Source organism: Ruegeria sp. SCP11, from assembly GCF_040329455.1.
GTDB classification, from domain to species: Bacteria; Pseudomonadota; Alphaproteobacteria; order Rhodobacterales; family Rhodobacteraceae; genus Ruegeria; species Ruegeria atlantica_E.
This window is the reverse complement of sequence record NZ_JBDZYG010000014.1, coordinates 1-54477: the sequence shown is the minus strand read 5'-3', so window position 1 is coordinate 54477 and position 54477 is coordinate 1. Positions and strand designations below refer to the sequence as shown.

General features: G+C 56.7%; 61 protein-coding genes, 1 tRNA gene and 2 pseudogenes (1 of these 64 only partly in view). 48 read left to right on the top strand and 16 right to left on the bottom strand.

Going from position 1 to position 54477, the window contains the following annotated elements; genetic code table 11:
* Positions 1-78, top strand: a pseudogene (locus ABLN94_RS19250) (TIGR02466 family protein); its annotated part reaches 294 nt to the left of the window's first position; the annotation flags it as partial.
* Between the two features lie 119 nt (positions 79-197).
* Here ABLN94_RS19250 and ABLN94_RS19245 read toward each other — a convergent pair.
* Entirely contained in the window at positions 198-644 is a 447-nt protein-coding gene (locus ABLN94_RS19245) for a hypothetical protein (protein WP_352995542.1), read from the bottom strand.
* A 270-nt stretch (positions 645-914) separates the two neighbouring features.
* On the opposite strand from ABLN94_RS19245, the gene rpmC reads away from it, so the two are divergent.
* From rpmC to rpmD, 11 genes are all read left to right on the top strand, one after another.
* The gene (gene rpmC / locus ABLN94_RS19240) at positions 915-1121 is read left to right on the top strand and encodes a 50S ribosomal protein L29 (protein ID WP_010437082.1); all 207 of its coding nucleotides are present in this window, start codon (positions 915-917) and stop codon (positions 1119-1121) included.
* A 4-nt stretch (positions 1122-1125) separates the two neighbouring features.
* The gene (gene rpsQ, locus ABLN94_RS19235; RefSeq protein WP_170495397.1) at positions 1126-1356 is read left to right on the top strand and encodes a 30S ribosomal protein S17; all 231 of its coding nucleotides are present in this window, start codon (positions 1126-1128) and stop codon (positions 1354-1356) included.
* A gap of 76 nt (positions 1357-1432) precedes the next feature.
* Complete coding sequence (gene rplN / locus ABLN94_RS19230; RefSeq protein ID WP_008757934.1) at positions 1433-1801, top strand: 50S ribosomal protein L14; 369 nt, start codon at positions 1433-1435, stop codon at positions 1799-1801.
* Between the two features lie 2 nt (positions 1802-1803).
* Positions 1804-2115, top strand: coding sequence for a 50S ribosomal protein L24 (rplX, locus tag ABLN94_RS19225; protein WP_010437096.1), 312 nt, complete (start codon positions 1804-1806; stop codon positions 2113-2115).
* Positions 2108-2668, top strand: coding sequence for a 50S ribosomal protein L5 (gene rplE / locus ABLN94_RS19220; protein WP_170495399.1), 561 nt, complete (start codon positions 2108-2110; stop codon positions 2666-2668). The genes rplX and rplE overlap by 8 nt, the downstream gene beginning before the upstream one ends.
* A gap of 19 nt (positions 2669-2687) precedes the next feature.
* Positions 2688-2993 (top strand): 30S ribosomal protein S14, encoded by a 306-nt coding sequence (gene rpsN / locus ABLN94_RS19215; protein WP_068340744.1) that lies wholly within the window; start codon positions 2688-2690, stop codon positions 2991-2993.
* Between the two features lie 13 nt (positions 2994-3006).
* Positions 3007-3399 (top strand): 30S ribosomal protein S8, encoded by a 393-nt coding sequence (gene rpsH / locus ABLN94_RS19210; RefSeq protein ID WP_068340741.1) that lies wholly within the window; start codon positions 3007-3009, stop codon positions 3397-3399.
* Positions 3400-3410: 11 nt separating this feature from the next.
* Positions 3411-3944, top strand: a complete 534-nt coding sequence (gene rplF, locus ABLN94_RS19205; protein WP_170495400.1) for a 50S ribosomal protein L6 — start codon at positions 3411-3413, stop codon at positions 3942-3944.
* Positions 3945-3955: 11 nt separating this feature from the next.
* Positions 3956-4315 (top strand): 50S ribosomal protein L18, encoded by a 360-nt coding sequence (rplR, locus tag ABLN94_RS19200; RefSeq protein ID WP_170334094.1) that lies wholly within the window; start codon positions 3956-3958, stop codon positions 4313-4315.
* Positions 4316-4431: 116 nt separating this feature from the next.
* On the top strand, positions 4432-5001 hold the full coding sequence (gene rpsE / locus ABLN94_RS19195; RefSeq protein ID WP_155148691.1) for a 30S ribosomal protein S5: 570 nt from the start codon (positions 4432-4434) through the stop codon (positions 4999-5001).
* A gap of 12 nt (positions 5002-5013) precedes the next feature.
* Complete coding sequence (gene rpmD / locus ABLN94_RS19190; RefSeq protein WP_058283504.1) at positions 5014-5202, top strand: 50S ribosomal protein L30; 189 nt, start codon at positions 5014-5016, stop codon at positions 5200-5202.
* A 123-nt stretch (positions 5203-5325) separates the two neighbouring features.
* On the opposite strand, the gene ABLN94_RS19185 is transcribed toward rpmD, so the two are convergent.
* Complete coding sequence (locus ABLN94_RS19185; protein WP_352995531.1) at positions 5326-5967, bottom strand: GNAT family N-acetyltransferase; 642 nt, start codon at positions 5965-5967, stop codon at positions 5326-5328.
* A gap of 282 nt (positions 5968-6249) precedes the next feature.
* On the opposite strand from ABLN94_RS19185, the gene ABLN94_RS19180 reads away from it, so the two are divergent.
* The 19 genes from ABLN94_RS19180 to ABLN94_RS19090 all read left to right on the top strand — a co-directional run bounded on the left by ABLN94_RS19180 (position 6250) and on the right by ABLN94_RS19090 (position 24006).
* Positions 6250-6465: a DUF1127 domain-containing protein gene (locus ABLN94_RS19180; RefSeq protein WP_352995528.1), complete on the top strand. Its 216-nt coding sequence runs from the start codon at positions 6250-6252 to the stop codon at positions 6463-6465.
* Between the two features lie 200 nt (positions 6466-6665).
* On the top strand, positions 6666-7139 hold the full coding sequence (rplO, locus tag ABLN94_RS19175) for a 50S ribosomal protein L15 (protein WP_352995525.1): 474 nt from the start codon (positions 6666-6668) through the stop codon (positions 7137-7139).
* 109 nt (positions 7140-7248) lie between these two features.
* Entirely contained in the window at positions 7249-8613 is a 1365-nt protein-coding gene (gene secY / locus ABLN94_RS19170; RefSeq protein ID WP_170495406.1) for a preprotein translocase subunit SecY, read from the top strand.
* Entirely contained in the window at positions 8610-9185 is a 576-nt protein-coding gene (locus ABLN94_RS19165; protein WP_352995522.1) for an adenylate kinase, read from the top strand. The genes secY and ABLN94_RS19165 overlap by 4 nt, the downstream gene beginning before the upstream one ends.
* A gap of 201 nt (positions 9186-9386) precedes the next feature.
* Complete coding sequence (gene rpsM / locus ABLN94_RS19160; protein ID WP_170332212.1) at positions 9387-9755, top strand: 30S ribosomal protein S13; 369 nt, start codon at positions 9387-9389, stop codon at positions 9753-9755.
* A gap of 15 nt (positions 9756-9770) precedes the next feature.
* Entirely contained in the window at positions 9771-10160 is a 390-nt protein-coding gene (gene rpsK, locus ABLN94_RS19155; RefSeq protein ID WP_008757289.1) for a 30S ribosomal protein S11, read from the top strand.
* Positions 10161-10274: 114 nt separating this feature from the next.
* Positions 10275-11291, top strand: coding sequence for a DNA-directed RNA polymerase subunit alpha (locus ABLN94_RS19150; protein WP_113791474.1), 1017 nt, complete (start codon positions 10275-10277; stop codon positions 11289-11291).
* A 118-nt stretch (positions 11292-11409) separates the two neighbouring features.
* Positions 11410-11832 (top strand): 50S ribosomal protein L17, encoded by a 423-nt coding sequence (gene rplQ, locus ABLN94_RS19145; protein ID WP_039538314.1) that lies wholly within the window; start codon positions 11410-11412, stop codon positions 11830-11832.
* 154 nt (positions 11833-11986) lie between these two features.
* Positions 11987-13039 carry a TauD/TfdA family dioxygenase gene (locus tag ABLN94_RS19140; RefSeq protein WP_352995517.1) on the top strand — a complete coding sequence of 351 codons (1053 nt, stop codon included), beginning with the start codon at positions 11987-11989 and terminating at the stop codon, positions 13037-13039.
* A 72-nt stretch (positions 13040-13111) separates the two neighbouring features.
* Complete coding sequence (locus ABLN94_RS19135; protein WP_352995514.1) at positions 13112-14497, top strand: trypsin-like peptidase domain-containing protein; 1386 nt, start codon at positions 13112-13114, stop codon at positions 14495-14497.
* A gap of 4 nt (positions 14498-14501) precedes the next feature.
* Positions 14502-15812, top strand: coding sequence for a replication-associated recombination protein A (locus ABLN94_RS19130; RefSeq protein ID WP_352995511.1), 1311 nt, complete (start codon positions 14502-14504; stop codon positions 15810-15812).
* A gap of 75 nt (positions 15813-15887) precedes the next feature.
* On the top strand, positions 15888-16694 hold the full coding sequence (locus tag ABLN94_RS19125) for a crotonase/enoyl-CoA hydratase family protein (RefSeq protein WP_352995508.1): 807 nt from the start codon (positions 15888-15890) through the stop codon (positions 16692-16694).
* 107 nt (positions 16695-16801) lie between these two features.
* Entirely contained in the window at positions 16802-17845 is a 1044-nt protein-coding gene (locus ABLN94_RS19120) for an RluA family pseudouridine synthase (RefSeq protein ID WP_352995506.1), read from the top strand.
* Positions 17842-18513 (top strand): HAD-IA family hydrolase, encoded by a 672-nt coding sequence (locus ABLN94_RS19115; RefSeq protein ID WP_352995503.1) that lies wholly within the window; start codon positions 17842-17844, stop codon positions 18511-18513. The genes ABLN94_RS19120 and ABLN94_RS19115 overlap by 4 nt, the downstream gene beginning before the upstream one ends.
* A gap of 4 nt (positions 18514-18517) precedes the next feature.
* Positions 18518-19225: an ATP12 family chaperone protein gene (locus ABLN94_RS19110; protein WP_352995500.1), complete on the top strand. Its 708-nt coding sequence runs from the start codon at positions 18518-18520 to the stop codon at positions 19223-19225.
* Between the two features lie 208 nt (positions 19226-19433).
* Complete coding sequence (locus ABLN94_RS19105; RefSeq protein WP_170495424.1) at positions 19434-20450, top strand: amino acid ABC transporter substrate-binding protein; 1017 nt, start codon at positions 19434-19436, stop codon at positions 20448-20450.
* 126 nt (positions 20451-20576) lie between these two features.
* The gene (locus ABLN94_RS19100) at positions 20577-21845 is read left to right on the top strand and encodes an amino acid ABC transporter permease (RefSeq protein ID WP_352995497.1); all 1269 of its coding nucleotides are present in this window, start codon (positions 20577-20579) and stop codon (positions 21843-21845) included.
* A gap of 1 nt (position 21846) precedes the next feature.
* Positions 21847-23202, top strand: a complete 1356-nt coding sequence (locus ABLN94_RS19095; RefSeq protein WP_352995495.1) for an amino acid ABC transporter permease — start codon at positions 21847-21849, stop codon at positions 23200-23202.
* Positions 23203-23214: 12 nt separating this feature from the next.
* The gene (locus ABLN94_RS19090) at positions 23215-24006 is read left to right on the top strand and encodes an amino acid ABC transporter ATP-binding protein (RefSeq protein ID WP_352995492.1); all 792 of its coding nucleotides are present in this window, start codon (positions 23215-23217) and stop codon (positions 24004-24006) included.
* Positions 24007-24051: 45 nt separating this feature from the next.
* On the opposite strand, the gene ABLN94_RS19085 is transcribed toward ABLN94_RS19090, so the two are convergent.
* The 3 genes from ABLN94_RS19085 to argB are packed head-to-tail and all read right to left on the bottom strand — an operon-like array spanning position 24052 to position 26115.
* The gene (locus ABLN94_RS19085) at positions 24052-24549 is read right to left on the bottom strand and encodes a SixA phosphatase family protein (RefSeq protein ID WP_352995489.1); all 498 of its coding nucleotides are present in this window, start codon (positions 24547-24549) and stop codon (positions 24052-24054) included.
* The gene (locus tag ABLN94_RS19080; protein WP_352995486.1) at positions 24546-25232 is read right to left on the bottom strand and encodes a ferredoxin; all 687 of its coding nucleotides are present in this window, start codon (positions 25230-25232) and stop codon (positions 24546-24548) included. The genes ABLN94_RS19085 and ABLN94_RS19080 overlap by 4 nt, the downstream gene beginning before the upstream one ends.
* Positions 25233-25251: 19 nt before the next feature.
* A complete protein-coding gene (argB, locus tag ABLN94_RS19075) occupies positions 25252-26115 on the bottom strand; it encodes an acetylglutamate kinase (RefSeq protein ID WP_352995483.1) in 864 nt (287 codons plus the stop codon).
* Positions 26116-26232: 117 nt separating this feature from the next.
* Here argB and ABLN94_RS19070 point away from each other — a divergent pair, with 117 nt between their 5' ends.
* Positions 26233-26958, top strand: coding sequence for an SDR family NAD(P)-dependent oxidoreductase (locus ABLN94_RS19070; protein ID WP_352995480.1), 726 nt, complete (start codon positions 26233-26235; stop codon positions 26956-26958).
* Between the two features lie 48 nt (positions 26959-27006).
* On the opposite strand, the gene ABLN94_RS19065 is transcribed toward ABLN94_RS19070, so the two are convergent.
* The 10 genes from ABLN94_RS19065 to rpmH all read right to left on the bottom strand — a co-directional run bounded on the left by ABLN94_RS19065 (position 27007) and on the right by rpmH (position 35545).
* The gene (locus tag ABLN94_RS19065) at positions 27007-28410 is read right to left on the bottom strand and encodes a PepSY-associated TM helix domain-containing protein (protein WP_352995478.1); all 1404 of its coding nucleotides are present in this window, start codon (positions 28408-28410) and stop codon (positions 27007-27009) included.
* Between the two features lie 66 nt (positions 28411-28476).
* Positions 28477-28845, bottom strand: coding sequence for a DUF2946 domain-containing protein (locus tag ABLN94_RS19060; protein WP_352995475.1), 369 nt, complete (start codon positions 28843-28845; stop codon positions 28477-28479).
* Positions 28842-29495 (bottom strand): ribosome biogenesis GTP-binding protein YihA/YsxC, encoded by a 654-nt coding sequence (gene yihA / locus ABLN94_RS19055; RefSeq protein ID WP_352995472.1) that lies wholly within the window; start codon positions 29493-29495, stop codon positions 28842-28844. Before yihA ends, ABLN94_RS19060 begins: the two co-directional genes overlap by 4 nt.
* Positions 29492-30229, bottom strand: a complete 738-nt coding sequence (locus ABLN94_RS19050) for an MOSC domain-containing protein (protein ID WP_352995470.1) — start codon at positions 30227-30229, stop codon at positions 29492-29494. The genes yihA and ABLN94_RS19050 overlap by 4 nt, the downstream gene beginning before the upstream one ends.
* Positions 30226-32028: a membrane protein insertase YidC gene (yidC, locus tag ABLN94_RS19045; RefSeq protein ID WP_352995467.1), complete on the bottom strand. Its 1803-nt coding sequence runs from the start codon at positions 32026-32028 to the stop codon at positions 30226-30228. Before yidC ends, ABLN94_RS19050 begins: the two co-directional genes overlap by 4 nt.
* A gap of 123 nt (positions 32029-32151) precedes the next feature.
* The gene (locus ABLN94_RS19040; protein ID WP_352995464.1) at positions 32152-33696 is read right to left on the bottom strand and encodes a putative bifunctional diguanylate cyclase/phosphodiesterase; all 1545 of its coding nucleotides are present in this window, start codon (positions 33694-33696) and stop codon (positions 32152-32154) included.
* 71 nt (positions 33697-33767) lie between these two features.
* Positions 33768-34661 (bottom strand): tRNA 2-thiocytidine(32) synthetase TtcA, encoded by an 894-nt coding sequence (gene ttcA, locus ABLN94_RS19035; RefSeq protein WP_352995461.1) that lies wholly within the window; start codon positions 34659-34661, stop codon positions 33768-33770.
* A gap of 56 nt (positions 34662-34717) precedes the next feature.
* Positions 34718-34963 carry a membrane protein insertion efficiency factor YidD gene (yidD, locus tag ABLN94_RS19030; protein WP_352995458.1) on the bottom strand — a complete coding sequence of 82 codons (246 nt, stop codon included), beginning with the start codon at positions 34961-34963 and terminating at the stop codon, positions 34718-34720.
* Entirely contained in the window at positions 34960-35385 is a 426-nt protein-coding gene (rnpA, locus tag ABLN94_RS19025; RefSeq protein WP_352995456.1) for a ribonuclease P protein component, read from the bottom strand. Before rnpA ends, yidD begins: the two co-directional genes overlap by 4 nt.
* A gap of 25 nt (positions 35386-35410) precedes the next feature.
* Positions 35411-35545 (bottom strand): 50S ribosomal protein L34, encoded by a 135-nt coding sequence (rpmH, locus tag ABLN94_RS19020; RefSeq protein ID WP_005980833.1) that lies wholly within the window; start codon positions 35543-35545, stop codon positions 35411-35413.
* A 297-nt stretch (positions 35546-35842) separates the two neighbouring features.
* On the opposite strand from rpmH, the gene ABLN94_RS19015 reads away from it, so the two are divergent.
* The 15 genes and pseudogenes from ABLN94_RS19015 (at position 35843) to ABLN94_RS18945 (ending at position 52390) form a co-directional block, all read left to right on the top strand.
* On the top strand, positions 35843-36574 hold the full coding sequence (locus ABLN94_RS19015) for a TVP38/TMEM64 family protein (protein ID WP_417750535.1): 732 nt from the start codon (positions 35843-35845) through the stop codon (positions 36572-36574).
* 4 nt (positions 36575-36578) lie between these two features.
* The gene (locus ABLN94_RS19010; RefSeq protein WP_352995444.1) at positions 36579-37997 is read left to right on the top strand and encodes a dihydrolipoyl dehydrogenase family protein; all 1419 of its coding nucleotides are present in this window, start codon (positions 36579-36581) and stop codon (positions 37995-37997) included.
* A gap of 18 nt (positions 37998-38015) precedes the next feature.
* On the top strand, positions 38016-39398 hold the full coding sequence (locus ABLN94_RS19005) for a sensor histidine kinase (protein ID WP_352995441.1): 1383 nt from the start codon (positions 38016-38018) through the stop codon (positions 39396-39398).
* A 64-nt stretch (positions 39399-39462) separates the two neighbouring features.
* Positions 39463-39539: transfer RNA gene (locus ABLN94_RS19000), tRNA-Arg, on the top strand.
* A gap of 820 nt (positions 39540-40359) precedes the next feature.
* Positions 40360-41841 carry a YecA family protein gene (locus tag ABLN94_RS18995; RefSeq protein ID WP_352995438.1) on the top strand — a complete coding sequence of 494 codons (1482 nt, stop codon included), beginning with the start codon at positions 40360-40362 and terminating at the stop codon, positions 41839-41841.
* A 228-nt stretch (positions 41842-42069) separates the two neighbouring features.
* Positions 42070-42786, top strand: a complete 717-nt coding sequence (locus ABLN94_RS18990; RefSeq protein ID WP_352995436.1) for a hypothetical protein — start codon at positions 42070-42072, stop codon at positions 42784-42786.
* 1128 nt (positions 42787-43914) lie between these two features.
* A complete protein-coding gene (locus ABLN94_RS18985) occupies positions 43915-44148 on the top strand; it encodes a hypothetical protein (RefSeq protein ID WP_352995433.1) in 234 nt (77 codons plus the stop codon).
* A 239-nt stretch (positions 44149-44387) separates the two neighbouring features.
* A complete protein-coding gene (locus tag ABLN94_RS18980) occupies positions 44388-45083 on the top strand; it encodes a hypothetical protein (RefSeq protein WP_352995430.1) in 696 nt (231 codons plus the stop codon).
* A 17-nt stretch (positions 45084-45100) separates the two neighbouring features.
* Positions 45101-47314 carry a transposase family protein gene (locus tag ABLN94_RS18975; protein WP_352995427.1) on the top strand — a complete coding sequence of 738 codons (2214 nt, stop codon included), beginning with the start codon at positions 45101-45103 and terminating at the stop codon, positions 47312-47314.
* Positions 47232-48302, top strand: coding sequence for a TniB family NTP-binding protein (locus tag ABLN94_RS18970; protein ID WP_352995424.1), 1071 nt, complete (start codon positions 47232-47234; stop codon positions 48300-48302). The genes ABLN94_RS18975 and ABLN94_RS18970 overlap by 83 nt, the downstream gene beginning before the upstream one ends.
* A pseudogene (locus ABLN94_RS18965) lies at positions 48299-48700 on the top strand (TniQ family protein); the annotation flags it as partial. The gene ABLN94_RS18970 and the pseudogene ABLN94_RS18965, both read left to right, overlap by 4 nt.
* A gap of 6 nt (positions 48701-48706) precedes the next feature.
* On the top strand, positions 48707-50143 hold the full coding sequence (locus tag ABLN94_RS18960; protein ID WP_352995682.1) for a hypothetical protein: 1437 nt from the start codon (positions 48707-48709) through the stop codon (positions 50141-50143).
* A complete protein-coding gene (locus ABLN94_RS18955) occupies positions 50140-51672 on the top strand; it encodes a TniQ family protein (protein ID WP_352995421.1) in 1533 nt (510 codons plus the stop codon). Before ABLN94_RS18960 ends, ABLN94_RS18955 begins: the two co-directional genes overlap by 4 nt.
* Before the next feature lie 53 nt (positions 51673-51725).
* The gene (locus ABLN94_RS18950; RefSeq protein ID WP_352995419.1) at positions 51726-52079 is read left to right on the top strand and encodes a hypothetical protein; all 354 of its coding nucleotides are present in this window, start codon (positions 51726-51728) and stop codon (positions 52077-52079) included.
* Between the two features lie 68 nt (positions 52080-52147).
* Positions 52148-52390, top strand: coding sequence for a type II toxin-antitoxin system ParD family antitoxin (locus ABLN94_RS18945; protein ID WP_352995417.1), 243 nt, complete (start codon positions 52148-52150; stop codon positions 52388-52390).
* A 705-nt stretch (positions 52391-53095) separates the two neighbouring features.
* On the opposite strand, the gene ABLN94_RS18940 is transcribed toward ABLN94_RS18945, so the two are convergent.
* Positions 53096-54040, bottom strand: a complete 945-nt coding sequence (locus ABLN94_RS18940; RefSeq protein WP_352995415.1) for a LysR family transcriptional regulator — start codon at positions 54038-54040, stop codon at positions 53096-53098.
* Positions 54041-54096: 56 nt separating this feature from the next.
* Here ABLN94_RS18940 and ABLN94_RS18935 point away from each other — a divergent pair.
* On the top strand, positions 54097-54477 hold a 381-nt coding region (locus tag ABLN94_RS18935), incomplete at its 3' end, for a TSUP family transporter (protein ID WP_352995412.1).

The following is a 54477-nucleotide window of genomic DNA, read 5'->3' as shown; positions in this document are numbered from 1 at the left end:
CACATGAAGCCCCAGGTGAGGGATGTCCTGCTATTGGAAGGTTGACTGCGCCACGAGGTGCCGATGAACATGGCCTAGGAAGAGCGGATTTCGGTGAGTTTTATTATAAGTGGGAGTGAGCCCCGGTCCGCGTAGCGGCAATCGCTCCAGTGGAGCGATTGAGGGGCGAACGGGCGGAGCCCAGTTCAGAGCAAAGACTAGATGCTCGCTCTGTACCTTAGTGCCTCAGCGATTTCCTGAGCGGTCATAATTCTAATATCGAATTCCATTTCAAGCTGCTCTCGGTGCTTTAGAAAGTCGGTATCGCTTGTCGCAAAAAGATCGCGACCGCTCACTATATGATCTTCCAGATGTAACGTGTCCGCGTGGTGGCCGGGTCCCAATACCGCGTTTATTCTATCGTAGGGTGTCCCATCAGAAGCGATTTTTGCATTTCCAGGTTTTTCTCCAATCGTCGCGAACTGACTGCCGATAATTGCCGTTGGCAACCTTTTGCGATCATTTGGGATCTTCTTGGTAGATATTGCAGCTTCAATTTTTACCGCCCAAAGCTCAACATATCCTTCCCGTTCAAGCTTGCGCAGTATCTTTAGATCCGCGCTGGGATCCCAAGTTACCGTAGGTTTGTGTGTTCTAGTGCTCATTGATTTTTCGAATTCATGTTTGAGAGCGGTATCCGCAAAAAACTATATTGATTTGCCAATGTCGATGAACTGAAGCTATTTTGAGCGCAAAGTAGGACGTCTGGTCAAAGACAAACTTTCCCTTGCCACCCACCCCCTAAACCCTTATACGGCGGCATCCTGCAAGTCCCCCGGCCGAGTCGGGGGATTCGCATGTCTATCATTCATCCACCAGGTCCAAGGTGACCCTGTCAGGGGGCCTTCTGGTGTTTTGAGCAAAGGAAAAAGGCGATGAACGCCCAAGAACTGCGTGACAAGACCCCGGACCAGCTCCGCGAGGAACTGGCCAACCTGAAGAAAGAAAGCTTTAACCTGCGCTTTCAACAGGCAACCGGTCAGCTGGAAAACACTGCCGGCATCAAAGCGGCCCGCCGCAACGCTGCCCGCGTCAAAACCATTCTGAACGAAAAGGCCGCTGCTGCGGCATCCGAGGAGTAATCAGATGCCCAAGCGTATCCTGTCCGGCACCGTAACAAGCGACGCAAACGAGCAGACTGTAACTGTTCTGGTCGAGCGCCGTTTCAAGCACCCGCTGCTGCACAAAACCGTTCGTAAGTCCAAGAAGTACCGGGCTCACGACGAAAAGAACGCCTTCAAGGTCGGCGACACCGTACGCATCATCGAATGCGCGCCGAAATCGAAGACGAAACGTTGGGAAGTTCTGGAAGCGTAAGCTTCCGGGATTTTTCCATTTGTCGAAACCCTGGGGGATCTAACCAGACCAGCCCCCACAGGTCGGGAGAAACCACATGATCCAGATGCAGACCAATCTGGATGTCGCTGACAACTCCGGCGCACGCCGAGTTCAGTGCATCAAGGTCCTGGGTGGTTCCAAGCGTAAATACGCCTCCGTCGGCGACATCATTGTCGTCTCGGTGAAGGAAGCCATCCCGCGCGGCCGCGTAAAGAAAGGTGACGTCCGCAAGGCCGTCGTCGTACGCACCGCCAAGGAAGTCCGTCGTGAAGACGGCACCGCGATCCGTTTCGATCGCAACGCCGCCGTCATCCTGAACAACAACAACGAGCCCGTAGGTACCCGTATCTTTGGCCCGGTTGTTCGTGAACTGCGCGGCAAGAACTTCATGAAAATCATCTCGCTGGCTCCGGAGGTGCTGTAATCATGGCTGCTAAACTCCGCAAAGGCGACAAGGTCGTCGTGCTGGCCGGCAAGGACAAGGGCAAAGAGGGTACTATCACCTCAGTTGACCCGAAAGCCGGTAAAGCTGTTGTCGACGGCATCAACATCGCCATCCGCCACACCCGCCAGTCGCAAACCTCGCAAGGTGGTCGCCTGCCTCAGGCAAACCCGATCGAGCTGTCGAACCTGGCGCTGCTGGACAAGAACGGTAAAGCAACCCGCGTTGGCTTCCGCATGGAAGGTGACAAGAAAGTGCGCTTCGCCAAGACCACAGGGGACGTGATCGATGCTTGATAACGCAACCTACACCCCGCGTCTGAAAGCTCAGTACGTTGAAACCATCCGTGCCGCTCTGAAAGAAGAGTTCGGCTACAAGAACGACATGCAGCTGCCCAAGCTGGAAAAGATCGTTCTGAACATCGGTTGTGGTGCTGAGGCGGTCAAAGACTCGAAGAAAGCGAAAGCCGCTGTCGAAGATCTGACTGCGATTGCTGGTCAACAGGCCGTTGCAACCAAGGCGAAGAAGTCGATCGCGGGTTTCCGCGTCCGTGAAGACATGCCGCTGGGCGCGAAAGTGACCCTGCGCGGTGACCGGATGTACGAATTCCTGGATCGTCTGATCACCATCGCGATGCCGCGCGTTCGTGACTTCCGTGGTGTTAAGCCGTCTTTCGATGGTCAGGGCAACTTTGCCATGGGCATGAAAGAACACATCGTGTTCCCGGAAATCGACTTCGACAAGGTCGACGAGGTTTGGGGCATGGACATCGTAATTGCCACCACAGCGAAGACCGACGCTGAAGCAAAGGCACTGTTGAAAGCATTCAACATGCCGTTCAACGCTTAAGCGCCGGGAGGATTGAGACATGGCTAAAAAAGCAATGATCGAACGCGAGAAGAAGCGCGAACGCCTGGTGGCCAAATATGCCGCAAAGCGTGCCGAGCTGAAAGAAATCGCGAATGACGAGAGCCGCCCGATGGAAGAGCGTTTCAAAGCGCGTCTGAAATTGGCGAAACTGCCGCGCAACAGCTCGGCTACCCGTCTGCACAACCGTTGTCAGCTGACCGGTCGTCCTCACGCTTACTACCGTAAGCTGAAGGTCAGCCGTATCGCGCTGCGCGAGCTGGGTTCTGCTGGTCAGATCCCCGGCATGGTGAAATCGAGCTGGTAAGGGAGACATAGATATGAATGATCCTATCGGCGATATGCTCACCCGTATCCGCAACGCGCAAATGCGCGGCAAGTCCACCGTTTCCACCCCGGCTTCCAAGCTGCGCGGTTGGGTTCTGGACGTGCTGGCGGACGAAGGTTACATCCGTGGCTATGAAAAGACGACCGGTGAAAACGGTCATCCGGCCATCGAAATCAGCCTGAAGTACTACGAAGGCACCCCTGTTATTCGCGAACTGAAGCGGGTCTCGAAGCCCGGTCGTCGCGTGTACATGGGCGTCAATGACATCCCGCAGGTCCGTCAGGGTCTGGGCGTGTCGATTGTCAGCACTCCGAAAGGTGTGATGTCGGACGCAAACGCTCGCTCCAACAATGTTGGCGGCGAAGTGCTCTGCACCGTCTTCTAAGGAGGTCTGCAATGTCTCGTATTGGTAAAAAACCGGTCGAGCTGCCCAGCGGCGTTACCGCCACTGTGTCCGGCCAGACCATCGAAGTGAAAGGTCCAAAAGGCACCCGCAGCTTCACCGCCACCGACGACGTTACGCTGTCGGTTGAAGACAACGTGGTCAAGATCGACCCCCGTGGCATGTCCAAGCGTGCCCGCCAGCAGTGGGGCATGAGCCGCACCATGGTTGCCAACCTGGTAACCGGTGTGACCCAGGGCTTCAAAAAAGAGCTGGAGATCCAGGGTGTTGGTTACCGGGCGCAGATGCAGGGCAACACCCTGAAGCTGAACCTGGGCTACAGCCACGATGTTGATTTCACTGCTCCGGAAGGTGTCACCATCACCGCACCGAAGCAGACCGAGATCGTTGTGGAAGGTATCGACCAGCAGCAGGTGGGCGAAGTCGCGGCCAAAATCCGCGAATGGCGCCGTCCCGAGCCGTACAAAGGCAAGGGCATCCGCTACAAGGGCGAGTTCATCTTCCGCAAGGAAGGCAAGAAGAAGTAAGGACGCAGACAATGGCAAACAGCAAAAGAACCCTGTTTCTGAAGCGCCGCCTGCGCGTTCGGAACAAACTTCGCAAAGTCAACGCCGGCCGTGTACGCCTGTCGGTTCACCGTTCGAACAAGAACATCAGCGTTCAGCTGATCGACGACGTTCGTGGCGTGACCCTGGCCTCGGCCTCGACCCTGGAAAAAGATCTGGGTGTTGTTGGCAAGAACAACGTCGAAGCAGCGGCGAAAGTCGGTGCGGCCATCGCCGAGCGTGCCAAAAAGGCAGGCGTCGAAGAGGCCTATTTCGATCGTGGTGGCTTCCTGTTCCACGGCAAGGTGAAGGCAGTTGCCGACGCCGCGCGTGAAGGTGGTCTGAAGATCTAAGACCTGCGGGCAGCTTTGCGGCTGCCCCGATGATCCGGGGGCCTCGCCAACAGTCGGAGCTCACTTGGATTGAATTAAACGGCGCCGTATGCGCCACATGAGAAAAGGGATGCCAAATGGCAGAACGTGAAAACCGTCGGGGCCGTGGCCGCGACCGTGAAGAAGCACCGGAATTTGCAGATCGTCTGGTCGCAATCAACCGCGTGTCGAAAACCGTAAAAGGTGGTAAGCGCTTTGGCTTCGCCGCTCTGGTGGTTGTCGGCGATCAGAAAGGCCGCGTCGGCTTTGGCAAAGGTAAAGCGAAAGAAGTACCTGAGGCCATCCGCAAGGCGACTGAACAAGCCAAGCGTCAGATGATCCGCGTGCAACTGCGCGAAGGTCGTACTCTGCACCACGACATCGAGGGCCGTCACGGCGCTGGTAAAGTGGTTATGCGCACCGCACCTGAAGGTACTGGTATCATCGCCGGTGGTCCGATGCGTGCTGTTTTCGAAATGCTGGGCGTTAAGGACGTTGTTTCCAAGTCGCTTGGCTCGCAGAACCCGTACAACATGATCCGCGCCACCATCAACGGCCTGCAGAAAGAGCAGAGCCCGCGTTCGGTTGCCGCACGTCGTGGCAAAAAGGTTGCCGACATCCTGCCCAAGCGGGATGAAGCGCCGGCTGCTGCTGAAGCAGAAGCATAAGGAGAGCGACCCATGGCAAAAACCATCGTCGTCAAGCAGGTCGGTTCCCCGATCCGCCGCCCCGCCGAACAGCGCGCAACCCTGATCGGCCTGGGCCTGAACAAGATGCACAAAACCCGTGAGCTGGAAGATACCCCTTCGGTACGCGGCATGATCAACAAGATCCCGCATCTGGTTGAGATCGTAGAAGAGCGCGGCTAACCGCGACTTCCATCGAACAAAGAAACGCCTCCGAATTTTCGGGGGCGTTTTCGTATTTGTAGTAATTGTCTGCTTTGAGCCCAAAGTAGACTAATTCGCTTTTTCTCCTTCAAAAAATAAGATTTACGCCGAAAGATCGAGTTCCACTAGTACACAAGCCCCCTCGTTCGTGATATCCAGAAAAGGTCGCCGCCCGTTGAGTTCGAAGTCTTCATACCTAATCGAATGAATGCCGGCGAAGCCCGCTTTCAAAAACATGCTTTGTGAAAACCGGTTTGTCGCTTCGGCGAAAGCGATCCGGTAGCCGGATTTCCTTGCTTGGCTTAAACAGGAGTCCAGCAAACTTTGCGCAATTCCTTTTCTTGAGAAATCATCGCGCACGGCGATCATAAATATATGAAGAAATTTTTCTGCCTGAATGTCGTGTGTCTTCGAAAAAAAGCATTCCAGCTCGTCAATTAGCGTGATGACTGGTTCAGAGCCCAAATCCACTGCGTCAATTCCATCAGGGGGCGGGTGACCGAAATCATGTGCCAAAACGGCGCCAACTATTTCACCAGAAACTTCATCAAGAGCGACAGACGACAAACCTTCTTTTGCAGATTTTGATCCAAATAGTAAGGCGATCTTCTCCAGCTTTTCGGGCGAGAATTTAGTTACAACGGCGGGAGGATCTCGCCTGCTAAAAACATCGCCAATCAGCTTAGACATTTCACCAATGTCTGCTTCTGACATTGGTCGAACCACGATCTCTGAACGAGTCATTCGGTAATACTTCCAAAACTAATGGCATGAATACTCTCGCACATACCTGGCGGAGTAGAACAGTTTCTTTATTTTGTGACTGTCCGCATTGTCCGCAAAGCTGCCCAAAGTCGTAAGTGGTGCCGAGTGTCAAGGGTGCTGGGCCATTCCCCCAATGCATATCGGATAGACCGAAACTTCGGTTGTTGGCGCTATCCGCCGGCCTTATCTGCCCTCTGTCCCAAACAGGAACAAACAAAGCAACGTCGGGGAATTCGCCCCGATCAGGAAAGGAATTCAGATATGGCTTATACAGCAACAACCACTCATACCGGCGCCTCTTTGACCGAGCGCCTGACCCGCTTCATCGCAAAGGCAAAAGAAGCCTATACCCTGCGCGCCGAGTACAACCGCACCTATTCGGAACTGCAAGGTCTGACCGACCGCGAACTGAACGACATCGGTGTGCGCCGCTGCGATATTAAAGACATCGCACGGGACCACGTTTACTGCTCGTAAAATTGCAAACCACCACTCACCCAGAGGCGCCATTTGGCGCCTCTTTTGGTTTTTGGCTCTGTAATACAACAAACCTTGCAACTGAGGTCGCAACGCTGTAGAGCGCTCCGGTGGGTTTCCGCCCATGAGAATCATAACCAAGAAATGCCGCGTTTGGCCCATCACGCTTCGGGGGTCACATCCGGCTTAGGAGAAGCGAAATGAAACTGCACGAATTGCGCGACAATCCTGGCGCCGCACCGAAACGGACCCGCGTTGGCCGTGGTCCCGGTTCCGGCAAAGGTAAAATGGGTGGCCGTGGTATCAAAGGCCAGAAATCCCGTTCGGGTGTGGCCATCAATGGCTATGAAGGTGGCCAGATGCCGCTGTACCAACGCCTGCCCAAGCGTGGCTTCAACAAGCCGAACCGCAAGGAATTCGCCGTCATCAACCTGGGCCTGATCCAGAAGTTCGTCGATGCCGGCAAGCTGGACGCCAAAGCTGCGATCACCGAGGACGCACTGGTTGCATCCGGTCTGGTCCGTCGCAAGCTGGACGGTGTTCGCGTTCTGGCCAAGGGCGAAATCAGCGCCAAAGTGAACCTGGAAGTCACTGGTGCTTCGAAGGCTGCCGTTGAGGCAGTTGAAAAAGCGGGCGGTTCACTGACGGTCACAAAAGCTGCTGCGGTAGAGTAAGCGCTTGTGAGCGGGCGAAGACCCGCTTACATAGTCCTCAGAGTTTTCCCAGACGCCGCCCGAGCCGGAAAACGGTTCCGGGCGGCGTTTTCATAAGAGAGACCGATTTATGGTATCAGCAGCAGAACAAATGGCAGCCAATACAAGCTGGGCTGCCCTTGGCAAAGCCACCGATCTGCGCAACCGCATCCTGTTCACGCTGGGTTTGCTGATCGTCTATCGTCTGGGCACCTTTATTCCGGTGCCGGGGATCGACGGTCAGGCTCTGCGTGAGTTCATGGAGCAGGCGGGGCAGGGCATCGGCGGCATGGTTTCGATGTTCACCGGCGGGGCGCTGGGGCGGATGGGTATCTTTGCCCTCGGCATCATGCCCTACATTTCGGCCTCGATCATCGTACAGCTGCTGACGTCGATGGTTCCTGCGCTTGAGCAACTCAAGAAAGAGGGCGAGCAGGGCCGCAAGAAAATCAACCAATACACCCGTTTCGGCACCGTGGCGCTGGCCACTGTTCAGGCCTATGGTCTGGCGGTTTCGCTGGAATCGGGCGATCTGGCGACCGATCCGGGCATGTTCTTCCGCCTGTCGACCATGATCACTCTGGTTGGCGGCACCATGTTCCTGATGTGGCTGGGTGAACAGATCACCGCACGCGGCATCGGCAACGGTATCTCGTTGATCATCTTCGTCGGCATCATCGCCGAGATTCCGGCCGCTCTGGCGCAGTTCTTTGCCTCGGGCCGTTCGGGTGCCATCAGCCCCGCCGTGATCGTTGGCGTGATCGTGATGGTCATCGCCGTGATCACCTTTGTGGTGTTCATGGAGCGCGCCCTGCGCAAGATTCACATCCAGTATCCGCGCCGTCAGGCCGGTATGAAGATCTATGAAGGCGGCTCTAGCCACCTGCCGGTCAAAGTGAACCCGGCGGGTGTTATCCCGGCAATCTTTGCCAGTTCGCTGCTGCTGTTGCCGGTTACGATCTCGACCTTCTCTTCGGGCGCAACCAATGGGCCGGTGATGTCGTGGCTGCTGGCCAACTTTGGCCCTGGACAGCCGTTGTACCTGTTGTTCTTCGCGTCGATGATCGTCTTCTTTGCCTATTTCTACACGTTCAACGTGTCGTTCAAGCCGGACGATGTGGCGGACAATCTGAAAAAGCAGAATGGCTTTGTGCCGGGTATCCGTCCGGGCAAGAAAACCGCCGAGTATCTGGAATACGTGGTCAACCGCGTGCTGGTTCTGGGTTCGGCCTATTTGGCGGCGGTCTGTCTGTTGCCTGAAATCCTCCGGAACCAGTTTGCCATTCCGTTCTATTTCGGCGGCACCTCGGTTCTGATTATCGTCTCGGTGACCATGGACACGATCCAACAGGTCCAGAGCCACCTGCTGGCGCATCAATACGAAGGGCTGATCGAAAAGTCCCAGCTGCGCGGCAAGGGTAAAAAACGCGGCAGGAAGGGACCCTCTCGTCGATGAATATTATTCTTCTTGGCCCCCCGGGGGCTGGCAAAGGCACGCAAGCGCAGCATCTGGTTGAGACCCGTGGCATGGTTCAACTGAGCACTGGCGACATGCTACGCGAGGCAAAGACCTCCGGCACAGAAATGGGCTTGAAGGTTGCCGAGATCATGGATGCGGGCAAGCTGGTCACCGACGAGATCGTGATCGGCTTGATCGAAGAAAAGCTGATGACCGAAAAGGGTGCAGGCTTTATCTTCGACGGCTTCCCTCGCACCTTGGCGCAAGCCGACGCTTTGGCGGCGTTGCTGACCAAGCTAGGTCAGTCGCTGCACACAGTGATCGAAATGCGCGTCGACGACGAAACGCTGGTCGAGCGCATCGTCAACCGGGCCGAGGAAGCGCGTGCCGCTGGCAAACCTGTGCGGGCAGACGACAACGAGGAAAGCGTTCGTATTCGTCTGATGGAGTATTACAAAAAGACCGCGCCGCTGATTGGGTATTACCACGCCAAAGGTGATCTGCGCCCGGTCAATGGTCTGGCCAGTATTGAAGAAGTCACTGCCTCGATCGAGGCGATTCTGAGCTGACTTCAGGTTGGGGCTTGACGGCCCCACCAAAAGCCCATATCGACCCCCATCCCCTTAGGGAATCAAGACCGCATGCGGGATTCGTCCCAAATGCCCCGACCACCTCGAATAATGCTGAACCCTCTGGCCTCACTGCCACGGTAAAGCGTTGTGAAAAAAGGTTCTGGAGTTACGGAACCGCAACGAAAAGGAAAGTGACACGTGGCACGTATTGCCGGCGTAAACATCCCGACTGCAAAGCGGGTACCTATCGCCCTCACATATATCACCGGTATCGGCAACACCTCGGCTAAAGCGATCTGCGAAGCCGTGGGCATTGAAGCGACCCGTCGCGTCAACGAACTGTCCGACGCCGAAGTTCTGAAAATCCGCGAATACATCGACGAAAACTTCACCGTCGAAGGTGACCTGCGTCGTGAAGTTCAGATGAACGTCAAGCGCCTGATGGACCTGGGCTGCTATCGCGGTCTGCGTCACCGCCGTAACCTGCCGGTTCGCGGTCAGCGTACCCACACCAATGCTCGTACCCGCAAAGGCCCCGCAAAGGCCATCGCTGGTAAGAAGAAATAAGGGAGGGTCTGACTGATGGCACGTGATAAGACTCGCGTTAAGCGCAAAGAGCGTAAGAACATCGCATCGGGCGTCGCCCATGTGAACTCGACCTTCAACAACACCAAGATCCTGATCTCGGACGTGCAGGGCAACGCCATCTCGTGGTCGTCTGCCGGTACCATGGGCTTCAAGGGATCGCGGAAATCGACACCCTACGCCGCTCAGATGGCTGCAGAAGACGCAGGCAAGAAGGCGCAGGAACATGGCGTCAAGACGCTGGAAGTCGAAGTTCAGGGCCCCGGTTCGGGCCGTGAATCGGCTCTGCGCGCGCTGGCTGCTGTGGGCTTCAACATCACGTCGATCCGGGACGTGACCCCGATTGCTCACAACGGCTGCCGCCCGCCGAAGCGTCGCCGCGTCTAAGCGATTTTGAATTGAGCTGGGGCTGTGTTTTTGCACGGCCCCAGCACGTCATTTTGAACCTCGGGCGTCTGCACCTTGTTGGTCATGGGGCGCGGACAGGAATGGAGGGATTACATGATCCATAAGAATTGGGCAGAATTGATCAAGCCGACCCAGTTGGAAGGCAAGCCGGGCAACGACCCTGCGCGTCAGGCAACTCTGGTTGCCGAGCCGCTGGAGCGTGGTTTTGGTCTGACCCTGGGCAACGCGCTGCGCCGCGTTCTGATGAGCTCGTTGCAAGGCGCGGCCATCACCAGCGTTCAGATCGACAACGTTCTGCACGAGTTCTCCTCGGTTGCAGGCGTTCGTGAAGACGTCACCGACATCATCCTGAACCTCAAGCAGGTGGCCCTGCGCATGGAAGTCGAAGGCCCCAAGCGCCTGTCGATCAATGCCAAAGGCCCCGCAGTTGTTACCGCCGGTGACATCAGCGAGAGCGCCGGTATCGAGGTTCTGAACCGCGATCACGTCATCTGCCACCTGGACGATGGCGCCGACCTGTTCATGGAACTGACCGTCAACACCGGCAAGGGCTACGTCTCGGCTGAGAAAAACAAGCCGGAAGATGCTCCTATCGGTCTGATCCCGATCGACGCGATCTATTCGCCGGTCAAAAAGGTTGCCTATGACGTTCAGCCGACCCGTGAAGGTCAGGTTCTGGACTATGACAAACTGACCCTGAAGATCGAAACCGATGGTTCGATTACCCCGGAAGACGCGCTGGCCTTTGCCGCGCGTATCCTGCAGGACCAGCTGTCGATCTTCGTGAACTTCGACGAGCCCGAAGCGGCTGGCCGCCAGGACGAAGACGACGGTCTGGAGTTCAACCCGCTGCTGCTGAAGAAAGTGGACGAGCTGGAATTGTCGGTCCGTTCGGCAAACTGCCTGAAGAACGACAACATCGTCTACATCGGCGATCTGATCCAGAAGACCGAAGCCGAGATGCTGCGCACCCCGAACTTCGGCCGCAAGTCGCTGAACGAGATCAAAGAAGTGCTGTCCGGCATGGGTCTGCACCTCGGCATGGATGTCGAGGATTGGCCGCCCGACAACATCGAAGATCTGGCGAAGAAATTCGAAGACGCGTTCTAAGCGCGTCTTCCCCAATGCCCGGGCTGCCGGGGACTGTATGGGCACTTCCGCCCCAAGGAGAGCCGGTGACACGCATCGCCGGCCAGACAAAGCAAAACGCGAAAGAAGGAACTAGAAAATGCGTCACGCACGTGGTTACCGCCGCCTGAACCGTACTCATGAGCACCGCAAGGCGCTGTTTGCGAACATGGCTGGCTCGCTCATCGAGCATGAGCAAATCAAAACGACTCTGCCGAAGGCAAAAGAACTGCGTCCGATCATCGAAAAGCTGGTCACTCTGGGCAAGCGCGGCGACCTGCACGCCCGTCGCCAGGCCGCAGCACAGCTGAAAGAAGACAAAGACGTCGCAAAGCTGTTCGAAGTTCTGGGCCCCCGCTACGCCGAGCGTCAGGGCGGTTACGTCCGCATCCTGAAAGCTGGCTTCCGCTATGGCGACATGGCTCCGATGGCGATCATCGAATTCGTTGATCGTGACGTCGACGCCAAAGGCGCGGCCGACAAGGCCCGCGTTGCCGCCGAAGAGGCAGCAGACGAAGAATAAGAAAGCCCGGCTTTCTGATTTCGACCCCCGCGTTTCGGACGCGGGGGTTTTTTGTATGCGACTGGTGTCGCTTTTGGACAAATTGCGTTGATTTCCGGGAATGAAGTGGCAGCCACCCCGCGCCACGCTGTATATCAAGCGTGGAGGACTGATCATGACACTGTCTGAAATACCTGCCGAACTTACAGGGCCGTCCGTCTGGACCGGACGGGAAATGGTCGAACGGCAGAAGGAATGGATCGTCGACCTAGGACCTGACGATATCGCCGATCTTGAACAAGCCGCCCGCCACTACTTGAGCCTTGGGCGAGATATCGGTGAGATCACAAAGTCAGAATTCCCACTGAAACGTCTGGACGGGCACCTGATTAAACTTCGTGACAAGCTTATAAACGGGATCGGGTTCGAGGTGATCCGCGGCCTGCCGGTGCAGGCCTATTCGCAGGAAATGGCGGCAGCGATCTTTTGTGGTGTCGGTGCGCATCTGGGGTCGGCGCGCTCGCAGAACGCGCAGGGGCATATTCTGGGGCATGTTCGGGACGTAGGTGCAGATGCAAGTGATCCGAATACACGGATTTACCAGACCCATGAGCGCCAGACCTTTCACACGGACAGTGCCGACATTGTCGGTTTGATGTGTTTGAGGGACGCTAAAAAGGGTGGAGACTCTCTGCTGGTCAGTGCAGAAACCATCTACAATCGGATGCGGGCCGAGTGCCCTGATCTGCTGCAACTGCTGTTCGATCCCCTTGCGACCGACCGCAGGGGCGAAGTGCCCGAAGGAATGCAGCCCTTCATGACAATCCCTCCGTTCAACTGGCACGACGGCAAGCTGACCGTGTTCTATCAGCGCCAATACATCGACAGCGCGCAACGGTTTCCAGAAGCCATGCAACTGACACCGGATCACATCGCGGCGTTGGACACGTTCGATGCACTGGCCAATGATCCGGATTTGCACCTGACCATGCGGTTGCAGCCCGGCGATATGCAGTTCGTTTACAATCATTCCCAACTGCATGACCGCACAGGGTTCACCGATTGGCCGGATCCGGCTGAGCGGCGTCACCTTTTCCGACTTTGGCTGTCACCCGAGGGAGACCGGGAACTGCCGGACGTGTTCCGACAACGCTATGGCACAATCGAAGTCGGCAACAGGGGTGGGATCATTACGAAGGGCACCCGGCTCCACGCGCCGCTGGATTGAACCTCAATCCCGTGCTTGCATTACGTTTCGCGGGGACGCATATCCATCTCAACTCTGTACGTTGAGGTTAGAATGCTCCGCGCGACACTTATTGCACTTTCCGTTGCCTGCGCTTCCTTTGCCACGGCTGAAACCCGCGTTCCACAATCCAAGGCCGAAATCAGCATAGGCTTTGCACCGGTGGTCAAAGAGGCCTCGCCAGCAGTCGTTAATATCTATGCCAAGATTGTGCGACAGGGGCGGGCGAACCCGTTCTTCTCAGACCCGTTCTTTCAGGATTTCTTTGGCGGCGGCTTTGGCGAACCACGCCCGCGGGTGCAGAACTCGCTGGGTTCGGGTGTGATCCTGTCTTCGGACGGCTACGTTGTGTCAAACTATCACGTGGTTGGTACGGCCACGGAAATTCGAGTGGTGACGACGGATCGGCGGGAGTTTTCGGCACAGGTCGTGTTGGGCGATAAGGAAAGCGATATCGCCATTCTGCGGCTGGAAGAAGCAGATAACTTGCCGTTCCTGCAATTGCGCGACTCGGATCACGTTGAAGTAGGGGAGTTGGCATTGGCCATCGGCAACCCGTTTGGGGTGGGGCAGACCGTGTCGTCGGGCATCATCTCGGGGCTTGCACGAACGGGGGCCGCGACCGGCAATGCGCGTGGCTATTTCATTCAGACCGACGCGGCAATCAATCCGGGGAACTCCGGTGGAGCCTTGATCGACGTGAACGGCGACCTGATCGGGATCAACACTGCTATTCTGACCCGATCGGGCGGTTCGAACGGTATAGGCTTTGCGATCCCCGCAAATCTGGTGGCAGAGTTCCTGCGGCAGGCGCAGCAAGGCAATGACAGCTTCATCAGCCCCTGGGCCGGAATGGCAGGCCAGCATATGAGCGCCGATATCGCCGAGTCGTTGGGTTTGGTGATCCCTTTGGGCGTTGTGATTTCTGACTTGCACCCGCTCAGCCCTTTGGCCGAGGCCGGGCTGCGTGTGGGCGACGTGGTTACCCATGTGGACGGAGACGAGGTGAATTCTCCAGCCGAGATGAAGTTCCGCATGTCCGTGGCCGGTGTCGGCGGTACCTCGGTCGTAACGCGGCTACGCAGTGATGAGAGCGCCGAGGTCGAGGTGGCCCTGATCGAGGCGCCCGAAACCCCGGCGGCCGAGGAAACGACGCTGGATGATCGGACCGTTATGCCCGGCCTTACAATTTCGCGCATCAATCCGGCAGTGATTTCACGGATGGGGCTGGTGCTGTCACAGTCCGGCGTGGTCGTGGTGGATGCGGGGCGATATGGTGGTCGCTCCGGGCTGCGCGCAGGAGATGTAGTCAACAGCATCAACGGCACCCAGATTGCCCACCCGCAGGATGTAGTCGACGCGCTGACCGATCCGGGACGCAGGCTGAACTTTGATGTTCTGCGCGGGGGACGATCGGTATCCCTGCGGTTCCGGTTGTAAAACCATGAGCGACCTGTTCGACACCGGGGCATCCGAACCCGCGCCACCCGCGCATCGCCCACTGGCAGATCGATTGCGGCCGAAAACGCTGGCCGAAGTCATTGGGCAGGAGCAGGTGTTGGGTCCAGACGCGCCGCTTGGCGTCATGCTGGCGTCGGGCAGCTTGTCGAGTCTGGTGTTCTGGGGGCCTCCGGGCGTGGGGAAAACCACCATCGCGCGTCTGTTAGCGCAGGAGACCGATCTGCACTTCGTTCAGATCAGTGCGATCTTCACCGGTGTGCCGGATCTGAAAAAAGTGTTCGAAGCCGCCAAGATCCGCCGTCAGAACGGGCAGGGCACACTGCTGTTTGTGGATGAGATTCACCGATTCAACAAAGCCCAGCAGGACGGGTTCCTTCCGCATATGGAGGACGGGACGATCCTGCTGGTCGGGGCAACCACCGAGAACCCCTCTTTTGAGTTGAATGCCGCTGTTCTCAGTAGGGCGCAGGTTCTGGTGCTGGAACGTCTCAGCCTTGCCGATCTGGAGCGGCTGACCCAGCGGGCCGAGAAAGAGTTGGACCGCGCGCTGCCACTCACGGGGTCTGCCCGCGAAGCGCTGCAGGAAATGGCGGATGGTGACGGGCGGGCCTTGCTGAACCTGATCGAACAGATCGCGGCGTGGAAGGTGGATGCGCCACTGGACACCGAGGCGCTGTCCACCCGGCTGATGCGTCGCGCGGCGAAGTACGACAAATCGGGCGACGAGCATTATAACCTGATCTCGGCTCTGCATAAATCTGTTCGCGGATCGGACCCGGATGCGGCGTTGTACTGGTTTGCGCGGATGCTGGAGGGGGGGGAAGATCCCCGCTATATCGCCCGCCGCCTGACCATCATGGCGGTCGAGGATATCAGCCTGGCCGACCCGCAGGCACAGGCGCTGGCCCTGCATGCGTGGGAAGTCTACGAACGAATCGGTAGCCCCGAGGGGGAACTGGCACTAGCGCAGGCCGTTGTCTATCTGGCGCTGGCACCCAAGTCGAACGGAGCCTATGCGGGGTATAAGGCAGCCCGCGAGCTGGCCCGCCGCTCGGGCAGCGAACCGCCGCCGATGCACATTCTGAACGCGCCCACGACCCTGATGAAAAAGCAGGGCTTTGGAGCGGGATACAAGTACGACCACGATCAAGATGACGGGTTTTCCGGCCAGAATTACTTCCCTGAAACCATGGAACGACCGGTGCTGTACCAACCGGTTGAGCGTGGTTTTGAGCGCGAGCTGAAAAAGCGGCTGGATTATTTCGCCAAGCTGAGGGCGCAGCGCAACAGCTAAGTGCCGCCGCGTTAGAGGCGACAGATAAAGAAAAACGGGTTTCCCTTGGGCCATGAGAGTCGAGGGAGGAAACTCATGCCCGTTTCAATCGAGAAAACCGACGACGTCTGGACCATCATTCATGACCGTCCGGATGCGCGAAACGCTGTGGATACCGAACATGCCGCGGCTTTGGTCGCCGCGTTTTTGGAGTTTGAAGACAGTCCGGCCAAAGCGGCTGTGTTCTGGGGCAAAGGTGGGAACTTCTGTGCGGGGTGGGATCTGAAACTCGCGGCCACTCTTTCGGACCCGGAGTTGGGAGAGGCATATTTCGAAAAACACACCTTCCCTATCGGTTCTGCTCCATCGACACTTGGTCCTATGGGACCGTCCCGTCTGGAATTGTCCAAGCCTGTGATCGGTGCGGTGGAAGGGGCCGCCGTGGCCGGTGGGATGGAGCTTGCCCTATGGTGCGACATCCGGGTGATGGCTGAAACCGCCTATCTGGGCGTCTATTGCCGCCGCTGGGGGATCACGTTGATGGATGGCGGCTCGGTCCGGTTGCCGCGTCTGGTCGGGCAGGGGAAGGCGCATGAGATCGCGCTGACTGGGCGCAAGGTTGAAGCCGAGGAATGCTACCGCATCGGTCTGGCTGAGAAAGTCGTTCCCCACGGCGACGCCCGTATTGCAGCTGAAGCAATGGCGCATGAGATCGCTCGTTTCCCGCAGGCAGCCGTGCGGGCCGACCGCCGCTCGATCATCGAGACACGCGGTATGCCGGTGCGCGATGCGCTGAAGGTCGAGTGGGCCAACGGCTTGGAGGCGATCCGCCGAGAAGGCACCGCCGGAGCGGGCCGGTTCCGCGACGGGGCTGGACGGCACGGCGACTTCTCGAACATCTGACCACCTTGACTCTTGCCCCTTTGCACGCCACAGACGCGCATGTTTTCTATGGCACTTACAGACTGGTTTACCGCGCGGATAATCCGCGCGACGCAGGGGATATCGGCATGAGCGGCGTACAGATGATCACCGTGGCAGAGGGTGATGGCGACCAGCGGCTGGACCGGTGGCTGCGCCGTCTGTTCCCGCATGTCAGCCAGGGGCGCATCGAAAAGATGTGCCGCAAGGGAGAACTGAGGGTTGAAGGAGGCCGTGTCAAGGCCTCGACCCGACTGGAGGCCGGTCAGGTGGTGCGCGTACCGCCTTTGCCCGATGCCGATCACAAACCGGCCGAGGTTAAGCACCGTATTTCGGATGCCGATGCCAAGATGATCCAGTCTTGTGTGATTTATCGCGATGACGACGTGCTGGCGCTGAACAAGCCGCATGGCCTGCCGGTGCAGGGCGGCAGCGGGCAGACCCGTCATGTCGACAGCCTATCTGAGGCGCTGCGGTTCGGATATGACGAGAACCCCCGCCTTGTGCACCGTCTGGACAAGGACACGTCAGGTGTTCTGTTGCTGGCCCGTACCCGCGAGGCCGCGAAGGGGCTGACCGCAGCGTTCCGTCACCGCGATACGCGCAAGATCTACTGGGCTTTGGTGGCTGGCGTCCCGACCCCGTATCTGGGTGAGATCAAGACCGGGCTGGTCAAGGCACCGGGTCACGGTAAGCATGGTGAAGGTGAAAAGATGGTCGCCGTACACCTGGACGAGATTACTGATACTCCGGGTGCGAAACGGGCGCATACGCTTTACGCCACGCTGTACCGAGTGGCTGGGCGTGCCTCGTGGGTGGCGATGGAGCCGATTACGGGCCGCACTCATCAGCTGCGGGCGCATATGGCGGCCATAGGGCATCCGATTGTTGGGGATGGCAAATACGGCGGCTCGGGGCAGGAAAACCTGGGCGATGGCTGGGGTGCGCAGCTGGGTGGGATCATCAGTAAAAAGCTGCACTTGCACGCCCGTCAGGCCTCGTTCCAGCACCCGATGACGCGCAAGACCATTACCGTCACTGCGCCATTGCCAGATCACATGAAACACAGCTGGGACACGTTCGGCTGGACCGAAGATCTGGCGGCCGAGGATCCCTTCGAGGAACTGCAATGAGCGCACCCCTGCGTCTGGTGCTGTTCGATGTAGACGGCACTCTGGTCGACAGTCAGGGCAGTATCGTGGCGGCAATGACCGCCAGTTTCGATGCTTTGTCCCTGCCGGTGCCGGAGCGAGAGGCGATCCTGTCCATCGTCGGCCTATCCCTGCCCATCGCTATGGCGCGGCTGGCGTCAGACCATTCTGGCAGCGTGCAGCACCGTCTGGTCGAGGGCTACAAGGAAGCCTATCACGCCCACCGGTTGGAACTCGGGGCGGCAAGCTCGCCGCTCTATCCCGGAGCGCGGGATGCGATTGCTACGCTGCACGCCGTGCCCGAGGTTCTGCTGGGCGTGGCCACCGGAAAATCTCAGCGTGGACTGGATGCGTTGATCGAAGCGCACGGGTTGGAGCGCTATTTCGTGACCCGACAAGTCGCGGATCACCATCCATCGAAGCCGCACCCGTCGATGATCGACACAGCGCGTAGCGAAACCGGGGTAGACGCGGCCAACACGGTCATGATTGGCGATACCAAGTTCGACATGGACATGGCAAACGCGGCCGGGGTGGCGAGTGTCGGTGTGACTTGGGGCTATCACGACCGGTCCGCGCTGGACGGTGCAACCTGCATTATTGAAACCTTTGACCAGTTGCCCCGCGCGCTGGACGATATCTGGACCTGACAACATGAGCGACTGGAAGCCGAAACGATTTTGGACCGAGAGCGCGGTGGTGGAAACCGAGGGTGGCTTCACCGTTGAATTGGATGGTCGCCGCGTGAAAACCCCTGCCAAGGCCGCTTTGGTCCTGCCAACCCGTGCCATGGCAGACGAGGTCGCCGCGGAATGGGACGCTCAGGAAAAAGTGATTGACCCGGCGGTGATGCCTTTCACCCGGTCGGCCAATGCCGCCATCGACAAGGTCCACCATCAACACGCCGAGGTTGCGGACATGCTGGCCGATTACGGCGATTCGGACTTGCTGTGCTATCGAGCAGCCCACCCGCAGGAGTTGCAGAAACGCCAGACTGAGCAATGGGATCCAGCGCTGGACTGGGCGGCCGAGACGCTTTCGGCGCGGTTGTTGTCTGTAGCCGGAGTATTGCATCAACCTCAGCCGACGGCGGCGCTGACCACCCTCCGACAGCGTGTTCATGCGCTCAGCGATTTTCAAATGGCCGCATTTCACGATCTTGTCAGCCTGTCGGGGTCGCTCATTCTTGGTTTTGCTGCCGCCCACAATTGGCGCAGTGCAGAAGAAATTTGGGGAATTTCCAGGCTGGATGAGCTTTGGCAGATCGAACAATGGGGTCACGACGATGAGGCCCACGCGGTTGCTGAGACCAAAAAGACGGCTTTTTTGCACGCCAAACGGTTCTTTGACCTCTCGGTTTGATCCCTCATGGCCTGATTTTACACCATTGGATGAGTCATCCTTGAATTGACTCATCGTTTTCCCTGATCCGGGCCTTGACGTTTGTGAATGATTGCGCCCAAACTCATGCCCACTAAAGGGGAGACACCTTTGGGGAAACCTTTCTGGTGCCAAAGGTGCCGGACAGAGCCGTCCCAAGACCGGGGCGGAAAATCAGGAAGAGGTAAAAATGAAAAAATCCGTAATCTTGGGCGTGGCAACCATCGCCGGCCTGGCTGCTGCTGCAGCTGCGGCGGGGACTGCCGATGATGTCAAGGCGCGCGGCAAACTGAACTGTGGCGTGGCGACCGGTGTTCCCGGCTTTGCCAGCCCGGATGCCAACGGCGAGTGGCAGGGCTTTGACGTGGCTGTGTGCCGCGCAGTCGCAGCCGCCGTTCTGGACGATCCGACCGCTGTTGAATTCATTCCGACTACCGGTAAAACGCGTTTCACCGCGCTGGCTTCGGGCGAGATCGACATGCTGGCCCGTAACACAACCTGGACCTTCAGCCGCGACGTCGACCTGAAGTTCGAATTTGTAGGCATCAACTACTATGACGGTCAGGGTTTCATGGTTCCCAAGGCTCTGGGCGTCAGCTCGGCCAAGGAACTGGACGGCGCAACCGTCTGCATTCAGACTGGCACCACCACCGAGCTCAACCTGGCGGATTTTTTCCGCATCAACAACATGAGCTACGAGCCGGTTCCGATCGAAACCAACGCCGAAGCGCAGCAGCAGTATCTGGCTGGTGCCTGTGACGTCTACACCACCGACGCATCGGGCCTGGCGGCGACCCGCGCCACCTTTGAAAACGCCGGTGACCACGTGATCCTGCCCGAAATCATCTCGAAAGAGCCGCTGGGCCCGCTGGTCCGTCACGGCGATCACGAGTGGGGCGATGTGGTCCGCTGGACCCTGAACGCGCTGATCGCAGCCGAAGAGCTGGGCGTGACCTCGGCCAACATCGACGAGATGGCCGCTGGCACCGACAACCCCGAAGTGAACCGTCTGCTGGGCAGCGAAGGCACTCTGGGTGAGATGCTGGGCCTGGACGCGACCTGGGCGCAGCGCGCGATCAAAGTTGGCGGCAACTATGGCGAAGTCTTTGCCAAGAACATCGGTGAGGAAACCCCGATCGGTCTGGCACGTGGCCTGAACGCGCAGTGGACCGACGGTGGCCTGCTGTACGCACCGCCGTTCCGCTAAAATCCACGGAAAAGGGCGCGGGGAAACCTGCGCCCTTTTTCCTTAAATAAGAAACATTCCCGGATAGATTGAACGAAGACCAACTTCGTCGGCTAAAAACGGGATGCACGGGGAAAAACATAGGTCATGACGACACTCACTGACCCGCCGAAGGAGCACTTCCGGCTGTCCATGCTCCTTTACGATACGCGGTACCGATCTGCGACCATCCAGGTCATTGCAATGATCGGTTTCATGCTTCTGGCAGCCTGGATTATCAACAACACCGTTCAGAACCTCGAAACGCTGGGCAGAACAGTCGGGTTCGGGTTTTTCGGCGAGCCGTCGAGTTATGACATCAACCAACGCCTGCTGGAATACGACTCGCGCGATACCCATCTGCGTGCGGCCTTTATAGGCCTGCTGAACACGCTGGTTGTTGCCGTTCTGGGCTGTATCACGGCAACGATCATCGGCGTCATGGTTGGTGTTCTGCGCCTGTCGAACAACTGGCTGATCGCACGGATCATGACGGTTTATGTCGAAATGTTCCGCAACGTTCCGGTCCTGCTTTGGATCGTGTTCGCCATGGCGATTCTGATCGAAAGCCTGCCTGCTCCGCGCGCGTTCCGGGGGGAAAATCCAGAAGCCACGATGGATCTGTTCGGCACCGTCGCTGTGACAAATCGCGGGGTCTATATCCCCGAATTCCTGTTCTCACGCGGTTTGGGTGATATTCATCTGTTCGGCACATCGAGCTTGCGCTTTGACGTCTCTCTGGACCTGATCGCGTTCTTGATCGTGCTTGGCGGCAGCATTTTTGCCATGCGCAAGGTGTCGGCTTGGGCCACTGCCACGCAGGAAAAGACCGGTGACCGTCCGACCATCTGGCACATCCAATTGGGCCTGCTGTTCGTGCCATCGGCCATCCTGCTGGCCGCGCTGGGCTTCCACCTGGGCTATCCTGAATTGAAGGGCTTTAACTTCACCGGCGGCACCCATCTGCGGAACTCGCTGATTGCCCTTTGGCTGGCGCTGTCGCTATACACCGCGGCTTTCATCGCCGAGATCGTTCGCGCCGGTATTTTGGCCATCTCGAAAGGCCAGACCGAGGCCGCATCTGCACTGGGTCTGCGCCCGGGTCGGACCATGCGCCTTGTGATCCTGCCGCAGGCGCTACGGGTGATTATCCCGCCGATGATCTCAAACTATCTGAACCTGACCAAGAACTCGTCACTGGCGATTGCGGTTGGATATATGGATATCACCGGCACTCTTGGCGGCATCACCATGAACCAGACCGGACGCGAGCTGGAATGCGTTCTTCTGCTCATGCTGGTCTATCTTACCATCTCACTGAGCATTTCGGCGGTGATGAACTGGTACAACAACCGTGTCAAACTGGTGGAGCGGTAATATGAGTGATGTTTCATTTGTCCGCACGGAAATGTTGCCGGAAAAGGCGCCACCCGCATCCGAGGTTGGTGTACTGGGCTGGATCAGGCACAACCTGTTCTCAAGCTGGCTGAACGCCATTCTGACCATCATCTCTCTGTATTTCATCTACTACGTGCTTTCGAACATCCTGAGTTGGACGTTCGAATCCGTTTGGAATGCGAACTCCCTGTCGGAATGTCGCGAGATCATGATGGCCACATGGGGCGATACTCATGGTCATGCGTGCTGGGGTGTTATCAAGGACCGGTGGCTACAATTGCTGTACGGTTTTTATCCACCTTATCCGGCGCATCCGGACGCAACGTGGTCTAATCCGCCCGAATCCGGCGGCTGGCCCGCCTATTTTCGGCCTAACCTGACCTTCATCCTGTTGCTTGTCGCGATTGCGCCGGTGCTGTTCACCAAAGTACCGCGCAAACTTCTTTTCGTGACGGCGGCCTATCCGTTCCTGCTGCCTTGGCTGATGTGGGGCGGCAGCATCTGGGGACCGCTGATGGTCGCCGCCGGGCTTGGCTTTGGGTATCTTGCATACAAGTTTGTGCTCCCAGTCGCAGGTTCACTGACAGCGATGATCCTTGCAGTCGCAGTGCCAATTCTCTGGTGGTTGTTTGCCTCCGGTTCGGTTGCTGACGCGATCAACTCCGTCATTCCGATCGGCATCGCTCCGGTGGAAAGCCGCGACTTTGGAGGCTTCATGCTGGCGATCCTGTTGGGCGTTGTGGCCATCGGTGTCTCGTTGCCCATCGGTATCGTTCTGGCACTCGGCCGTCAGTCGGATCTGATGATCGTTAAGTATCTGTGCGTGGGCTTTATCGAGTTCATCCGCGGTGTGCCGCTGATCACCCTGCTGTTCGTGGCCTCGCTGCTGTTGAACCTGTTCCTGCCGCCGGGCACCAATTTTGACATCATCCTGCGGGTGATGATCATGATGACCCTGTTCTCGGCCGCCTATATGGCCGAGGTGATCAGGGGTGGTCTGGCTGCTCTGCCGCGCGGTCAGTACGAAGGCGCGGACAGTCTGGGCCTGAACTACTGGCAGGCGCAGCGGTTGATCATCATGCCTCAGGCTCTGAAAATCTCGATCCCGGGCATCGTGTCGACCTTTATCGGCATTTTCAAGGATACCACGCTGGTCTCGATCATCGGTCTGTTCGACGTGATCGGCCTGACCAATGGCATCCGCGCCGATACCGCCTGGAACGGCGTCTACTGGGAACTGTTTGCCTTTATCGGCGTTCTGTTCTTCGTCGTCTGCTTCTCCATGTCCCGTTATTCCATGTACCTGGAGCGCAAGCTTCAGACTGGCCACCGTTAAGGAGTTCAACGCATGTCTCAACTTGCTGTAGAACGTGAAATTGACCGCACGAAGATGCAGGTGAGCGACGAGGTCGCCATCGAAATCACCAACATGAACAAGTGGTACGGGTCCTTCCACGTGCTGCGCGACATCAATCTGACCGTCAACCAGGGCGAGCGGATCGTAATCGCGGGGCCGTCGGGATCAGGCAAGTCCACCCTGATCCGCTGCTTGAACGCGCTGGAGGAACACCAGCAGGGCACGATCATCGTGGACGGGACCGAGTTGTCGAATGACCTCAAGAACATCGACAAGATCCGGTCCGAGGTTGGCATGGTGTTCCAGCACTTCAACCTGTTTCCGCATCTGACCATTCTGGAGAACTGCACGCTGGCCCCGATCTGGGTGCGCAAGACGCCCAAGAAAGAGGCCGAAGAGCGCGCGATGCATTTCCTGGAAAAGGTGAAGATCCCCGAACAGGCGGACAAGTATCCTGGCCAGCTTTCGGGTGGTCAGCAGCAGCGTGTGGCGATTGCACGCTCGCTGTGCATGATGCCGCGGATCATGTTGTTCGATGAACCGACATCGGCGCTGGACCCCGAGATGATCAAAGAGGTGCTCGACACCATGATCGAACTGGCCGAGGAAGGCATGACCATGCTGTGTGTGACCCACGAGATGGGCTTTGCCCGTCAGGTCGCCAACCGCGTGATTTTCATGGATGCGGGCCAGATCGTGGAGCAGAACGAACCGGAAGAGTTCTTCAACAACCCGCAGAGCGAACGGACCAAGCTGTTCCTCAGCCAGATTCTGGGGCACTAAGCCTAACGAAACGATTGATAAGGCGGGGTTTTGCCCCGCCTTTTTTCATTCTAGCAATTCGCGTGGAATGACAAAGCCCTGCACGTTGCCGCTGCGCCAACGGACATGCGCCCAATCGTCGATGTCGAACCGGATCACTGTCGTGGCGCAAGTCGGGTAATCGTGAAACCGTGCATGGTCGGGGGCCTGCCGGACAATAAGGCTGGCAAAAGCGGCAATGCCGGGGTTGTGGCCCAGCATTAGCACCGTGGGTTCCGTGGCGCCTGACAGCTCGATCAGCATGTCCTCGGAGGCCGCATGATAGAGCGTGCGGTGAAAGCAGACTTTGTCGGCCTGCAGGTTCATTCGATCCCAGGTCTCGCGTGTGCGGGTTGAGGTTGAACTTAGCACCTCATCCGGCAGCCATCCGTTTTCGCGTAGCCAGCCAGCGATCGCCGGGGCTGATTTGCGTCCGCGCTTGTTCAGGGGGCGGTCGTGATCGGTAAGCGCCGGGCTGTCCCAACTGGATTTCGCGTGGCGGGTCAGGATCAGGGTACGGGTCATGTTGGATGAAACGCTCTCATATGGTGGGCGGATTGTTCCGGGTCGCGCCCTGCGCCTGTGCTGAGCGGGCAGGACAGCCGCGCAAGGCACCCACCGGTCATACAGGTCTGGCCCTCTGGGGTGGATAGATGTGCGTGGCAGGCAGCGACGTCATAAAAGTCGCGGGCGTTCAGTGCTTCGACCGGGCAGGATGTTGCACAGGGAGCAGGGCAGTCTGTGCAGGGCGACGCGCTGCTGCCTTCGGGGATGTCGAATTCCCGCGCAAAATGCAACGCCCCGCGGTAGGAGATCATCATACCAACGGTGTCATGCACCAAAGCGCCAACCGGGCTGCTGAAGGTGCGACCGGATTTCAGCGCCCAGTCGATGAAGGGCGCATAGGGTGGTCCGCCAAACGGAAAATATGCCTGTGCGCCCAAATTCTGTGCCATCTGACCAAAGACGCGGCTGGACCAGCGGTCCACTGGGTCCGGTCCCGACCATTCCGAAGACGCCTTCAAGACAGGCCAGAAGGCCGAACCCGCGCCCAAAAGAACCAGAGTTCCCCCGTCCAGCCCCTTGGCACCACTTAGTCGTGGATGTGTCGCGCCCATGACGATCAGGCCCGCTTGATGCGCCGCGCGCATTACCCAGCCGTAGCTGATTGCTGCCGCGTAAGAGGATGGTGGGGGCTTTCCGGTCATCTCTCCTCAGCGGGTTACGTTAATCGGGGCGGATCAGTGACCCGGCGCCGTGCTCGGTGAACAGCTCCAGCAGGACCGCATTGGGCGCGCGCCCGTCCAGAATGACAACCGCCCGCACACCGCTGTGCAGCGCATCCAGCGCCGTTTCCGTCTTGGGGATCATGCCGCCCGCAATCGTGCCGTCCATCGTCATCTCGCGGATCTGACCCGCCTTCAGCTCGGTCACCACGTCCCCGGCGGCGTTCTTCACACCCGACACGTCCGTAAGCAGTAGCAGCCGGTCCGCCTTGAGCGCCGATGCGATGGCCCCGGCGGCAGTGTCGCCATTGATGTTGAAGGTCTCGCCGTCCTTGCCTGCGCCCAGAGGGGCAATCACAGGGATCACGTCATGCGCGAAAAGGTCGTGCAGGATTTTTGGCTCCATCTTGGACGGAGAGCCGACAAACCCCAGCGCCGGATCGGCCTGATCGCAGGTAATCAAGTTTGCATCCTTACCCGACAGGCCCACGGCGGTGCCGCCCTGACCGTTGATCGCTTGCACGATGCGTTTGTTTACGAGGCCAGCCAGAACCATCTCGACCACTTCGACAGTAGCCTTGTCAGTCACACGTTTGCCATTCACGAACTCTGACTGGATGTTCAACTGGTCCAGCATCGCGTTGATCATCGGACCGCCGCCATGCACGATCACCGGGTTTACACCGACCTGACGCATCAGGACGACGTCGCGGGCAAAGCTTTCCATTGCTTCGTCACTGCCCATGGCGTGGCCGCCCAGTTTAATAACGACGATTGCCCCGTCATAGCGCTGCAGGTAAGGCAAAGCGCTGTTCAAAGTGGCGGCGGTGGCGATCCAGTCCCGGTTCATATCTCGTGTCTTCATATCTTGGTCCTCTTCCTCACGTGTTAGGCGTTTTAGGCGCATAAGCCAAGATCGCTGTTGTGAGTGCAGTCGGCGCTGCTAGTGTGCCCGCACACCCTGAGTCAGGAGACACATCCAATGGAGCAAAAAACTCTTGTTTTGACGGGTGCAAGCCGGGGCATAGGTTTCGCGACTGTGCGACGGTTCCATGCTGAAGGCTGGCGGGTTATCACATGCTCGCGCTCTCCTGTGCCCGAAGATTGTCCGTGGGAGGGAAAAGAAAACCATGTGCAGCTGGATCTGAGTGATCCCGCCGATACGATCAATTCAGTCGGTGTTCTGCAAGAAATGATCGGAGGGAAACTTCACGCACTCGTCAACAATGCAGGGGTGTCGCCGAAAGGACCCAATGGAGAACGCCTGAGTACGCTAGACACTGACCTCATGACCTGGGGGCAGGTTTTCCATGTCAACTTCTTTGCGTCCGTTGTTTTAGCGCGCGGGTTGAAAGAGGAATTGGCCGCCGCCCGCGGATCAGTCGTCAATGTGACATCTATTGCAGGTTCGCGCGTGCATCCGTTTGCAGGCGCTGCCTATGCGACATCCAAGGCAGCCCTGGCAGCCCTGACGCGGGAAATGGCACATGACTTCGGTCCAATGGGCGTGCGTGTGAACGCTATCGCGCCCGGAGAGGTCGAAACTGGAATCCTCAGCCCTGGCACCAGTAAAATAGTGGAAAAGCTGCCACTTGGACGGTTGGGTCAGCCCGAGGAAGTCGCCGCGGCGATCTATTTTCTGTGCTCTCAGGAAAGCTCATACATCTCCGGTGCGGAAATCGAGGTGAATGGGGCACAGCACGTTTGAGAATATCAAGCTGGTCGGACCGCACCAGTGCGGCACGGCCCGGTTTTGTTAGCTCATGGCGCGCTTCATGGCCGGGATATTGCTTATCAGCAACAGGTCAATCGTCAGCACGACCAGCAGGGTCAGGCCGACCAGCGGGAAGGCCATCGCAGTGAACAGCCCAATCAGAACGGCCCCTTTCCACAGCGGCAGTTCAGCGGGCATCGGCGGAGCAGCCAGACGTCCTGCGCGCTGCGGCCGTCGCTTGACCCACATCATCACGCCCGAGATGCAGACGAAGATGACCGACAGGCAGAACACGAGGTTCAGGATAAAGTTCCACGTGCCCATCAGTCCCATGTGAAACGGAATGCCGACGGCCATGGATTTACCCATCAGCGAGTAATCCTGATACCTAACATCTGCCAGAATCTTGCCGGTATACTGATCAACATGGACAGTGCGATCATTTACCGGATCGGTCGAGTCGCTGCTCATGCTGTCGCGGTTCAGGGTCCAGACACCGTCTGTGCCGCCGGGATAGGCCACGCGGAAACGCCCGGTCATGTCCAGAGACGTTCCCAGCGCGACCAGCGCGTCGATATCCACCGGCGTGCCCTGAGGAACGCCTTCGATCCCGGTTTCCGAACCCGAGGCAGGCATCGGCGTTTGTTCCAACGCCCAAGGAACGTCGTTCTGGTGCCCGTGATTCATACTGGCATGGGTGTCGTCCGACAGGGGCACGTTGTCCCATTTCTCGGCTGGGAAGCTGTTCCACGGTTGGACGATCATACCACCCCAGACACCAGCCCAAGACAGGCCAGAGATCAGGAACACCACCAGCAAACCGGACATCCAGAATCCGATCACGGCGTGTAGAGACTTCCATAACGCGCGCCCTCGTGCCCCTAGGTTCGGGACAAAGGCCGCCAAGGCGTTACCTCGAGGCCACCACATATAAAGGCCGGTAAAGACCAGAAGCAGACTCAGCCCCGCGGCGATCTCAAGGATGCGATCTCCGGCCGTGCCTATCAGCAAGGTCGAGTGGATGTTGTCCGCCAAATCGTACCAGCCTGCGCGGCGATCCCAGACCTGAAGCACCTCTCCGGCATAAGGATCGACAGCCACAAGACGTTGACCCGCTTCGGATTTGATGCGGAAGACAGGGGCCAGATCGGCGACCTTCGGGCCGATCCATTCGACGACTGTGCCCGGAACCTCGGTCAGCGCGACCTCGACCTGTTGTGACACGGGCAGGGCAGTGCCCTGTACTTCGACCGCGATTCTTTCGCCATCACGGCCATCGAATTGGGTGATGAGCATCATCATCAGGCCAGTAACGGCCAGAATGATCAGGAAGGGGATGACGAAAATCCCCGCATAGAAGTGCCACCGCCAGGCGGCGAAGTAGAACTTTTGCGCACTAGTGTTTTGTGCCGGGGTTTCCCCCACGCTTTGGCTATCCATTGCCATAGTGTTCTCCGGATTCGAGAATTGCCCCGCGCAGAACCTGCGCAGGTTTACAAAATTTGACGTGAATCAGGAGAAGGCGGGAGGAGCCCGTGCGTCATAGCGGGCGTAGAACCCGGCGCTGCGATGGGTGAAATCACGGTGGGCCCAGCGGGGCTGAATCGAGGCCGCAAAGGGTATGATCGACCCAATAGTTGGAAAGGTGATATCAGCACTCAGGCCCGCAAAAGGGCACATAGTGCGCTGGTCGCCCTCATCGTGGATCGGTTCGCTCGGGTCCAGATCGACCCATTGTTCAACCGTGCCTTCACCGGTGCAGAGCACCAGCAGCACCTTGCCGTCATTGCCCATCGCGGGCATCCACCCCTGCGGGATAGCGCCGGTTAGCAGCAGCGCCAGCGTGGTCAGCAGAGCAAAAAGGCGGATTGGCAGGCTCATTCCAAATGCGCGATGATCGAACGCAGGGTCGGGATGCCATCGGCTGTTTCGGACGAAGTCAGAACGATTTCCGGGAATGCTGCCGGATGTTTGGACAACGCGCCACGCACCTGATCCAGTACTTTCTCACGATCCTTGGCCTTGACCTTGTCGGCCTTGGTCATCACGCATTGAAAAGTCACGGCACTGGTATCCAGCAGCTTCATGATCTCGGCGTCGACCGGTTTCACACCATGGCGTGAGTCAATCAGAACGAAGGCGCGGCGCAGTGTCTGACGACCGCTCAGGTATTGCTTCAGCAGCCGCTGCCATTTCTCCACCACCTTGACCGGTGCATTGGCATAGCCATAGCCGGGCAGGTCAACCAGATACAGTTCGGGGCCTTGGGTGAAAAAGTTGATCTCTTGGGTGCGGCCCGGCGTGTTTGACGCGCGCGCCAACCCCTTGGTGCCGGTCAGCGCGTTGATCAGGCTGGATTTGCCAACGTTCGAACGGCCCGCAAAACAGACCTCCAAACGGTCGGGCGCGGGCAGGCCGTTCATTGCGACCACGCCTTTGACGAATTCGGATTCGCCCGCAAACAGTTTGCGGCCACGCTCCAGTGCGAACTCATCAGGATCTTCGGCCAGAGGGAAGGGGAGGGTGTTCATAGCAATTCTACCTTATCACCAACCGAGATTTTGCCGCCCTTGAGAACTTCGGCATAGACGCCGAAATCCTTGTGGCCCCAGGTATCCAGCGCGTCCAAAGTGTCGGCATCACGTACGCCCGTGTCCGGATTGGCCGTTGTCGCCAAGCAGCGGGTGATGCGTTCACGAACGCTGAACACGGCTTCGCCGATCTGAACCTCACGACCCAGCCATTCGAATTCTTCCCATAACGGCGGGCCATCGAACCAGATGTTGCCGCGCCAGCGATGGATCGACAGATCCTGACCCAGCTTTTGCCCAACTGCGCGGTGAGACGCCACGTTGCACAGGCTGATCGAGGGGAAATTGCTGTCGGTCATGCCGCGCCCCGGCACCCGGATGATCCGCGCCGAGGCCGCCCGGTCCGCAGGCATCAGAGGTTTGACCCAGTCCAGAAATTCCTGCTGCTCGTTGTCGGGGGCAAAAGTTAATTCCGGGCGGTCCGGGTGGGACAGCGTCAGGGTATCTCCATCCGACCGTGCGGAAATCGCCATCAACTGCGGTGCTTTCGCGCCTCGGCTGAAATTGGCGCAAGGCACCCAGCCAGAGCCGTCCGCCTTGGACGCCTCATGCGCGACCGCCCAAACGCGATCCCCGGGCATGGTTTGCCCGGGGATCACGGTTACGGTCTCGACAGCTTCACGACCATGGCTTTTGATCGGATGCCGCCAAAGCTGGGTTACTTCAGCCGTCATTTATCGCCCGTTTTCGGTGTTCGCTTGAAGCCGGATTTGATGTTGCCAAATACGTCCGGTTTATAGCCCTGGCTGCGCATGATCAGGTATTGCTGCGTGAACGTGATCGTGTTGTTCGCGATCCAGTAGACAACCAGCCCGCTTGCAAAACTACCAAGCATGAACATGAACACCCACGGCATCCAAGCAAAGATCATCGCCTGCGTCGGGTCGGTTGGTGCCGGGTTCAGTTTCTGTTGCAGCCACATCGAGATACCCAGCAGCAACGGCAAAATACCGATGAAGATCAGCGCCATGAGGCTGTCAGGCTGCGGTCCGGCCCAGGGCAACAGCCCAAACAGGTTCATGATCGAGGTTGGGTCCGGCGCGCTCAGGTCCTGGAAGGGACCAAACCACGGAGCCTGACGAAGTTCGATGGTGACGAAGATCACCTTATACAGCGAGAAGAAGATCGGAATCTGCATCAGGATCGGCAGACAGCCAGCGGCGGGGTTCACCTTTTCCTTCTTGTACAACTCCATCATACCCTGCTGCATCTTCTGACGGTCGTCGCCAGCGGCCTCTTTCAAGGCCTCCATCTGCGGCTGGAGTTCTTTCATCTTGGCCATTGAGACGTAGGATTTGAACGCCAGTGGGAACAGGATCGCCTTGATGATCAAGGTCAGGCCGATGATCGACCAGCCCATGTTGCCGATCAGCGCGTTGATGTTGTGCAGCAGCCAGAAGATCGGCTTGGTCAGGAAGAAGAACCAACCCCAGTCGATGCTGTCGATGAATTTCTGCACGCCCTCCGCCTGATACTCGCGAATGGTGCCCCATTCCTTGGCTCCGGCAAACAGTCGCGTCGTCACTTGCGCCGTTTCTCCGGCACCTACGGTAAGCGTAGGTGTCTTGATGTCGGCCTGATAGACTTTGTTCCGGGCGTTGAATGCAGCCGAAGATGTGAACTGGGACCCTTGCTCAGGGATGAGCGTTGTCATCCAATAGTGATCTGTGAAACCGATCCAGCCTTCACTCATGTTTTCGAATGTTTCAGACTCATCCTGAAGATCGCCATAGTCGACTTCGGTGAGGGTGCCGTCAGCCATGCTGATCAGGCCCTCATGCAGGATGAAGAAGTTCTTCAGATCGGGAATATCGCCATCTTCGCCGATACCATGGCGAGCAAGGATTCCGTAGGGCGCCATGGCCACGGTGGCGTCGGATGCGTTCTCAACCGATTGGGTGACGGTGAACATATAGTTCTCATCCACCGAGATCATTCGGCGGAAGGTCAGCCCCTTGCCATTTTCCCATTTTAGGGTGATCGGCGTTTCAACGCCCAGTGTTTCGCCCTCTTCAACGGTCCACTGCGTGTTCGGACCGGGCACGTCTTCGCCTCCGACACCAGCACCGGGGGCCCAGCCATACAGGGCGTAATAGGCGGATTCAGATCCGATCGGCGACAGCAGGTCAACGATAGGCGCGCCTTCGTCGATCGAAACCTTGTAGTCTTTCAGGAACAATTCATCGATCCGGCCGCCCGACAGCGACAGGCTACCCTTCAGACGAGGCGTGTCGATATCGACACGAGGAGCCTGGTCCTCTGGCAGTGTCTCTTCAGTGACGGTCGTGGCGTCGCCCGCGGTTCCGGTACCCGTAGCGCTTGGCGTCTGAACCTCATTGCCTTCGACGGCGGTAATCTCGGTCTGCTCTGGCGTCGGTGCCTGTTCCGGTGGAGGGAACAGCACGAACCAAACAAGGATCACGAGAAAGCTGAGCGCGGTTGCAAGGATGAGATTCTTGTTCTGATCGTCCATCGGGGACAGCCACCTTAAGCAGTGAAACACACCCGGTGGGTTCAACAGAGTGCAGGCCCAAAGGTCAAGCGGAATCGCCCGTCATTTCGTCACGGATCGCGTGTCTTTGGTGTAAATCAGCGATTATGGACCTGTCTGTCGCCCTATCTTCGGCATTTCGTTGACCTTGTTCTGGTGTGCCGTCATCCAGTCCAGCGTCTTTTCAAAGGGCATCGGCTTGCCGATCCCGAAGCCTTGAACGTGGTCGCACCCGAGTTGCGCCATCAGGGCATGCTCGCCCTGCGTTTCCACGCCTTCGGCAAGGGTCTCGACATTCAGGCGTTCTGCCATGGTCAGAATTGCACTGACCAGCTGTTGTTGGCTGGCGTCGCGATCCGCCTTGGCAACAAAAGAGCGGTCAATCTTGATCCGGGTGACGTCAAAGCGTTTGATCGACGCAATCGAAGCATGGCCGGTGCCGAAATCGTCCAGATCAATGCAGCAGCCCAACTTGGACATGCTGATAACGTTGCGGGTGATCACATCATCAGGGCGGCGCGAGAACACGGTTTCCAGAATCTCGACCGCCAGGCGGTCTGGTGTCAGGTCGTTCTGGTCTAGCTCCCACTTCAGGCGGTCGACCAGGGCCGGGTCCCGCAGTTCCTCGGACGAGAAATTCACGCCGACCCGAGGCACCACGACCCCTGCGCGATCCCAATCGCACATAGCCGCGAAAGCGTGATGGCGAATCGTCTGACCGAGTTTTTCCATCAATTCAGACTGTTCGGCAAAGGGGAGGAATACTTGCGGCCCCATCACGCCTTTCTGCGGATGTTCCCAACGCGCCAATGCCTCAAACCCTGTGACGCGCCCGGTGTCGGTCGAAATCTGAGGTTGAAACCAGGGGCGGATTTCGCCGTTGTCCAACGCAGCTTCGAACTCCTTGCGCAGATTGGCGCGGATGCGCGAGCGGCGACGGGTTTCACTGGAATAGGCGCGGATGGTCGATGGCCCATTGCGTTGGGCTTCGTCCAGCGCTGCAGAGGCGGTGTCAATCCAATCCGGGTATTCTCCGTCTGCCATGCTGGACAGCAAGCTAAAACCGATCGAACAAGATACGTAGACCCCGGCACCGTTCAGCGTGAAAGGGTCTTCTATGATCGCCTGAATACGTCCGGCCATCTGAATGCAGGCCTCCAGATCCAGTTGATGGGATGGATGCAGGCCGATTGCGATCTTGTCTTGGTCCAGCCGAGTTGCAATGTCCTGAGTGCGTATGGCCGAAAGAATGCGGCGGCCGAACTGGTCGGCCAAGTGATTGGCGGCAGCGTTGCCATGTAAATCCAAAATCTCCGAATACTCATCCAATGCGACAAGGATACAGGCCGACTCTGCGCCGCTGGTGGAGGATGAATTGAAGAAGCCTTCCAGTTCAGTGGAAAAGGTGTCGATTGCCATCAAACCGCCGGGCGGGTTGCCCTGCTGTTGTTTTTTGTCAACCCGCGCGTCTAATGCGGCAACACCCAAGAAAGCCAACGGCAGGCTTAGAGCAACAATTACTAGCGCCCGTTCGCCTCCCATCCAGAAGGCTGCAAGACTGATGGCCGGAATAAAGGCCAGCGCGGCAGGACCGCTCAGAACAGATGCAAGAGCGTCGAGAAGGCGTTCGACTGAGAAATGTTTCCACATCGGTTTTCTGGGCCTCTACAATGGGCATAGCACGATTTGTGCAACCGTAGAAAACCAATCTGAGTCAGACGTTAACGCAGCTGTGGAATTTCGTCAGAATTTTCGTCTTTTTTGCCGGGGTTTAGACCCAAGTTCGCGAAATCGAAAAGCTTCGGGTCCAGCAGATGTGAGGGCCGGGCATTGGTCAGCGCCCGGAACATCACCTGACGCCGACCGGGGCTGTTCTTTTCCCACTGGTCCAGGATCTGCTTCACCTGCTGGCGTTGCAGCCCGTCCTGACTGCCGCACAGGTCGCAGGGGATTATGGGATATTTCATTGAGTTGGCGAATTTCTCGCAATCGGCCTCGGCCACATGTGCCAGCGGGCGAAAGACGAACAGGTCGCCTTCTTCGTTCACCAGTTTCGGCGGCATCGTGGCCAGTCGCCCGCCGTGGAAGAGGTTCATGAAGAACGTCTCGAGGATATCGTCCCGGTGATGGCCCAGCACGACGGCGGAACAGCCCTCTTCTCGGGCGATGCGGTACAGGTTGCCGCGGCGCAGGCGCGAACACAGGGCGCAATAGGTGCGGCCCTGCGGGACCTTGTCCATCACGACCGAGTACGTGTCCTGATATTCGATGCGGTGGGGCACACCCATCCGTTCCAGAAACTCGGGCAGGACGGTGGCCGGGAAACCGGGCTGGCCCTGATCCAGATTGCAGGCCAGCAGATCGACCGGCAGCAACCCACGCCATTTCAGTTCATACAGAACGGCCAGCAGAGTATAGCTGTCCTTGCCGCCCGACAGACAGACCAGCCAGCGTGGCGGTTTGCCGTCCTTGTCATAGGCGGTCGGATCCACCATTCCGTACTGCTCAATGGCTTCGCGGGTCTGGCGCACGATGCGTTTGCGCAGCTTCTTGAACTCGGTGGTCGAGGGCGCGCCGGCAAAGAGCGGATGGATATCGTCAGCTTCGTCAAACATGCGCAGCCCCTACAATAGTTGATGCAACCGGGCAAGATATTGAGCGGGGGCAGGGTCTAATCCTTTTCGGCCCGATCAGTTGGATCGGGCACCGGATCGTACCCATCACCGCCCCAGGGATGACATCGGCCAATCCGCCGGGCGGCCAACCATGCCCCCTTTATAGCTCCGTGCTTTTCCAATGCCTCAAGCGCGTAGGCCGAGCATGTGGGCTGATAGCGGCAATTGAACCCGACCCAAGGACTGAATATCAGGCGATAGGCTCGAACAGGCAGGGCGAAGATATGCGACAGCAGGGTCATTTGCGTGCGCTGTGAATCTTGCGCAGGGCATAGCGCAGATCGCCCAGCAGGGATTCAAACGGGCGTGCGGCAGTGACCTCGGCACGGCCAATCAGCACGTAGTCCCAGCCTTCCTGTCCTTGCGTGGGCAGCACCGCACGAGCGGCTTCACGCAACCGCCGTTTGGCGCGGTTGCGGGCCACAGCGTTACCAACCTTTTTCGAACAGGTGAAGCCGACACGAATGCCGGGCGCTTCGTCAGGCGCGCGCTTGCGGGCCTGCACCATCATCGAGGATGTGCCTTGCCTGCGCGCACGCGCAGCTTTAAGGAAATCGGACCGTTTTTTGAGGATCGTTAAAGTTTCAGGCGCGCAAACGGACGCCGCCGGGGGCGTATCCCCGGGGTGGTTTTTACCATCCACAGGGGCCTCCGGCGGCGTCATGTTCAAAACCTGATCGGTGAGCGGTTTACGCGCTCAGCGACTTGCGGCCACGAGCGCGGCGCGCGTTCAGGATCTTGCGGCCAGCCTTGGTGGCCATGCGTGCGCGGAAACCGTGGCGGCGTTTGCGAACCAGGTTCGAAGGCTGATAGGTGCGTTTCATCGCTCCGTCTCCAATCTATAGCGGTCGGGTGCGGCGCGGATTCGCCTGCCCGTGGTGTTCGAAGCCCGTCCTCTACTGGGTAGCGGTGGGTAAGTCAAACCCCTAGGTGGGTGTTTTGACGCCTTTTGCAACAATTCTGTAACCACGTCACGCAAAAGGTTTCAAAAAGCCGGGTTTAAGGCCCCAAACCCTCACATTCCCTGCCAAAAACATCAACGCAGCGTGAGGCCCCTGTTGCGCGGGCCTGTCACGGCGCATGTTGGGGGCAGAATGAAACGTACGAAACCGGACAGCGTCATGAGCGATACAACTCAGGCCCCGCGCAATAGGCTTGCGCGACATATACCATTGCTGGTGATTCTCGTTGTTGCCGCGGTAGGTTTTTTTACGCTGGGCGAGTACCTGACATTCGAGACTCTGCGCGATAATCGCGAGGCGCTACTGATGTGGCGCGACTCCCACTACTGGGCGATGGCTGCTGTGTTCATCGCGGCCTATATCGTGATCGTCGCCTTTTCTCTGCCGGGCGCAGCCGTGGCCTCGATGACCGGAGGGTTCCTGTTTGGCCTGTTCGCGGGTACTGCATTTAACGTCTTCGCGGCAACCATTGGAGCGTCAGCCATCTTTCTGGCGGCACGCTGGGGGTTGGGCGAGTCTCTGACCGCGCGGCTGGAATCCTCGGAAGGGACGATCAAGAAACTCAAAGACGGGCTGCGCGAGAATGAGATTTCGGTGCTGTTCCTGCTGCGCCTTGTGCCGGTTGTGCCGTTCTTTGTGGCCAATCTGGTACCTGCGCTGGTGGGCGTGAAATTCCGCAACTTCCTGATCACTACGGCGCTGGGCATCATACCGGGCGGCATCGTCTATACTTGGATCGGCGTCGGTTTGGGCGGCGTGTTCGACCGGGGCGAGACACCGGATGTCTCGTTGTTATGGGAACCTTTCGTCATCGGTCCGATCCTGAGCTTGTGCGCGCTGGCGGCATTGCCAATAGTCATCAAAGCCTTGCGCGCCAAAAAGGACGCCTGATCCCATGCAAGAACTGAAGACTGATATCCTGGTAATCGGGGCCGGGTCGGGCGGCTTGTCCGTTGCAGCAGGCGCCAGCCAGATGGGCGCTGATGTGATCCTGTTGGAAGGTCACAAGATGGGCGGTGATTGCCTCAACTTTGGCTGCATCCCTTCCAAGGCGCTGATCGCCAGCGGTAAAGCAGCCTATGGGCAGGCACATGCCGCGGAACTGGGCGTGGCCGATGTGGTGCCCAAGGTAGACTATGCCGCCGCCAAGGATCATGTGCATGACGTGATTTCGCGGATCGAGCCGATGGACAGTCAGGAACGGTTCGAGGGGTTTGGCGTCAAAGTCATCCGCGAATATGGCAGCTTTGTCTCTCCGACGCAGGTGCAGGCCGGAGATCACTTGATTACCGCGCGACGAATTGTGATTGCGACGGGTTCGTCGCCTTTGGTGCCGCCGATCCCTGGGTTGGATCAGGTGCCATATTTCACCAACGAGACGATCTTCGACCTGCGCGACAAGCCCGAACACTTGCTGATCATTGGTGGCGGTCCCATTGGAATGGAGATGGCGCAGGCCCATATCCGACTGGGGTGCGAGGTAACGGTAATCGAAGGCATGCAGGCGCTGGGCAAGGACGATCCCGAGGCGGCAGAGATCGTGCTGGACACCCTGCGCGCCGAAGGCGTTGCGATCCACGAACAGGCGATGGTTGCCCAGATTCGCAACAACAAGGGCCTGGTTGAGGTCGTGACCGAGAATGGTGACATCTATACCGGCTCGCACCTGTTGTTGGCAGCGGGACGCAAGACCAATACTGATCGCCTGAACCTTGAAGCCGCCGGGATCGAGCCCACCCGCATCGGGATCAAGGTGGACGAGTCGCTGCGCACCACCAACCGCAAGGTCTATGCCATTGGCGATGTCGCAGGTGGGATGCAATTCACTCATGTTGCCGGGTATCACGCCGGGATAATCATCCGCTCGGCCTTGTTTGGTCTGCCGTCCAAGGCAAAAACCGCGCATATCCCCTGGGCCACCTATACAGACCCCGAATTGGCGCAGATCGGCCAGACCGAGGCGCAGGCGCGCGACCAATATGGCAACAAGGTTGAGATCGCGCGTTTTGACTACAACCACAACGACCGCGCGATATCCGAGCGCAAGACGAAAGGCTTCATTAAGGTCATGGTCGTAAAAGGCCGTCCGGTGGGGGCCACAATCGTGGGTCATCAGGCGGGTGAACTGATCAACTTGTGGTCGCTGGCGCTGGCCAATAACCTGAAGATGGGGCAGATTGCTGCGATGGTTTCGCCCTATCCGACGATTGGAGAGCTTAACAAACGGGTGGCTGGTGCCTATTTCACGCCAAGGCTTTTTGAGAATCAAATGGTTAAACGAGTGGTCGGGTTTGTCCAACGCTGGATACCCTGACCGGGAAGGGAGAACAGAGTGAACTCGCTGTCGGGCCGATTTCTGATCCTGACGACGGTCTTCGTGATGTTGGCCGAGGTTCTGATCTTTGTTCCCTCGATTGCGCGCTTTCGTGAAGATTTCCTGCTGAACCGGCTTGAGCGCGCGCAGATTGCCTCACTGGCGTTGTTGGCCGATGACATGCTGGCCGAAGACCTTGAGGCCGAGTTGCTGGCCAATGCGGGCGTTTATAACGTTGTGCTGCGGCGGGATGAGGTGCGTCAGTTGATGCTGTCCTCTCCCATTCCGGAAGCGATCACCAATACGTATGACCTGCGCGATGCCGGGCCGTGGATTCTGATCCGGGATGCGTTGGCTCGTCTGTTCACCCCGGACAACGAGGTCATCCGCGTCATCGGCGAACCGGTCAAAGGCGCGGGGCTGCTGATTGAGGTCACCATAGATAGCATGCCGTTGCGAATGGCGATGACCGATTATGGGTTGCGGATTCTGGGTCTGTCTTTTGTCATCTCGATCATCACCGCGTTTTTCCTGTTCCTCGCCGTGCGAGTTGTCCTGGTGAAACCGATCAAAAGCGTCGTGGGCTATATGCAGCGCTATGCAGGCGCGCCCGAGGACGCGCGTGGGATCATCTCCCCCAGTTCCAAAGTAACCGAGCTGCGCGAGGCGGAAGAGGCCTTGCAACAGCTGCAGACTGAACTCACCCAAGCCCTGAAACAGCGCGAACGCTTGGCACAGCTTGGCGGCGCCGTGGCCAAGGTGAGCCACGATCTCCGCAACATCCTGACCTCAGCGCAACTATTCACCGACCGGATCGAGGCCAGTGATGACCCGCTGGTGCGGCGCATGGCACCGAAGCTGGTCAATTCGATTACGCGCGCGGTGTCTCTGTGCGAAAGTACACTGGCCTTTGGCCGCGCCGAGGAACCGGCGCCGACCCTGACCATGGTTCCGCTGCGCGACGTTGCCGAGGATGTGGTGGCCAGCGAGAAACTGGCCGTAGCCGATTCTAGCGTCGAGATCGTGAACGACGTACCCAAAGACCTCGTGGCCCGGGCGGACCCGGAACAGATTTTCCGGGTCATGATGAATCTGGTGCGCAACGCGCGCCAGGCCCTTGTGGCGTCCGGGAAGCCGGGCAAGATCACGATCGCTGGCTGTGTTCACGATAATGATTGGTGTGTCGAGATAAGGGACAACGGCCCGGGTCTGCCGCCCAAAGCGCGCGAGAACCTTTTCACACCGTTTCAGGGCGGGGTGCGCAAAGGGGGCTCAGGTCTTGGACTGGCCATTTCGCAAGAGTTGGTGCGCGGACATGGCGGGGATCTGGTTCTGAAAGAGACAGGACCGGAGGGAACCACCTTTGAAATTCGGTTACCACGGGGTGGCGTGACTTTTTAAATTTTTTTTGAAGAATCGTCTTGCACGTCCCCTGAGGTGGGTCTACATAGCGCCTCACCAACGCGGACCGATAGCTCAGCTGGATAGAGTACTTGACTACGAATCAAGGGGTCGGGGGTTCGAATCCTCCTCGGTCCGCCATTGGTATCCTGTGTTGAACGTCACACAAACCTGACCCAACCGTCATAGTGCGACCAGGATAGGGTGAACGCTCAACATCAGATGGCGCACCTGGCCGGATAGTACCATTGCAATGAAATTGGCTTTGAGCTGCAGATCCGTCTACCGTCTACCGTCTACCGTCTACCGTCTACCGTCTACCGTCTACCGTCTACCGGCTACCGAAGTTCAGACAACCACCCGGCTCTTGATATTTGACCACTAAGGTTCCATATGAGAGTCGAGGCGCGAGCTTGTATTGCCCTCTTTCCGAGGCCCACGCGTAAGCGTGGGTTTTCGTGTTTTTGGAGATTGGCCTGGACCAACATTGCGCGGAGTGCATTCCTCGTTAGATTATTATTCTGACATTTGACGAACTTGTTGAACGTCACACGTGCCTGGCCCAACCTTCATAGTTGGACCAGAGAACCGGTGGACGCTCGACATAAGATAGCACCCCAAGTCAATTTTTCATTTATCAACGGGTGAGATCCAGGACCGCAGATCAGTCGCTGTAACTCGCAACTGTTCGATCTTTTGTGTGGTCTGCCATCTGCCAATTGCGGCCCAAAGCTGCTCTTGCCAAAACCTTATGAATGCTGCGATGCAGTCCGCATTGCTGCCGTTCGCACCATGCTTGAGATTGTGGTCTCGTGGAGCTCAGGCCACCAAGCTGACATTCGCTGCCGTTGCGGCATCGAGCACCACAGATGGCAGCAATGCGCAGCACTCAGCCTTTACAATCTTGATACAGATGGCTTGAGTCCAGAATGCAGGCAAGCCACATTTGAGTGTTTTTGAGATGTCAAAGAAACAAATTTCGCAAGGCGGCGTCACCGCTACCGAAGAGCTACTGTATTCTTTGTGCCAAGCCACTTTCCTACGCCTTTGGAGTTACGCGAATCCCTTCAAAGATGATGGAAAAGAGTTTTGCGATCTAATTGCCGTATTTGAGAACCATGTTTTTATCTTCTTTGACCGAGAAAGCAGACGGTTTGACGGTGCGTCGAAAAACGTTCTGGTAACTTGGCAGCGTTGGAAAAAAGAAGCCGTTGACAAGCAAATAAAAACGGCAAACGGCGCAGAAAGATACCTGCGGTCTGGTAGGGCTATTTTTCTAGATCAACGAGGGGAGAAACCACTTCCCATCCCAATCCCTGAGAACCCTACTATCCACAAAGTTGTAGTCGCCCATGGTGCGAAAGAGGCATGTGAAGCGTTCTCGGACGACAATGTGTATGGTAGTTTGGGAATATCATATGGATCGGGCGATGAAGGCAGTTCGTTTCCGTTTTTGGTTTCCTTGAAATCTTCCGAGAAGATCCACCTGCTAGATGCGCACAACCTAGAAATCATACTTGGCGAGTTGGATACATTTTTTGACTTATCTCGATTTTTTGCAGAAAAGGAGCGTGCGATTGATCAGTATCAATCTCTGACCTACTGCGGCGAGGAAGACCTACTTGCTCACTATTTGCTAAACTACAGAGAAGCCGACAGAAGCTATCGAATTGGCACTACAGATAAAACCGTCCACGGGCTGCATATTGGAGAGGGAGAATGGTTCGATTTCAGCAATAGCGAAGCCTACAAGCGGAGAGCGGAGGCAAATAAAACCTCCTACCTTTGGGACGACTTAATTCAGAGAACCTGCGACAACTTCCTAGCAGGAATTTCTGGAGGAAACTCCGACATATTTGCGGGAAAAAGTGCCATCAAGGAGATGGCGCGTGAGCCGCGTTTTTCCCGTCGCGCGCTCTGTGAGAATATATTCGAACGAATTGAGCAGTTTCCATCCCAACTGAAAGAGGGCTCGGTTGCACGTCATATGAGCGTGATGCCTTCGTTTTACCCGGATACAAAGTACATTTTCCTTCAACTGCAACCAGACTACTCCATCGACTACGAAACGGAGTATCGCGAAGCGCGGCGACATATGCTGACTGTCGCTTGTGGCGCAGCAAAGAATAAATTCCCACATCTAAAAAAGGTGATAGGCATTGCTATCGACGCGCCAAAACATGCGAGGTCCAACTCAGAAGATTTCATTTTGCTGGAATGCGAAACGTGGTCTGATGAAGAACGGGTATTCTATGAAGAAGAAAACGAGCTTCTGGGCTTCTTTGAGAGCCCAAATCTCCAACATCAAGTTCGACAGACACTAGATTTCCCATTGGCAGAAAGCCAGAAGAAGAGGATCAAAATCGGACGCAACGATCCATGTCCTTGCGGCTCAGGGAAAAAATTCAAAAAATGCTGTCTTCGCTATCAGGGACCCAACTAACCTGTCGATGCAATGTCCGCTTTGGGCAATAAAGCAGTCCAGTGCAATTGCAGAATCCCACCTGTGCGGCAATGATCGCTCAGGGCTCAATTGGCTATCCGAAGTCACCGCAAAAGATGACTGCACTGAGTCCATAAACATGATGCTGCAGGCGTAACAAATATCTGCTACCGAATCTTTCAGGGGCAGCGGAAGTTTCGCTTCCGGTGAAGTTTGGGAGCCTAACGCATGAGATTAAAATTCAGACGATTTCTTGCCAAATTGTTGGGTCGCCTTCAAGAGCCGCGAACACCGCTCGGATTCAAAAACGATTTCCGTCGAACAGAGTTATCTCTCGAAATTGCCGACCCTGACCACTTCCCGTTTGGTAGTCAAACTAGATTCTACGATGCTCCTATAAAGATAAATCAAAATGTATGTCGTCTACGCCACGGCCTCGGAAGGATTGAGGACGCTATTTCCTACCTTGAAATGGCCCTAGAGATCGGACCCGACAGCGTTGCTGGAAAAGCCCTCATTGAGGCGTCGTACATCAAATACGCATCTTGCTTCACCGATGGTAAGACATCGCCCAACTTCAACCAAAAACACGTATTCTCAGACAAAGAGGACTTAGATGCGCACGACAGAGTCATCTATTTGCGAGACAAGTTTTTGGTTCACTCTTCTGAGTTGGCGGTTGAATGGCAGACTATGATCGCCGTCGATTCCGACGGCAATATTTTTGACACCCCAACAATGCTTGTCAAAAGGAACGAGCCTTACAAGAAGTGCGAGGTCATGTCGCTACACCTCTTGATGGTAAAAGCGCGGGAAAGACTTATGGAAAACGTTTCTGTTAAAATGGAATGGGCACTGACCCAAGCCCAAAAAGATGGTGTAGAAGACCTACCGGGCCCTTTCACAGAAAAGCAACTATTTGAGCGGTTAAAAGATAAGATCTAGTATGCCCGCGAATGCAGCCCTAGCGCCACGGCATCGAAAGCCATCATCGTCCGCTCACATGCCATCCGGCCACTGATTTTGAACGTCCGGAATGCGCGGATCGCGACGTGCCGCACCTGCAAAAGGCCGGAATGTGATTGACGGCAGCTCAGGGCTCGAAGCCGACTTGCGGCGGCGTAGAGATGCTCCCCGTTCCGGGCCCATATGACTGTTAGCTTCCTATGTTGAAATGTGATCGGCTCGCATCTGCAGAGAAGGTCCGGAATCCGCCCCCTCGGTGAGCAACTGATTCTACTTCTATGATGGCAAAACCGCCTACAGCCTGCTCCGCCGATAAGACCCAATGTTGATTCCAGTCTGCAATCTCACTGAGAAGGCAGGTGATAAAGAGAAGACGCAAATTATTGCTATGCGCTTCGTCGCTCAAAAAATACGAGTTCTCTAGTCTTATCTTTGTTTTTGGAAGATTGCGCCTCTTGATCGGCTTAAAATTCGGTCGCGATACAAGCGACTTATAAAACGCTTCTAAAGCGGATTTTCTTTGGCAATTGATTGGATGGTTTGGCGATCAATTACTTAGATCTCTTTGTTTTCAAAAAGAAAAATGACGATCTTGAGTTTTTGATGTTGATTCAAAGGTCTTGCCGCGCCTAACGTTGCGGAGACTCAACGAACAGTGATCGGCATGTATTCCAGTGAACAAAAGAGACGCTTCCACGAGACCCGAAAATTCAGGATTCGACTAGCTGGGTCATCTTTTGCCGACATAGCAAGAAGGCTCAAGTTAAGCCCTGCTACGGTTCAAGCAGTATCGCAAGGGCGCGGCCGTTCAGCACGAGTTGAAGCCGAAATTTGTAAAGTAATTGGCTGTTCCGACGCATCAGAGGTCTGGCCGGAATACTATGCGGACTAACGTGAGGAAAAATAGATGTAGAGCTGCACAGTTATTAATTGGCGAAGTGAAATGAAAGAGGCCCTAAGGGTGTGCATACCCTGAAGGCCTCTGAAAATCGAAGTCTAGTACGATTTCTTCCCTTTTTCATCCCACCTTGCCCAATGGAAATCAAGTGAAAACACACCTGTCGCGTCAGGTGTGATCAATACCGTTGTTTTTGCTGCAGACATCAAATGGAACCAACAGTGAAGTTTATTCAAACCGTCATCGCGGCGAAACTAACTAAACCGCTTTCCAGCAATCAAGCGTCTGAAGTGTACGAGGCTGGTGCCCACCGTTCGCCAAGCCGGTGTCTCTCCAACAACGACGGCACTCGTTGGTTCGCAAAACCCGAAAATCGACAGATCAATTTGGCTCTGGCGGATGCCATGGGCACACATATTTCAGAGCTTTTCGAGCCACTCTAAAGCGAGGAGGAAAAAATGAGCCCCTAAATCAAGAGACCTTAAAAATTTAAGAGCCCCTCAAGAGCAGGGCTCCCGAAAGGCTCGTGCAAAAGTTTAGCAGCTCTTTGCACACCCTTCATGAACGAAGTTTGGCGATCCGTCAACCGCGCTGATCATTTCAGCGGGCGGGTCACCTTTTGTCTCAATCAATGAAGAGGAGCCGAATGGCGCGGGCGAGGCCCGCAGCCACGGCTAGAGATATGTCTAAAGATGATGACGACGATTTCTATCGTCCCCCCGCACCCACAACAGCTGGGCTAATGTTTCCCGCGCGCTCAAAATTCACCGTGCGCGGGTTTACCCTGGCTATGACACCTGCCGAAAGGTACTGGCGGCAGATCATTTCGGCCAGTCAGCATGAGCGGGCAACCTGCCTCCTTGCTCTCGCAGATCCCAATCTTTGGAACCTGCATGATCAGCCGCGCCCCGTCAGCTACATTGATGCCTCTGGGCGTCAGCGCACGCACCGCTTTGATTACCTGGCAGAGTACCGGGATGGGTCGCGCGTGGCGATGGCGGTTAAACCTGCCGAACGGGTCGAGCGGCTGAACTTCCGGAGCACACTCGCGGCAATTCGACGTGATCTGCCCAAAGGATTCGCCGACAAAGTCTGCCTCATCACTGAGCGCAGTCGTCATCCGAAGAAAGTCCAAAACGCGGAGCTTTTGAACTTCTTTCGACGCTGCCCGGACGAAGAGGCTGATTTTCTCGTTGCCGAGCTTGTTGCGGGCCTTACCGACGAGCTTTCCATCAGTGATCTCATCAAGCCTCTGGATCTCGGTGCGCGCGGGTTTCGCGCCATCTTGAGAGCGATCTACGCGGAGCTGCTGCAAGCCAACACGCGTGAACTCATTTCCATCAACACAATCGTCGCCCCAGGAAAGGACAGGCCATGAAAGATATCCCGTTTCAGATGAACATCAGTTTTGTAGATGCGGTGTTGGGGATGGGGAATCTCCACATTGTCCAAGAGTGTACTGCCAACACAGTTACGTTGCTTGCGAAACAAGCGGGCGCTGTACCTCTGACGTTCACCCACGAGGAACTCGCCAGACTGCTCGAAGACGGGCATTTTTCGATCGAGTATGGTTACTTCTCCGATCGGCAGGCCGCGCGTCGTGCGCGGGCTGGCCGGGCTCTGCTCTCGCGCTTGTCCTTGAGCACACAGGTCAATGCCTTTGTTGGCGAAGCCTGGTGTGAGGCGATGAGTGAAGGTGAAGACGAAGAGTGGTTCAATAGATCATCGGAACGTTGGGTCGAGTTTCTGCCGAAGCTCAAGGAGCGTGTGCAGCAGAAACTCCGGGATGGGTTGCTCAAAGCCTTGAATGGAGAAGAGATTGACCCGGGGCTGCTGTCCTTCGTACCCGGTCGCAGCAGTATCATGAAAAAATACCGCGAGTGGGAAAAGACCAAAGATCCGATGATCTTTGTCAAGAAATCGATCTTTAACGGTAAGAACGGTAAGCGTGTCCACCCCCAGGTTGAAGCGATCATTCAGATCGAACTCGCGAACTATCTTCATCCCAACGAGATCTACCCCTCACAGGTATTGGATGCCGTAAATGGGGAAGTACGACGAAGCAACGTCGCCCGTGGCATCGCCGGCGAGGATCTTCTTACAGAAGCCTCGCTAAGCACGATCGAACGCCGCATCAATGAACTGGATCAGTTTGAGGTGCTGGCTGCGCGTAAGGGCGTTGCCTATGCCAAGAACAAGCTGGGTGCCCACGTTGGGGGCATCAAGCTTCAAGCCCCATTGCACCGCGTCGAAATGGATGAGTGGGAAATCGACCTCATGTCGATCCTGAAGAGCGCAGGGATCGACATCACGCATACTAGCCTGCGTGATCTTGAACTCGGTCGATATTGGGTGTGCGTCGCCATGGACACGGCGAGCCGCTCGATCCTGGGTCTCAAGCTGTCGACCAAGCCAAGTGCAGAAGATGCAAAAGCCGTCATTTGGATGGCATTGCGCAACAAGACGACGCTTGCGTCTGGCCTAGGATGTGAAACGGCCTGGGCACAGCATGGTCACATCTATCATGTCGCGGTCGACAACGGCCCGGCTTTTGTGAACGTCGAGTTCAAGGCTGCACTCTCCGATCTGGCAATTGATTACTCAGTTTTGCCCGCCGGAGTTCCCAGGTTGAGAGGGACGATTGAGCGCGTGTTTCGCAGCCTTGCAACCATGTTGATGCCCTATCTGACCGGGCGTACCTTTTCCAATCCACGAGAACGAGGGGACTACCCGTCAGAGAAATACGCAGTGCATACCGCGGAAAGCATCTTGGAGTTGCTGGTGCGGTTCACGGTCGATGTCTACCACAATCGCAAGCATCGCGGCCTGGAGTACGCCACGCCCAACAATATGTGGGACAAGCTGATCGCTGAGTTCGGCTGGTCCCCGCCAATGAGCGTGCACAAAATCCGACATATCCTAGGGTTAAAATTCAAGCGCAAAACCGGCCCCCACGGCGTTGTGATGAACGGTGTGAACTACCACTCTGAGCGCCTCGCAAAACACTTTCAAAAATATGGCCCTCAATTGGTCGAGGTCAGTATCGATTCCGAAGATATGGGGCACATCTCCGTGTGGCTTGAGCGTGGAGAAGACAGCGGTTGGTCAACGTTGCGAGCGACGATCGATGGGTTTGACGGGATATCATTCGTGTCGTGGGAGCGCACGATCTTTGAACTGCGCCAAAACAATCGCGCAGCCGCCAGGCTTACGCAGGGTGTGGTGGACCGTGCTATTCGGCGGATCAAGGAGATCGACGCTGAGCAGCGGGCGATGCGGCAGCTTGGCCCGATCAATCTTACAAGTGATCGGATCAAACGTGCGCAACGCGAAACGTTCTGGGGTTTGTCCCTAGGGACCGACCCAGACATTGCCACCGACGACTACGCGGCGATCCCGGAGCAGGACTTTGACCTCCTGTCCGATGAAATCCCTTACCAGCCAAGCCCGCTTCCGGAGGAAGAACCACTACTGCCCCAGAAGAACGAGAAGGAATGGCTCTTCAGCGATGAGCTGGAGGAAGACAATGATGACCGAGACGGATCGGACGAGAGCGACAAAAGTGGATTCGATGACTCCGACGAAACCGAGGAGAAGGGCGATGAATAAGCACAGCAAGAAGTTTCAGTTTGACAGAGTCATTCGCAAAATAGTGCAAGGCCTGAGGCAGCTCTACATCCCGCTGTCAGAATACGACACGCTTGATGCGCGTTTTGGCAGCATTCTTGAACAGCGACGTGCTGACGAGGCTGACGGTGTCGCATTCAAAGCTCGAAGCATCATGCTGGTGGGGCCATCCGGGAGCGGAAAAACCACGGCAGTGCGGCATCTCAAGCATAATTACAGGCACGCAATGGCGACGGACCCGGAAAAGGAAATCTGCGAGTTTATTGACCTTCAGGTGCCCAGCCCGGCCACGATGAAGTTTGTTGGTGCGGCCACGCTGCGGGCGCTTGGCTACCCGTATTCTGGCAATAAACAGGGCCCGGCAATCTGGGATCAGGTCAAAGAGCAACTCAAACTGCGTCGGACGCTCTTTCTTGGCTTCGACGAGGCGCAGGATTTGGCTCGTTACCAAACCGAAAAAGAACGACAGTCAGTGGTCAACACCCTGAAGTCCCTGATGGAAAACTCAGTCTGGCCGGTAGGGCTGCTGCTGTCCGGGATGCCGGACCTCAAGAAAATCGTAAATCAGGACGCACAGCTGGCACGTCGAGTTGATCCGATTGAATTCGGACGGCTGCATTCCTTGCGTGACGTCGAGCGCGTCCTCAAGGTCGTTCAAAGATATGCCGATCGGGCGCAAATTGATGTTGCAGCCTCTGTAAAAAACGAAGCTTTTGCCATGAGGCTGATGCATGCGGCAGACTATCAGTTTGGACTGATGGCCGAGATCGTGGTTTTGACGGTGTCGCATGCATTGTTCACCCAGGGGCTCGAAGCCAAGCTGAGTATTCGGCATTTTGCGGAGGTCTATGGCGAGCGTAACGGAGCTGAGGCGTGGATGAACGTCTTCATTGCAGACGACTATGGGCGCCTCGACCCTCGAATACTCTTGGACGATGGGGAAGACTCTGACGACGGAGAAGATGCATGAGATCTTCGTTGACCCCTATTCTCCCCCTCATCGAGGGGGAGACCCCTTCCGGTTATGTCGCCCGAATGGCCCGCCTATATCGAACCACACCTCGCGATTTAAGCTCTGATCTTGGAATGCGATGGCCATTTCTCTGCTCAGGACATGAGGGTCAGTTGGAACGCCTCGCGTGGCTGACGGGGCATGATTTCTCAACCCTGAAACTATGGTCGGCGACAAAGCTCTCTGTGGGCCGATATCGCGTGGGACAGACACATTCATCCACTGGCGTGTTTCGTAGAACGGCCCTCCGGTTTTGCCCTCAATGTGTATTGGAGGCACGGGAGCGGTCGGGGGATCACGGGATTTATGAGCTGCTCGAGTGGAAGGTGCTCAGCCTGCATCGCTGCGAAAGACACGGAACGATGCTGCGAACACTTCCGCCGGCAGGTCACTCCCACGAAGCCTACGATTTCGCGAGCCAGGCGCTCAGGCATTGGTCGTTCATCGAGGCGACTGCTTCCGAAGGTACGGTTCTGCCACCGACGCGCTACGAGAGCTATGTGCGTGACCGCATCCGCAAGGGTGAACAAGATGACTGGCTCCGTGACCTTGGTTTAACCGCACTGAATGGAGCCTGTTTGTCGCTTGGAGCGGCCATTGATGGGTGCCGCGGAAAAATCGCGAACAGCCTTGTGGAACCAGAGGCACATCAGTTGGCTGAGCTTGGGTTCTCCTACCTAGCGGGCGGGCCAGATAGGTTGTCACGTGCACTCCACCTGCTTCACGAAGAGAGCAAGAGCGACCGCCCGTATTTCAGCACTGATCTGGGGCCATTTTATGATTGGCTGCATGAGGTGCAGGACGATCCAACTCTGCGTGACATACTAACCAAAACACGTGACCACATCTTTGAGACGTACCCAGTTCCCTTGGATAAAGACGTCCTTGGGCAAACGCCGCCGCGTGAAATCTGGCTCACCATCGAGGAAGCCCGCAAGCGCTCGGGTTTTGGCGCTGTCTTCTTGAAGAAGTTGTTAGGGCATCTCGAAGGGATCAGTCCCGACGAAGCCATGAAACGCACGGATATTCGAGTGTCCGAGCTTTCGCGGGTTCTTTCGTTCTGGTCGGGTCTCATGAACTTGTCACAAGCGGCAAACGAGTTGTCTATTCGGCCTGAACAGGTCAAAGCGCTCATGCGTTTGGGGGTTCTGGCCCAGGTTCAGCTAACGTCTGCGTTGCGCTACGCGCGCCGCGAGGAAGTCCACACTCTGCTGCAACGCATTGAAAGCCTGCCGGATGCACCCGATGAAGATGGGTTCATGCCGCTCCGTGCGTTCTGTCGTTCAAAAGGCACTCCATTGGTTCAAGTTGTTGCAGACCTGATGTCCGGCGCGTTGGATGGTCAGTTGCGCCGCGGCAAAGGCACTGGAGTGCACGCAATTGAGGTTTGCGATCAGGCGCTCGCAGTAAGAGATGAACTCCACCTGGATCGTGATCTGACGCTTGCAGAGGCGGCGAAGTTCCTCAGGATCAGCATTATCTCAATCCGCAAGCTACGTGATGCAGGCTACCTGGTCGCGATAAATAAACTCAACCCAGATACCAACCACATCAAAACCTTTGTCACGCGTGAGAGCATTGCTGCGTTCCAGGCGCACTACGCCACTCTGGGTCAGGTCGCTTCTCACCGAAAGGTCGCGCCGATCCATCTGGCCCGGCAACTTGACCGCGCAGAGGTTGAGCCCGTTTCGTGCAACGGCGATCTCGTGCGTGTCTATGAAAAACAAGCTGTCATGGGTGCCGGAAAACCCCCGGCAGACCTCATCATTGAACGATTTGAAAACGGAGATGGCCAATGAGCAGGCTCGTCCTTACTTTGCAGCCAGCGGAGCTGGAAATCCCCACGTCCTTTCTGTCGCGATTGGCTGCCCGCAATGGCTGCGCAGATATTTCTGACCTTTGCGCCGATCTTGGGTTGGATCTGGGCGCAATATCAAACGGTGATAAGCGCGCCATAGAAGATCTCTGTCGTCTCGCGGATCTCCCGCAGGATGCTTTCGCAAAAACTGCCGTGCTCAAAAAGGCCAAATTCGAGTATCGCATTGGTCGAGAGCCTTTCGATCGCCAGACCCTTGACCGACAAGAAATTCGGGTTTGCCCGAAATGCCTGCTGGAACAACATGAGCTTTCGTCAGACCTTTGGACAAAGGTGCATCAGCTGCCCTGGCAGGTCCCTCAAATCCAAAGCTGTTATCTCCACAACGAACGTTTGCTGGTGATTGCAGACCAATCCACGGTTGCCCAACGTTTTGATAGCAGTCTGGCGATCAAAAATGCCTGGGATGACATCCGGCATGCTGGTCACCCCATGATCGCTGACAGCTTTGATCAGTATCTGTCCAAGCGGCTACGCAAAAAACGGCGGCGTTCCTTATGTGATCGGATGACCATTCATGCCCTTTGGAGGGTGTCCGAAGCACTCGGTATTGCCCTGACCCATGGAAAATCACAACGTCGGTCCGATTTGGATGATCATGCAAAACGGGAGGCTCTTCTGGCTGGGTTTGGGCTCTTGAATGCCGGGGAAGAGGTGCTGTTCGAAGCCTTGACCTATTTCTCGCAGAGAACGTTGAAAGCAGCCCACTTCCAACTCTTGCCACACTACGGTGAACTCCAAAGGCTCTTGCTCAAAAAACCCAATGGCCATGACGACCTGAAGCTGTTTCGAAACCTCATGCGTGGCTATCTATTGGATACATATCCGTATGCCCCTGGCGCGGTGGTTTTGGGGCATGAAGTTGAACAACGCCGCATTCACAGCGTCAGTTCCGCCACTCAGCACTTGAAAGTGCGCCGTGATGTCTTTGAGGCAATCCTGGTTGAAAATGGCATCGCTGAGCGCAACGGTGACGGTGAAGTTGAGCTCAACAGACCGCTGACCCTTCCGCTGGTCGAGCGCTTGGGATCTCAAAAATCGAGATATTTGTCCAAGAAAGAGGCCGCGAAGTTTCTTGGCGTTTCCGATGGCGTACTGAAAGAGCTTCAGGAATGTCGAATTCTGCAGCCAACTACAGGGTGGGGGCATAAGGAACGTGGCGGATACGACAGCGTTCATCTGCGGCAGCTGATCCGCGACCTTTTTGGTGGTACGCGCGCTTTCCAAGCTGTTCCTGATGGCTATCAAACGTTGCCAAACTTAGCTCGGCAAAAGCGGCGAAGGGTCTCAGAGTTGGTGCAACTGGTTCTGTCTGGCCGCTTGAGTGCGTCGGGGCGCCTCGGAGGGGAGTTTAAAATCAGCAACCTGCTTGTTTCCAAAATTGAGATGTCTGAAATCTTCTCCGATCGATCTCGAAAAAGAATGGCCAAGAAGCCGCGAAACGAAGTGTGAAAAAAGCATGCCAGCGAGTAGCTGGAACGGCTCAATAGGGAGGTGGAATGCCAATGACTGACAGTCGCAGTGATCTTCTCGAACGTCTCAAGCCTATATGGGAGGCCGTCGACAAGCTGGGGTTGAAGGGCACTGGCTCTGATCTCAAGGCCTTTCTCGACGAAATGTGGGGCGAGGAAAATGAAACAGATGCTATCGTCTCGAAGACCGAAAACAATCCGGATTGGAGGGATGAAGACCTTGCGGAAGATCCTGCACTTCAGTTCCAGATGATTGCGGTCGCTTTTGCCACAGGAAGGGCGGATGAGATCGACCGGGTTATGGACTACATTGCGCTCATCCGCCGTATGAAAAAGCAGGGTCGCTATGATCTGAGAAGATCGTACGAAGATGGTTCGGCGGGGTAATGCGGTCGCCCTATAGCTGTCGGCCGTGAAACACACTAATTTGGATCTGAGTTTCGAAAGGGGCATCTATGCCGAACGTACATCTTACAGAGCCAATGAAGGATTTTGTTCAGAAGCAGATTAGGTCAGGAGCATACGCCAACTTGAGTGAAGTTGTGCGAGCTGGAATTGGGCTTTTGATGGAAAAAGCAGGTGCGCGGCAGTTCTACAACCTGAAAGCCGACCTTGAACGCGCTGTTGTGGAAGCTGAAAGTGGTCAACTCTTAGAATTTGATGCACAAAAATACGAGCCTGATGCATTCAATTCATGAGCCACTTTTTTCTACGCCTACGAAATACACTGGGTGATGTTTGAAAGGGGGATCGGGGTACAACTGTGATGACAAGATCAAATAGTCCTTCGGATGCAGAGCTCTCCGCTATGGTTCGTAAGATTCTGGCCCAATCGATAGAGCAGGCGAAAGTGCCCGCTTGGCGTGCAGCGCTACTGCCAATGTTGCTTGGCTCAGCATTCACATTGGCTGTAATGGCCCTAACCAAGTGGCTCATAGATATCGGCTTGATTTGATGGCTTCGGCTCAACGGGAGACCGCGTCGGATACGGAGTAGTTTTAAGTTTCTGGGCTTACCACTTGGCAATGAGCAAGGATTGTACCTGTCTTTCCGGTTGAGTTGGCCACTCAACCAGAGATCGCTTCACATAACACCCGTTCAGCGATGTTCGTACTTTGTTATGGCGGCGCGGAGCATCCGGTGGTTGCAAAAACCAGCCATTCGAGATCCGGCATGGCGAAGCCTGAGACGCGGACGAAAGCTACAGTTGAGGCTCTCGGATCGAATGGTCGGTGTATGCGCTTTGAAACTGCAGCGACAACGCCTCTGGCGGAATCCGGGCATTCTCCGCCTGTTGCGTTCGATGCCAGTGGATCAGATGTGGATTTCTTAATCAGATACAATAAAGGGCGCGCAAACATTCGCTCGTTTTTTGGACCACTATGCAAGGTACACTTCTGAACCTAACGGGCCGGACCCTGATGCTCTTTCAGCTCATCCGTAAATCTCTGTAAACCAGGAATGTCATTTGATGCAGAGAATGAGATCATTCGGACCGGCCAACTGAGGTTTGAAGTTAAAGGCACGGTGGAGACTTCGTCTACCTGCGATGTGCCCAAAATATCTTTGTCGACGATTGCGCGGCCGGCGCCCTGGGCGACCATGCGCACCAAAGCGGATTGTGTCTGGACTTCGGCTCTGACCTGAAACGAAACCTCGTAGCTGTCGAACATTACCTCCACTGCGCGGCGGAACGGGCTACGAGGCGTGAGCATGATTTGAGGAGCCTCCGCGAGTTCGGCAGCCGAAACTCCGCGCGCCGCGGCCAGGGGATCATCGCGGGGTACAATCGCCACGGGTTGAAGGTCGGCCAACCGGGTGCATGCCAGGTTTGGGTCACCGGGGTCAGAGGATACAATTGCGCAATCCACCCGTCCTTCGCGCAACGCGGCCATCCCGGCCTTCTCGTCCAGGACATCAACATCCACCCTGAGGGCGGATAGTTCCGTCATGAGTTTTCCGGCTGCAACCGCAACGCGGGTATCAGCCACCGCCGGAACCGTCGCCACACGCAAATGTCCTCCGGTACCAGAGGCGATTTGTATCGCGGCCTCCCGGATACGTTCCAAACCCTGATAATGCTTTTGAACCGCCTGTTGCAGACCATGTGCTGCAGAGGTTGGCTCGAACTTACGTCCCGATCGATCAAACAGAGGAACGCCCAATTCTGCCTCAAGTTCAGCGACGACGCGGCTTATAGCGGGCTGAGATATATGCAGGGCATTTGCCGCCTTTCGCGTGGACCGGAGTCGGTAGGCCACCTGGAAAAGCTCAATCTGTCGGGCAGTTATACGCATGTGAATTGATAACACCAGCGTATCAATAAATACAATAAGATGATTTTTCATTAAACCTGTCTCACGTTACCGTTCCGTGCATGAACTGCGAACCAATGGATCGAAACGTGCCCGCTGACCTACTGATCTTGCTGCTTGCCATTGTAACAGGTGCAGCGATTCAGGTTGGAGTCGGGATTGGGTTCAGCATCGTCGCAGCGCCCGTGATGATGGTCTTGCTGGGGACGACCACGGCTGTTCCGGTTTTGCTCATGTTGAACACGCTCGTATCGCTTGTCGCGTCGGACAAGCGGGTGTGGTTGAAGAACAAAGCACTGATCCGGAATGCAGTGATAGGATGCTGTGCTGGCATAGCTCTGGGTCTCTTGATTTACCCGTATCTGTCGGAACGCATGGTGTTGCTCCTGACGGGCGTTCTTTTACTTGTCGGAGTTGCCACTTCGTTGTTGCCGCAGGAAAACAGGGTTGGCCCACGGGGATTTCAAGCA

Excerpts from the sequence above, each read along its gene's own strand:
- ABLN94_RS18940 (WP_352995415.1), bottom strand. The coding sequence starts at position 54,040 with ATGAAAAATCATCTTATTGTATTTATTGATACGCTGGTGTTATCAATT.
- argB (WP_352995483.1), bottom strand. The coding sequence starts at position 26,115 with ATGAAGACACGAGATATGAACCGGGACTGGATCGCCACCGCCGCCACT.
- ABLN94_RS18955 (WP_352995421.1), top strand. The coding sequence starts at position 50,140 with ATGAGCAGGCTCGTCCTTACTTTGCAGCCAGCGGAGCTGGAAATCCCC.
- ABLN94_RS18975 (WP_352995427.1), top strand. The coding sequence starts at position 45,101 with ATGAACATCAGTTTTGTAGATGCGGTGTTGGGGATGGGGAATCTCCAC.
- rpmD (WP_058283504.1), top strand. The coding sequence starts at position 5,014 with ATGGCAAAAACCATCGTCGTCAAGCAGGTCGGTTCCCCGATCCGCCGC.
- ABLN94_RS19110 (WP_352995500.1), top strand. The coding sequence starts at position 18,518 with ATGAGCGACTGGAAGCCGAAACGATTTTGGACCGAGAGCGCGGTGGTG.
- ABLN94_RS19180 (WP_352995528.1), top strand. The coding sequence starts at position 6,250 with ATGGCTTATACAGCAACAACCACTCATACCGGCGCCTCTTTGACCGAG.
- rpsK (WP_008757289.1), top strand. The coding sequence starts at position 9,771 with ATGGCACGTGATAAGACTCGCGTTAAGCGCAAAGAGCGTAAGAACATC.
- rplF (WP_170495400.1), top strand. The coding sequence starts at position 3,411 with ATGTCTCGTATTGGTAAAAAACCGGTCGAGCTGCCCAGCGGCGTTACC.
- yidD (WP_352995458.1), bottom strand. The coding sequence starts at position 34,963 with ATGACCCTGCTGTCGCATATCTTCGCCCTGCCTGTTCGAGCCTATCGC.
- yidC (WP_352995467.1), bottom strand. The coding sequence starts at position 32,028 with ATGGACGATCAGAACAAGAATCTCATCCTTGCAACCGCGCTCAGCTTT.
- ABLN94_RS19060 (WP_352995475.1), bottom strand. The coding sequence starts at position 28,845 with ATGAGCCTGCCAATCCGCCTTTTTGCTCTGCTGACCACGCTGGCGCTG.
- rplN (WP_008757934.1), top strand. The coding sequence starts at position 1,433 with ATGATCCAGATGCAGACCAATCTGGATGTCGCTGACAACTCCGGCGCA.
- ABLN94_RS18970 (WP_352995424.1), top strand. The coding sequence starts at position 47,232 with ATGATGACCGAGACGGATCGGACGAGAGCGACAAAAGTGGATTCGATG.
- ABLN94_RS19100 (WP_352995497.1), top strand. The coding sequence starts at position 20,577 with ATGACGACACTCACTGACCCGCCGAAGGAGCACTTCCGGCTGTCCATG.
- ABLN94_RS19130 (WP_352995511.1), top strand. The coding sequence starts at position 14,502 with ATGAGCGACCTGTTCGACACCGGGGCATCCGAACCCGCGCCACCCGCG.
- ABLN94_RS18945 (WP_352995417.1), top strand. The coding sequence starts at position 52,148 with ATGCCGAACGTACATCTTACAGAGCCAATGAAGGATTTTGTTCAGAAG.
- ABLN94_RS19010 (WP_352995444.1), top strand. The coding sequence starts at position 36,579 with ATGCAAGAACTGAAGACTGATATCCTGGTAATCGGGGCCGGGTCGGGC.
- ABLN94_RS19095 (WP_352995495.1), top strand. The coding sequence starts at position 21,847 with ATGAGTGATGTTTCATTTGTCCGCACGGAAATGTTGCCGGAAAAGGCG.
- rpsE (WP_155148691.1), top strand. The coding sequence starts at position 4,432 with ATGGCAGAACGTGAAAACCGTCGGGGCCGTGGCCGCGACCGTGAAGAA.
- rnpA (WP_352995456.1), bottom strand. The coding sequence starts at position 35,385 with ATGACGCCGCCGGAGGCCCCTGTGGATGGTAAAAACCACCCCGGGGAT.
- ABLN94_RS19070 (WP_352995480.1), top strand. The coding sequence starts at position 26,233 with ATGGAGCAAAAAACTCTTGTTTTGACGGGTGCAAGCCGGGGCATAGGT.
- rplX (WP_010437096.1), top strand. The coding sequence starts at position 1,804 with ATGGCTGCTAAACTCCGCAAAGGCGACAAGGTCGTCGTGCTGGCCGGC.
- rplQ (WP_039538314.1), top strand. The coding sequence starts at position 11,410 with ATGCGTCACGCACGTGGTTACCGCCGCCTGAACCGTACTCATGAGCAC.
- ABLN94_RS19245 (WP_352995542.1), bottom strand. The coding sequence starts at position 644 with ATGAGCACTAGAACACACAAACCTACGGTAACTTGGGATCCCAGCGCG.
- ABLN94_RS19085 (WP_352995489.1), bottom strand. The coding sequence starts at position 24,549 with ATGACCCGTACCCTGATCCTGACCCGCCACGCGAAATCCAGTTGGGAC.
- rplO (WP_352995525.1), top strand. The coding sequence starts at position 6,666 with ATGAAACTGCACGAATTGCGCGACAATCCTGGCGCCGCACCGAAACGG.
- ABLN94_RS19105 (WP_170495424.1), top strand. The coding sequence starts at position 19,434 with ATGAAAAAATCCGTAATCTTGGGCGTGGCAACCATCGCCGGCCTGGCT.
- ABLN94_RS19135 (WP_352995514.1), top strand. The coding sequence starts at position 13,112 with ATGCTCCGCGCGACACTTATTGCACTTTCCGTTGCCTGCGCTTCCTTT.
- rpmH (WP_005980833.1), bottom strand. The coding sequence starts at position 35,545 with ATGAAACGCACCTATCAGCCTTCGAACCTGGTTCGCAAACGCCGCCAC.
- rpsH (WP_068340741.1), top strand. The coding sequence starts at position 3,007 with ATGAATGATCCTATCGGCGATATGCTCACCCGTATCCGCAACGCGCAA.
- ABLN94_RS19040 (WP_352995464.1), bottom strand. The coding sequence starts at position 33,696 with ATGTGGAAACATTTCTCAGTCGAACGCCTTCTCGACGCTCTTGCATCT.
- ABLN94_RS19140 (WP_352995517.1), top strand. The coding sequence starts at position 11,987 with ATGACACTGTCTGAAATACCTGCCGAACTTACAGGGCCGTCCGTCTGG.
- rpmC (WP_010437082.1), top strand. The coding sequence starts at position 915 with ATGAACGCCCAAGAACTGCGTGACAAGACCCCGGACCAGCTCCGCGAG.
- rpsN (WP_068340744.1), top strand. The coding sequence starts at position 2,688 with ATGGCTAAAAAAGCAATGATCGAACGCGAGAAGAAGCGCGAACGCCTG.
- ABLN94_RS19065 (WP_352995478.1), bottom strand. The coding sequence starts at position 28,410 with ATGGCAATGGATAGCCAAAGCGTGGGGGAAACCCCGGCACAAAACACT.
- ttcA (WP_352995461.1), bottom strand. The coding sequence starts at position 34,661 with ATGTTTGACGAAGCTGACGATATCCATCCGCTCTTTGCCGGCGCGCCC.
- ABLN94_RS18960 (WP_352995682.1), top strand. The coding sequence starts at position 48,707 with ATGCTGCGAACACTTCCGCCGGCAGGTCACTCCCACGAAGCCTACGAT.
- ABLN94_RS19115 (WP_352995503.1), top strand. The coding sequence starts at position 17,842 with ATGAGCGCACCCCTGCGTCTGGTGCTGTTCGATGTAGACGGCACTCTG.
- ABLN94_RS18995 (WP_352995438.1), top strand. The coding sequence starts at position 40,360 with ATGTCAAAGAAACAAATTTCGCAAGGCGGCGTCACCGCTACCGAAGAG.
- ABLN94_RS18985 (WP_352995433.1), top strand. The coding sequence starts at position 43,915 with ATGGAACCAACAGTGAAGTTTATTCAAACCGTCATCGCGGCGAAACTA.
- ABLN94_RS18950 (WP_352995419.1), top strand. The coding sequence starts at position 51,726 with ATGACTGACAGTCGCAGTGATCTTCTCGAACGTCTCAAGCCTATATGG.
- ABLN94_RS19165 (WP_352995522.1), top strand. The coding sequence starts at position 8,610 with ATGAATATTATTCTTCTTGGCCCCCCGGGGGCTGGCAAAGGCACGCAA.
- ABLN94_RS19050 (WP_352995470.1), bottom strand. The coding sequence starts at position 30,229 with ATGACGGCTGAAGTAACCCAGCTTTGGCGGCATCCGATCAAAAGCCAT.
- ABLN94_RS19185 (WP_352995531.1), bottom strand. The coding sequence starts at position 5,967 with ATGACTCGTTCAGAGATCGTGGTTCGACCAATGTCAGAAGCAGACATT.
- rplE (WP_170495399.1), top strand. The coding sequence starts at position 2,108 with ATGCTTGATAACGCAACCTACACCCCGCGTCTGAAAGCTCAGTACGTT.
- ABLN94_RS19120 (WP_352995506.1), top strand. The coding sequence starts at position 16,802 with ATGAGCGGCGTACAGATGATCACCGTGGCAGAGGGTGATGGCGACCAG.
- secY (WP_170495406.1), top strand. The coding sequence starts at position 7,249 with ATGGTATCAGCAGCAGAACAAATGGCAGCCAATACAAGCTGGGCTGCC.
- rplR (WP_170334094.1), top strand. The coding sequence starts at position 3,956 with ATGGCAAACAGCAAAAGAACCCTGTTTCTGAAGCGCCGCCTGCGCGTT.
- ABLN94_RS19125 (WP_352995508.1), top strand. The coding sequence starts at position 15,888 with ATGCCCGTTTCAATCGAGAAAACCGACGACGTCTGGACCATCATTCAT.
- ABLN94_RS19090 (WP_352995492.1), top strand. The coding sequence starts at position 23,215 with ATGTCTCAACTTGCTGTAGAACGTGAAATTGACCGCACGAAGATGCAG.
- ABLN94_RS19015 (WP_417750535.1), top strand. The coding sequence starts at position 35,843 with ATGAGCGATACAACTCAGGCCCCGCGCAATAGGCTTGCGCGACATATA.
- ABLN94_RS19150 (WP_113791474.1), top strand. The coding sequence starts at position 10,275 with ATGATCCATAAGAATTGGGCAGAATTGATCAAGCCGACCCAGTTGGAA.
- yihA (WP_352995472.1), bottom strand. The coding sequence starts at position 29,495 with ATGAACACCCTCCCCTTCCCTCTGGCCGAAGATCCTGATGAGTTCGCA.
- ABLN94_RS18990 (WP_352995436.1), top strand. The coding sequence starts at position 42,070 with ATGAGATTAAAATTCAGACGATTTCTTGCCAAATTGTTGGGTCGCCTT.
- ABLN94_RS18980 (WP_352995430.1), top strand. The coding sequence starts at position 44,388 with ATGTCTAAAGATGATGACGACGATTTCTATCGTCCCCCCGCACCCACA.
- ABLN94_RS19080 (WP_352995486.1), bottom strand. The coding sequence starts at position 25,232 with ATGACCGGAAAGCCCCCACCATCCTCTTACGCGGCAGCAATCAGCTAC.
- rpsQ (WP_170495397.1), top strand. The coding sequence starts at position 1,126 with ATGCCCAAGCGTATCCTGTCCGGCACCGTAACAAGCGACGCAAACGAG.